Below are 57,061 nucleotides of genomic sequence, written 5' to 3' on the forward strand. Positions count from 1 at the left end.
CGGAACGTCCGGGCGCGCTGATGAAATTCCTGTCGTCGATGGCGCCGAACTGGAACATCAGCCTGTTCCACTACCGCAACCAGGGCGCGGACTACAGCTCGATTCTGGTCGGCATTCAGGTGCCCGGGAGCGACCACGCGGCGTTCGAGCGCTTCATCGAAACGCTCGGCTATCCGTGCTGGGAAGAGACGAAAAATCCGGTCTATCGTCTCTTCCTCGCCTGATCTCTTCGAACCGGAACGCAACGATGGCGCTTTCGCTCGTCGACAAACTGGTGGTCGCAATCTCGTCGCGCGCACTGTTCGACTTCGAGGAAGAGAACCGTGTCTACGAGGCCGGCGACCTGAAGGCTTACGAAGCGTTGCAGCGCGAGCGTCTGAACGTGCCCGCGAAACCGGGCGTCGCGTTTCCGCTGATCCGCAAGCTGCTTGCGCTGAACGCCGGCGATCATCGCGTCGAAGTGGTGATCCTGTCGCGCAGCGATCCGATCAGCGGTCTGCGCGCGTTTCATTCCTGCCGCGAACACGGGCTCGCGATCGAGCGCGGCGTGTTCACGCGCGGCCGCGCGCCGTTCGGTTATCTGAAGCCGCTGAACGCTTCGCTGTTTTTGTCGGCGAATCAGCACGACGTGCGCGATGCGCTCGCCGCTGGCTTCCCAGCCGCACGCGTGTTGCCGGAATCGGCGAAAATGGCGAGCAAATACCCGGACGAAATCCGCATTGCGTTCGACGGCGACGCGGTCTTGTTTTCCGACGAAGCGGAACGCATCTTCCAGCAAGACGGCCTGCGCGCGTTCGTCGGTCACGAGATCGACAACAAGCATCTGCCGCTCGCGGACGGTCCGCTCAAGCCGCTGCTCGAAGCACTCCACCGGCTGCAAAAACTCGCGGACGCGGCCGCGCCGATGCGCATTCGCACGGCGCTGGTGACGGCGCGCTCGGCTCCCGCGCATGAGCGCGCGATCCGCACCCTGATGGCATGGAACATCGAAATCGACGAAGCGATGTTCCTCGGCGGCCTCGACAAAAGCGCATTTCTGCGCGAGTTCGAGCCCGACTTTTTCTTCGACGACCAGATCGGCCACTGCGAATCGGCCCGCGTCGTAACCGCGACCGGGCACGTGCTGAGTGGCATCGTGAACGCATCATGACCCCCGAACAATCCCCGCTCGGCAAGTCCTCGACTTACACCGAACAATACGATCCGACGCTGCTATTTCCGATTGCGCGCAGCCATGCGCGCGAGGCGATCGGCATTACCGCGCGACTGCCGTTTTTCGGCACCGACATCTGGAACGCCTACGAGCTGTCGTGGCTGAACGCGCGCGGCAAGCCGCAGATCGCCGTCGCGACGTTCTTCGTGCCGGCCGACTCGCCGAACATCGTCGAGTCGAAATCGTTCAAGCTGTATCTGGGCTCGTTCGCGCAGACTGCGTTCGACTCGGCCGAGAGCGTGCGCGACACGATCAGGCGCGACGTGTCCGCGTCGTGCGGCGCGACCGTGTCGGTACATCTGAGCACACCGCACGAATTCGGCAAGCTGAAAATGGAAGAATTCGCCGGTCTGTCGCTCGACCGGCTCGAACTCGAGGCGAGCGTCTATCAGCCGGACGCGTCACTTTTGAGCGCCGCGCGCGACGAAGCGCCGGTCGAGGAAACGCTGTTCTCGAACCTGCTGAAGTCGAACTGCCCGGTGACCGGTCAGCCGGACTGGGGCAGCGTGCAGATCCACTACGCCGGCCCGCAGATCGATCACGCGGGCCTCTTGCGATACATCATCTCGTACCGCAATCACACGGGGTTTCATGAGCAATGCGTCGAGCGAATCTTCGTCGACATCATGAAGATGTGCAAACCGCTGAAGCTCGCCGTGTATGCGCGCTACACGCGCCGCGGCGGGCTCGACATCAACCCGTTCCGCACCAACTACAACCTGCCGATGCCGGACAACATGCGGCTCGCGCGGCAGTAACTCCAACGCAAAAAAGCAGCGGTAAACGCGACGAGGGCGCCGCAGGCCATCACGACCTGCGGCGCCCTCGTCACATGAAAGCCATCAAAGCGATCAGGCCGCCGGCTTCTTATAAGCGACGCAATCCACCTCGACCTTGCAGTCGATCACCATCGACGACACCACGCACGCGCGCGCCGGCGGATTCTCGCCAAAATACTCGCGAAACACCTTGTTGAACGACGCGAAGTCGCGCGGATCGTCGAGCCACACGCCGCAACGCACGACGTGCTCGGCGCCATAGCCCGCTTCCTTCAGGATCGCGAACACGTTCTGGATCGCCTTGTGCGATTGCTCGACGATGCCGCCGTTGATCACTTCGCCGTTTTCCATCGGCGTCTGGCCCGATACGAACAGCCAGCCGTCCGCCTCGACCGCGCGCGCGAACGGCATCACCTGACCGCCCGTTCCCTTTCCGCCTTCCACGCCATATCGCTTCATCGTCACACTCCTTAAAAAGTCGGGCACGCGCGGCGCCCTCGCCGCGCGTGCCGCCATCAATCGATAAAAAATCAGAACGCGCCCTGCGCATCGCCCTTCGACGGCGCGCCGCGCGTGACGAACCGGCCAGCCCGCTCGCCCGTCACCGCGCCATCGCGATACGACAGCACGCCGTTGACCCACACCGCGTCGATGCCGGCAGCGGGCTGCTGGGGCTTGTCGAACGTCGCCACGTCATGCACTTTCGCCGGATCGAACAGCACGAGGTCGGCGTGATAGCCGATATGCACTTCGCCGCGTTGCGCGAGTCCGAAGCGGCGCGCGGACAGGCTCGTCATCTTGCGCACCGCTTCCTCGAGCGGCAGCAAAGCGGTATCGCGCGCATAGTGACCGAGCACGCGCGGAAACGCGCCCCACAGCCGCGGATGCGGCAGCGGATCGTTCGGCAGGCCGTCGGAACCGACCATCGTCGCAGGATGCGACAGGATGCGCCGCACGTCGTCTTCGGACATGTTGTGATAGACCGCGCCGGCCGGCTGCAGGCGCTTGCCCGCCTCCTGCTGCGAGACGCCCCATTCGGCCGCGACTTCCTTGATCAGCTTGCCCGCCATTTCCGGATGCGGCTCGGACCACGTGATCGTGATGTCGATGTCGCCTGTCACCTGCTTCAGATCGAGCGTCGACGAGCTGCGGTTGTACGGATAGCAGTCGCAACCGACCGGCTGCCCGCCGCGCGCGCCTTCGAGCGACTTCAGCACCTCGACGCTGCGCCCCCAGTTCGACGGCCCCGCGCACTTCAGATGCGAGATCACGACCGGCACACGCGCATGACGACCGACGCGGTAGGCCTCGTCCATCGCGTCGAGAATCGCGTCGAACTCGGTGCGCATATGGGTCGTGTACAGCGCGCCCGCGGCCGCGAGCGGCTCGGCGAGCGCCATCACTTCCTCGGTCGGCGCGGCGAACGCCGAACCGTATGCGAGCCCCGAGCTGAGACCGAGCGCGCCGTGCGCGAGCGCTTCCTCGAGCTGCGCGCACATGCGCTCGATTTCCTCGGCAGTCGCCGCGCGATCGAGCCGGTCCATCTGGTTGTTGCGCAACGCCGTGTGGCCGATCAGCGCGCCGACGTTCACCGCCGGCCGCGCGGCGTTCACCGCGTTCACATAGTCGGCGAAGGTCGGGTACTGGAACGCGTCGCGCTCGCCGAGCAGGTTCATCGGATCGGGCGGATCGCCCTTCAGCGATACCGGCGACGCGCTGATCCCGCAATTGCCGACGATCACCGTCGTCACGCCCTGGGTGATCTTGGGCAGCATCTGCGGCGAGCGGATCACATGCGTGTCGTCGTGCGTGTGTACGTCGATAAAGCCCGGCGCGAGCGCGCGCCCCTCGGCCTCGATCACCTCTTCGGCGAGCCAGTTCGACAGATTGCCGATCGCGGCGATGCGCCCGTCGCGGATCGCCACGTCGCGCTCGACGGGCGGCGCGCCCGTGCCGTCGTACAGTTGCGCGCCGACGATCAGCGTGTCGGCCGCTTCGGGATGCGAATGCATGGATCAATCTCCTAACGGTTGTCGATCGCCGCCGCCGCGGTGCGCGTCGAGCGCGTGCTTCATGCGGCGCAGCAATTCGCGGCTTTCGTCGCCCTGACTGACGGCAAGTTCGGTGACGAGCACATCGAGCGCCATCATCATCGCGTAACGGGACGACGACGGCTTGTAAATGAAATCGGTTTCGAACGCGACGATCGGGATCAGCCAGTTGGCGAGCTTTGCCAGCGGCGACGCGGGCGCCGTCAGCGCGACCACCGTCGCACCGTAGCTGCGCGCGATCTTGCAGTTCTCGACCATCTCGGGCACGCGCCCCGTGGTGGACAGCGCGATCACGACGCACTCGCGCGACACCGTGCTCGCCACCATGCGCTGCAACAGCCCGTCCTGATAGGTCGCGACCGGGCGGCCGAGGCGCACGAGCCTGAAACGCATTTCGTCAGCGAGCGCGGTCGAGCCGCCGCCCATGCCGAACACGTAGATCATGCGCGCATCGCGCAGCGCGGCCGCCGCTTCGGCGAGCGGCGCCTGGCGCAGCAGTTGATGATTGTGCGCGAGCGCCGTTTGCAACTCGTCGAAGACGCGCGTGGCGATCGGCTCGGGTGCGTCGCTTGCGGTGTCGCGCTCGAGAAACCGCTGACCGACCGCGGCCGCCTGCGCGAGCCGCAGCTTGAGTTCGCGCACGTCGCGGCAGCCGACCGCCTTCGCGAAGCGCGTGACGGTCGCGATGCTGACCTCGGCCTGCTGTGCCAGCGCGCCGATGCTCGCGCGCGACGCGCCGGTCAGATCGTCGAGGATCAGCGCGGCGACCTTGCGTTCGGCCGAGCGCAACTCCGGCGCGCACTCGGCAATGCGCGCGACGATGTCGAAAGCGAGCGGTTCGGCGCTACGGTTCATGGCAGGCGGTGGGGTTCGCGGCACGGCTTTCGCGGCCCTTTCCGGCGGCCTTCGAAACCCATGGTACTAAATAACATTCGTTCAGACATCGTACTTTCGATAACATGGTAAAGTCAAATCTGACTCAATTTACCCGGACGATGGAGCACGGAGACATGAAAGTTACAAACTATCATGGCGCGACGATTGATCCTTATAGCAAGGGCTTGGGCATGGTTCCGGGCACGAGCATCCAGCTGACGGACGCCGCGCGCCTCGAGTGGAACCTGCTCGCCGAGGACGTCAGCCTGCCGGCCGCCGTGCTGTACGCCGATCGCGTCGAGCACAACCTGAAGTGGATGCAGGCGTTCGTTGCCGAATACGGCGTCAAGCTCGCGCCTCACGGTAAGACAACGATGGCGCCACAACTGTTTCGCCGCCAGCTCGAAACCGGTGCGTGGGGCATCACGCTCGCCACCGCTCATCAGGTGCGCGCGGCGTACCACGGCGGCGTCTCGCGCATCCTGATGGCGAATCAGCTGGTCGGCCGTCACAACATGATGATGATCGCCGAATTGCTCAGCGATCCGGATTTCGAATTCTTCTGCCTCGTCGATTCGGCTGAAGGCGTCGAGCAACTCGGCGAATTCTTCACCTCGGTGAAGAAGCCGCTGCAGGTGCTGCTCGAACTCGGCGTGCCGGGTGGACGCACCGGCGTGCGCGACGAAGCGCAGCGCAACGCGGTGCTCGACGCGATCGCGCGCTATCCGGACGTGCTGAAGCTCGCGGGGGTCGAACTGTACGAGGGCGTGCTGAAGGAAGAACCCGAAGTGCGCGCGTTCCTGCAAGGCGCGGTTGCGGTCACTCGCGAACTTGTCGAGCAGGGGCGTTTCGCGCGCTCGCCGGCGGTGCTATCGGGCGCGGGATCGGCGTGGTACGACGTGGTCGCCGAAGAGTTTGCGCAGGCGACGCAATCCGGCAAGGTCGAGGTCGTGCTGCGTCCCGGCTGCTATCTGACGCATGACGTCGGCATCTATCGCAAGGCGCAGACCGACATTTTCAAGCGCAATCCTGTCGCGAAGAAAATGGGCGAAGGGTTGCTGCCGGCCCTGCAATTGTGGGCGTACGTGCAGTCCATTCCCGAGCCGGATCGCGCGATCATCGGCCTCGGCAAACGCGACTCCGCGTTCGACGCAGGCATGCCGGAGCCGGCGCGCCACTATCGCCCGGGCCAGCAAGCGCCGCGCGACATCGCCGCGAGCGAGGGCTGGGAGATCTTCGGTCTGATGGATCAGCACGCGTATCTGCGGATTCCCGCCGGCGCCGATCTGAAAGTGGGCGACATGATCGCGTTCGACATCTCGCATCCGTGCCTGACGTTCGACAAGTGGAAGCAGGTGCTGGTCGTCGATCCGCAGTATCGCGTGAAGGAAGTGATCGAGACGTTCTTCTGATCGGACCACGCCGCGCTGACTGAAGCGCGATCTGTTCCGCTAAAGAAAAAGGCTGTGCGCCCCTGGGCTCACAGCCTTTTTTATCGCCACGCGCGGACTAAAAATCACATGCGCTGCGCCGCCTCGTCGCCAGCGGTCTCCTGCGGCGCGGCGGCCACGGTCGCGGCGCTGGCGTTGGCCGTCACCTCGCCGATGCGCGTCTCCAACATTTTCAGCGCGCTCGACAACGCCGCGAGCGCCTCATCCGGCAACCCGGCCATGGTGTCGTGCAAGAACGCGTTGCGACGCGGCAGGCTCTCTTCGGTCGCGGCGTGGCCCGCTTCGGTCAGACGCACGTTGGTCACGCGGTTATCGCGCGTATCCATGCTGCGCGCGATCCAGCCCAACCCTTCGAGCGCCTTCAGCTGTCGCGTGAGCGCGCCAGGATCGACGCGCAACCGCTCGACGAGCCGCTTCTGCGACGACTCGCCGGCCTGCTCGCGCAGCGCGAGCAGAATGCGCCAGCGTGGCAACGGATGCCCCACCTGGGCCTCGAATGCCGACATGAACGCCCGATACGTGCGACCAAATTGCTGCATGACGGCGACGCGGTCCTGTTCTTCCATAATCTGCCTGTCCAACACCAAGTTCAAAAATCAGTCTGCGTGAATCACCGGCTCGAGCTTGCGCTGCAGCTTGATCGGCGGCACGCGGCGGGTTTGCCACACCGACACGACGGCGATCACCGCGGCCATCGCGAGACCCAGATGAATCGCCCCGACCAGCGCCTCGCGCGCACTTTCGAGCAACATCGCGCCGTTGTGGCCAGCGTGGGTCAACTGGTCGACGAGCGTGGTCTGCGCATCGCGGTTGATCAGGATCTGCGGATCGCCGAGATCGGCGAACCAGTGCGACGCGCCCGCGCCTTCGAGCGCATTGCGCACACCGCTCTTGTACATGTGGGTCACGAGCGTGCCGGTCAGCGCTGTGCCGATCATGCCACCGATCATCCGCAGCGACTGCAGCAGCGCGGTCGCGATGCCGAGGTGTTCGCGGCCCGCGGTCTGCTGCGCGAAGATCGTCAGGTTCGGCATCACGAAGCCGAGCCCGAGGCCGCCGACGACCATGAACGACATCAGCACCCATTGCTGCATCGAACGGGTCGCGACGACGATGCCAAGGCATGACAGCGCGACCATCGCAAAGCCGATGTACAGCATCAGGTTCGGATTCTTCACCCGCGACACGACGCGCCCGTTCGCGATACTGCCGATCGTGATGAACACGACGAGCGGCGTGATCACGAGGCCCGCCTCTTTCGGCGACATGCCGAAGCCGCCCTGGAACAGCAGCGGTGCGTAGAACAGCAGCGAGAACATCGTGAAGCCGCCGAGCACGGCCAGCGTGAACAGCGCGGCCAGACTGCGGTTGCGGAACATGTCGACGGGCAGGATCGCGGTCGGGCAGCGCTTTTCCCATTTCCACAGCGTGACGGCCGACGCGACGGCGAGCCCGAGCAGCGCGAACGCGCTCAGCGTGATGCCGTGCTTCGGCAGCAATTCGACGAACAGCTGCAGTGAGCCGAGCGCGATCGCGATCAGCAGCGCGCCGGGCCAGTCGAGCCGCATTTTGCCGGTATGTTCGACGTGCCGCAGATGCGGCAGGAAACGCCAGACGAAAAACAGCGACAGCAGCCCGACCGGCAAATTCACATAGAACACCGAGCGCCAGCCGTAGTACTGCGTGAGAAAACCGCCGAGCGACGGGCCGACCGCATTGGCGATGCCGAACGCCGAGCTCATCAGCACCTGCCAGCGCAGCCGCACGACGGAATCGGGGAACAGATCGGGAATGCAGGCGAACGCGGTGCCGACGAGCATGCCGCCGCCAATGCCCTGCAACCCGCGCGCGAGCACGAGAAACAGCATGCTGTTGGCCGCGCCGCACAGCACCGAGGCGCCGGTAAACACGACGATCGACGCAATCACGAACGGCTTGCGCCCGTAATAATCGCCAAGCCGCCCGAAAATCGGCACGGTGATCACCGAGGTCAGCAGATACGAGGTTGCGACCCATGCGTACAACTCGAAGCCCCGGAGTTCGGACACGATGGTGGGCAGCGCGGTGCCGACCACGGTCTGGTCGAGCGCGACCAGCATCGTGACGAACGAGATGCCGAGCATGGCCAGCAGGGATTCGCGGAACGGTAAGACTTGCCCACTCGAATGGTGAGCGGCGGTATGGACAGCCATTTTTGATGGAGCAAAAGTTGACGTGTCAAAAGATTGTGGATCATACCATGGTGCGACGCTCCAAGCGGGACGGAACGCGTCTTGCAACGCGGTAGACTGACTTCAAGTAGGCAAGACACGACATGCCAGGGAGGCCCATGCAGCCGAGTTCGCTCGCAACACCATCCTTATCGGAGCAGGACCTCGCCGCGCTGCGGCGCGCGAAACACCAGCTCGAAAGCCCCGCGCTCACGATGAAGCTCGCGAGCGTCGTCGGCGCGCCGATCGAGAAGCTGCTATCGCGCATCCCGGCGTTCGCCAACCAAAAAGTGTCCGATGCGACGCAGGCCGCGTTGCGCAAATGTCTGTCGATCGCGCTACGCACGCTCGGCCGGCGCGACGACGCCAGGCTTCTCGCGCCCGACAAACCGAACAACCTGCTGCACAAGTTCGCGGTCGCGACCACCGGCGCGGCCGGCGGGGCGTTTGGATTGATCGCGCTGCCAGTCGAGCTGCCGGTCACGACTACGCTGATGTTCCGCTCGATCTGCGACATCGCGCGCAGCGAGGGCGAGGACCTGACCTCGGTCGACACGCAGCTGCAATGCCTGACCGTGCTCGGCATGGGCGGTACATCGAGCGAGGACGACGACGCCGACCTCGGCTACTTCTTCATGCGCGGCGCGCTAGCGCAGGCGGTGTCGAGGGCGTCGTCCGAGGTGGCCAGCAAGGGCTTCACGACTCACGGCTCGGCGGCGCTGCTGCGGCTGCTCAACGCGATCGCCGCGCGCTTTTCGGTGCAGGTCAGCGAACAGATCGCTGCCAAATCGATTCCCGCGATCGGCGCGGTGCTCGGCGCGATGGTCAACACCGTGTTTATCGATCACTTCCAGCAGGTCGCGCACGGGCACTTCACCGTGCGGCGGCTCGAGCGGCAATACGGCCAGCAAACGATCGAAGCCGTCTATCGGACGCTCGACGTCACGCTCGACGCCTGAGCCCTGTTCGCGGCGCGGCTCGTCGCGCGTCGCACGAACGCGGCCGCGCGATCGAGCGCGCGGTTCGCCTCCGGCATGAACGGCGCGAACATCGGCCACACGTGCGGCAGGTTTTTCCACACCTCGCATTCGCAATCGACTCCTGCCGCGTGCGCATGGTCGGCGACGCGGCGCGCGTCGTCGAGCAGCACCTCGGTGCTGCCCGCCTGCAAGAACAGCGGTGGCAGACCGCGCAGGTCCGCGTAGACCGGCGACGCGTACGGATGCGTGGCCGGCGCGTCGCCGAGATAAACCTTGGCCGCGCGCTCGATCGAGGCGCCACAGAACATCGGATCGACGCTGTCGTTGGTGCGCAGGCTCGCGCCGGTCGTCGCCAGATCGGTCCACGGCGAGAACAACAGGCCGCCAGCGGGCATCGGTGCGCCGGCGTCGCGCAGCGCGACCAGCGTGGCGAGCGCGAGGCCGCCGCCGGCCGAGTCGCCGGCGACCACGATCGAGCTCGGTGCGATGCCCATCGCGAGCAGCTGTCGATAGGCGGCGGTGGCGTCCTCAAGCGCGGCCGGAAAGCGATGCTCGGGCGCGAGGCGGTAGTCGAGGGAGAAGAGCCGCGCGTCTGCGCGGGTAGCGAGAGCGAACGTTAGCGACCGATGCGTGCGCGGCGAGCAGAAGTAGTAGCCTCCACCGTGGCAATACAGCACCGTCGGCTCCGCGCCGCCGGCCGTGCCGCCGTCCACGCGTTCCAGCCATTCGCCGACGAGCGGCGCCTCGCCCGCGCCATACGTTTCGCGAAGATGCCAGCCGCGCGGCACGCGTGGCGACCACACCCGCTTCGAGGTCAGCGCGCGCGCCCGCTCGACGTTGATAGACGGCTTGAGGGTTTCGGGCCGGAACTGCCTGCGCAAATACCAGCAAGCGAGCGCGCTTTGCCAGCTCATCGGGACATGCTCCTTCGTTGAAGTCCCGTCATGGTACGGGCGGTGGCGGGGGCGCCGTTGGTTGGCGGGTTCTAACGGTGTGAAGCTGCTTTTGGCCGCGGCACGCGCGCTCGGCCCACGCGAGGCCCGCGCCTAGTTCGCCGGCAACACCTGCCCGCGAATTTCGCCCGTCGGATTCTGCGCGGTATGAACATTGAAGTACCACTGCCCCGCCATCAGATCCGTGACCTGCTGCTCGGTCAGCTTCGCCGTGCCTTTGATCGGACTCGCGAGGCCATTCTTCTCGATCGGCACCTGGACCTTCGCGTTCTGGCCAACCGGCGCGGGACCGTGGAAATGCGCCGCGGTGACCGGACTGCTCAAGCCTTCGTAAGTAACAGTCCACTGCAGCGATTGGGTGGACGTGTCGAAGGTCGCATTCAGCATGCCGTGCCCGCGACTCACGCGCGGCGGCACTTCGCTCGACGGCTGGAGATTCGCCTTCAGCGCAACCGTATCCGCGAACGCAGCGCCCGACGCAAGCGCCCACACCACCACGGCCAGATTCAATTTTCGCAGCGAAATCATGGTCTTCTCCGGACATTGACGCGCCGCCGCGGCACCCGTGTCGGCCGTGCGGAGCTTCCACATACTAGTGCAAATCATTTGGAGCCGGTGAGGTTGGGATGGTGGCTTGCGCGGGCCGCTTTAATTCGAACCGGACTGTGATTAAAACAGAAGGCAAGGTGCGCAATGCGCACAGGCGTTCGTCGCGATATGCCTAAAATACCGGCAAAAACGTAGTGCGAAATCGTTTTAATCGATTTAATCAAAAAGTTAATTGCGCGATTTGCAATGAATAAATGACGCCGTTCCTGGTATGCTTCGATTTGCGAGAAGTGACTCCTTCATCGAAGGATGTCTCCAAATCTTTAACGCGGCTTCGGCCGCGTTTTTTTTCGTCCCGATTTTGGTCGCGCCCGTTTGAATCGGCCGCGTATTCGCGCGAGGTCACCGCCCGCCGCCCGCTAGGCGAGCAATGCGGCCTGCTGTTCGATGCCATCGAGCATCGCCTCGCATTGGCGGATTAGCGCATGCCCCTCGTTACGCAACTGCTCGGGCGACTTCGCGACAATGTCGCGACGATAGGCTTCGAGCGCGTGTACGAGTGGCTGATACCGCAGCACGCTGGCCGCCCCCATCACCCGATGCAGCCACTCGGGCACCCGCCCCGTGTCCGCGCGTTCGAGTAACGTCGCAAGCGCGTTGAAGTCTTCGCGCATCGACGAGATGAATGAACCGAGCAACGCCTTGACCGTCGACTCGCTTCCCCATAACTGCGTCATGTGTGCTAGTTCGATGGGCACGTACGGTTCGACACCGACGCGCTGCGTGATCTGCCGCTCGCCGGCCGGCGCAGACGATTCGCGACCGCATGTTTCTGCCGGCGCGGGGTGCCGAACGGTGTCGGTGCCAAACCAGTGGCTCAGGTAGTCGCGCAACGTGGCGAGCCGAGTCGGCTTGATCAGACTGTCGTCCATGCCGGCTTCGCGGCACAGCCTCAGGTCGTCGGGCGCGGTGTTGGCCGTGATGCCGAGTATCGGCAGACGCTGCGCGCCGCCGCGCAGTGCCTCCGCTTCGCGGATACGGCGAGTCAGTTCGTAACCGGACAGGTTCGGCATGTGACAGTCCGTGATCAGGCAGCCATAGCTCGTGCGCTCGAGCGCGAGAAGCGCTTCGGCGCCGTCGTTCGCGACGTCGCACGCGAACCCCAGCAGGGCGAGTTGATGGCGGATCAACTCCTGATTGACTGGGTGATCTTCCGCGACAAGAATCAGTCGCCCGCTCGCGATCGCGCGTTCACGATCAGGCGGCGGCGCGACGCCATCGGTCGAGAACGGCACGCCTCGCGCTCGCGGTACCATCGGGGACATCGACGACAGGCCCGTCATCGCGGCCGCGCATGCGGCGCCGAGGCCGCGCCACGAAATCGGATTGATGCTCACGCGCACCTTGTCGTCGAGGATGCGGTAACCCGTCGGCATCGGCTTTTCGGTCAGCGTGACGACACGCGCATTTGCGCCGATCTGTACGGGCAACGTGACGTCCTCGCCGACGAACAGCAGATCCGCGCGGCTCAGCAGGTCGCTTTTGCCCTGCGTCGCCGCAGCGGCCGAGAGGCTGCGCAGTTCGAGCCCGAGCGCCTCGCCGAAGTGTGCGAGAGCGCGGCCGATGCGCGGATCTCGCGTGATCACGACGGCGCGTTTGCCGCGCAGACCGTTGATCGAATAGCGCCGTTCGACGATCGGCATCGTCAGCCGCACGATCATCCTCGTGCCGTGGCCCGGTTCGCTGCGCAGCGCGAGCGTGCCGTTCATCAGGTCGATCAGCTTGCGGCAGATCGTCAGCCCAAGGCCCGTGCCGCCGAAGCGCCGCGTGGTGGACGACTCAGCCTGCACGAACGGCTCGAACAGGCCCGCCTGCACATCCGGCGCGATGCCGATGCCGGTGTCCTCAACGGTCAGCTCCAACGTCTGCGAGTCCGCGCGATCCTGGACGACCGCCACGCTCACACCCACCTCGCCCTTCGGCGTGAACTTGATCGCATTGCCAAGCAGATTGAACAGAATCTGGCGCAGACGCACGCTGTCGCCGCGGAGCGTCGCGGCGGCGTCGGTCGCGATGTCGACGCGCACTTTCAGCCCTTTTTCGTGGGCGCGCCCCGCGAGCAGGCCGACCGCGTTATCGACGAGTTCGCGCAGATCGATCGGCTCGGCTTCGAGCGTGAGCCGCCCCGCCTCGATCTTCGAATAATCGAGCAGATCATCGAGAATCTGCAGCAGCGCGCCCGCCGACTCATGGATCATGCCGAGCATTTCGCTCTGATCGGTACTGAGCGGCGTGCGCTCGAGCACTTCGACGAGACCGAGCACACCGTTCATCGGGGTGCGGATTTCGTGGCTCATCATCGCGAAGAAGTCGTCCTTCGCGCGCGAGGCCGCCTCGGCCACGTCGCGTGCCCGCGCGAGTTCCTCCGAACGCGCGCGCTCGACGCTCGCATCGACCCAATAGCCGCTCCAAACGACGCTGCCATCGGCTTCTTGCCGCGGCACCAGCTCGGCCCGCATCCACTTTAGTTGACCGGCGTTTTCCAGGCGGAACTCCATATGCACGGGGGAGGCGCAGCTCGCGGAACGCTCGAGCTCGGCGAGAACGCGCGGCCGATCCAGCTCCGACACTCGTTGGAAATCGACCCGTGCCCCCCCATGCCAATCACCCTCGCCGAGCAGATGCCGCGTGTCGCCGCCGATGTACGGAAAGGAATACGCGCCGGACGGCGAGCGCCGCAACTGGAACACGACGGCGGGCAACGAGCGCGTGACGTCGAACAGGCGCCGTTCGGTTTCGCTCGCGCGCATTTCAGCGCGCCGGATGTCGGTGATGTCGACCATCGTGCCAAGCACGTACGCCGGCTGCCCATCGCTGGCCTCGCAGACGCTCGTCCAGAAAATCCCATGCCGCGTCTCGCCAGCGCCGTCCTCGAACTCGAGTTCGACTTTCGCGATGCCGCCGCCGCGCAGGATCTCGCCCGTGATGTCGTCGAGCACGCGGCTGTTTGCGTCGCCCCATGTGCCGACCTCGGTCGTCGTGCGCCCGAGCACGTCCTTCCGCTCCAGCCCGCACGCTTTCTCATAGGCCTCGTTGATCGCGATGTACCGTCCGTCCAGGCCTTTCGCGATGAGCGGATACGGCACCGTCTTCATCATCGTTTCCTGGAAGTTCAATTGCAGTGCGAGTTCGCGCTCGGTCTGCTTGCGTAGCCGGACTTCGCGTTGCAGCAGCACGTACGCGCGCAACGTGACCAGCAGCACGACGCCGATGCCGATCAGCACCGGCAGCAGCCGCACCGCAGTCACGCTCCATACGGCGTTGTCCGGCGCGGCGGGACTCACCCACTTGCGCCGGATGCGCTGCTTTTCAGCTGCCGGCATCGCCTGCAACGCGCGATCGATCAGCTTGACGAGCGGGCTCAGATCCTCGCGCACAGCAAAATACAACGAGTCGGATTCGCCGAGCGAGTCGAGCACCCTGAGCGCGCCGACGTGGTGCTGCCGCAGTTGCACGTTGATCGCGGCAGCGTTGCCGACCAGCACGTCGGCCTCGCCGCTCGCGACCATGCGCATCGCCTCGCCCAGGCTCGCCGCGACGACGATGTGATCGACCGGCACCGTTTCCAACGCGAGCGGCACCGAGCCGGCCACATGCGGCGACATCACGACGCGGCACGACGTGATGTCGTCGAACGAGCATGGGGGCGGCGCGCCACTGCGCCCGACGATCACCAGCGGATCGCTCTCGTATACACGGCTATGGTCGGCGCCTACCAGAAGCGCGGCGCGACTCGATGTGGAGGACAGCATGGCGAGGTCGCCACGCTGGAACGCCTCGACGGCGGCGGCCCAGTCGGCCATGCGCGCGCGGTTGAACACGACACCGAGCGTGCTGCTCAGGTACGTGAGGTAATCGGCGGTCAGACCGACGGGGCGGCCTGCGGAATCAACATAGCTGAACGGCGCCCAGTCGTTGTCGAAGCCGACCTGCAACGGCGGCAGCGAACGCAGCCAGTTCTTCTCTTCCGGCGTCAACGTGAAGCATGGTGCATGCGGCGCGGGCGCCGCGTTGAAGTTGCCGGACAGCCAGCGCGCGCGTATCGCGGCGGCCTCGGCGGGATTCATCGACACGAGCGCGCGGTTTAGCTGATCGCGCAAAGCAGGTTGGCGAGGCGATACGGCAAAGCGCAGGTCGAGCGCTTTGCCGCCTTGCTCGAACGCTACGCGCAGATTGCGATACGCGTCGGTCGCCAGTTCGTATTGCACGACCGGCGTGAAGCCGAAGTAGACGTCTGCATCGCCATGCAGTAGCGCGTTCAGCGCTTCGTGCGTGCTCGCGAACGGGACGATACTCGCGCGAGGAAAACCTGCGCGCAACAAACGCTCACGCGCAAAACCGCGCTCGATCGCGATACGCGCGCCGGTGAGGTCGGTGGGGTTCACATGCCGGGCGTCGTCGCGACGCACGACGGCCGAGGCGAACGAGTGGAAGTAAGGAGCCGTAAAGCTGAGGCAGCGCTCGCGCTCCGGCGTGCGCGCTATGCTCGTCAGCAGGTCGACCTCGCCGGCGCAAGCCGCGGCGACCAGCTTGGCCATGTCGGGAAAGCTCTTCGTCTCGATGACGACGTTCGGCCCCACGAGCGCGCGCAACAGGTCGCCGCTGACGCCGGCGAGCCGGCCGCCCAGCGGAATGTCGAACGGCGCCCAGCCTCCTTCGAGAATGCCGACCGTCAATCTGGCAGGAAATGCAATGGATGACGACGCGGAAGAACCCGCCCCCACTGCGGAAATTACGGGTGACTGTGACGCAGCGCCGGCAGGTCCGGCCATGCAGACCGCATCCGTAACCGCCAGCAGGAAAAACGCGAGCCAATGCGTCATCGAGTGGCGCGGCGAGCGCGGCCAAAGACACCGCAACAAACGCACCGGAAGTGGTGAGTACCGTCCCTCGCTCACGAAACGTCACCCTGCCCGTCCACCAACGACACCGAAGACGAATCGGCTCCGCCGTCCAGAAACGAAAACAGCACGCCAGCCGCGATTGCTCCGGCCAACGGCGCGGCCCAGAACAGCCACAACTGATCCAGCGCCCAGTTGCCGACGAACAACGCCTGCGCGGTCGAGCGTGCGGGATTGACCGCTCCATTGGTGATCGGAATGGACACCAGGTAGACGAGCATCAGACATGCGCCGGTGATGAACGGCGCAATCGTTGCCACCTCTTTTCGAACGACGACCAGCAGGCATGCTCCGACAAACACGAACGACAGCACGCATTCCACGACGAGCGCCGCATGCAATGGATAGTCGGCGGGCGAATGAGCGCCGAAGCCGTTCGCCGCGAATTCACTCGCGGAGAGTTCGAAACCTGGCCGGCCGCTGGCGAGGTAGGCGAGGAGCGCCGCGGCGACTATTGCGCCCCAGATTTGCGCAGCGATATAGGGCAAGACATCACGCACGGGAAAGCGCTGCGCGATCGTCAGGCCGATGGTGACGGCAGGATTGAAATGCGCGCCGGAAATCTTGCCGAAGGCATAGCTGCCGGTAGCAAGCGCAAGACCGAACGCCAACGACATTTGCAACGCGCCAGTGCCCTGCAGCACGCCTGTGGTGTCCAGCACCGTACTGCCGCAGCCGACGAACACGAGCCAAGCCGTACCCAAACCCTCGCTGCACAATCGCTTGCCTAGCGCAACCATCTCTATCCCGTCCATCAAGTATGAGGCACAGACGCCAAACGATCGCGCGAAGAGGTCTGCACCGGATTCCCCTGATCCATTGGTAATCGGATTACGAACCAGCCGCTTGGCAGTTGCGGCGCACGGCGCGCAATGACAGGCGGCCAAGATTATTGGGTGCACCCCACGCCACGGCAATCAGATAAGTCTGATAAGGGCTACCTCAAATCCATCGAGAACAAGAATTTGTGACCGTTGCTGCGCCTCATATCAGCCCAATCTGAGTGGCGTAGTTGATCAGGTCGGCTTCTGTTTCCAGTCCGAGCTTGCGCATCGCGCTGCGTTTTTGCGTGCTGATGGTTTTGTCGCTACGTCGCAGACGTGTGGCGATCTCGTGCACCGCGAGGCCTCGCACATAGAGTTGAAACACCTCCCACTCGCGTGCGCTCATCACACCGCCGCGCCGGGGCGGCGCAGGCTCCGCGGTCGCAAGCGCGGCCCGAACCTGTTCCGATAGATGGGTGCCCCCGGCGGCAACGGCTTCGATGGCGTCGATCAATGCGTCCACGGCGTCGCGCTTGTCGACGATTCCAGTCACGCCGATATTGCGCAAGCCGGCCAACACATGCGCGCGCCCAATCATGGTCAGCACGACCACGTGGGGATGCGGCGTGCGCCGTAGCAGCCGGCGCAATAGCGGCACCGCGCTGGTGTCTCCGTCGAGTCCCGGCATGCCGATGTCCGACACGACGACGTCGCATGCGCAGGCATCGAGCAGCTTCGCGAGACCACGGGTGTCGGCAGCTTCGCCGACAATTTCGATATTCGGCTTGTCGCGCAGCAGAGATCGGACGCCCGCGCGAATGGAGTCGTGATCGTCCGCCACGACGACGTGAATCTTGTTTGGCATTCTTTTCCGTGACTTTTTTATGGTGTCGATCGGGCATACCGCACGAATTGTGTCCCCCGGTTATGCCGATATATTCGCCGCGCGCCTGCGCAGAATGTTGCCGCCCGCTTAACGGCTTTGACCAAGCCCTTCCGGCACTACGCCATACTCGACTGCGAAGCGAAACAGTTCGGCGTCGCTATTCAGCGACAGCTTGCGCATGGCCATGCACTTCTGCGCGCTGATCGTCTTCACACTACGTCCCAGCCGCGTGGCGATTTCCGTGACGCCGAGTCCTGACGCGTATTGCGTAAAAACCTCGAACTCTCGGCGAGACAGGGTGGCGCGCACGAAGTCGAGACGTTTCGTCAGCGTGACATCGGCCAGCATGGCGCGCACCGCCGGACCGACAAAACATTCGCGCGCCAGCGCCATGACCACCGCCACATGGATCAGATCGATACGATCACGTTTGCTCAGCAGCCCATCCACGCCGAGCGACATCACTTTGCGCAGCGTCGCCGCCTCCGTTTCCATTGTCAGAATGACGAGCGCCACGTTGGGATAGCGCGCCTTCAACTGCCTGACGACGTCGAACCGGTTGTCGTTGTGCCCTCCTGGCATGTAAAGGTCCATCAGCACGATATCGCAAGGACTGCGATCGACTTCGATGAACAGTTCGGCGACATCCGCCGCACGGCCAACCACCTTCAGGTCCGGATAGTTGCCAATCAGATTTTCTATAGCCAGCAGAACCAGCGGATGATCATCCGCAATGATCGTTCGAACAGGCGAGCCTGATGCAGCCATGAGGTTCATCGTCTGGCGCTCCTCGATACTTTCATTTCTCGACCTTGTTATGTGTGACCGGCGCTCACGCAATGGTCGAGCATTTCTATTGCGACAAACATCAGAGCGCTCTGAAATGGTACGAACAACCGTATGCCTGATGCTTAGGGTCTGTTTACATATGGAACGCACGTGCGAATGCCCGCTATCGGCCGTCCCCCAAGGGGACTGCCGATAGCGGGCATTCCCCTGGAATGAAATCAGGTAATGGGGTTGCCGCGAGAAGGGCCGCTCGCTGCGTCATGCTCCTTGCGAATACGTCGAGTATTCGCGGCGTCACAGTCCTTGCGAGCGGCCCTTCTCGCGGCAACGCACGTGCGTTCCATATGTAAATAGACCCTAGTCTTCCGATTCGAGGAGGACCGTGCCGCAGGCGCGCACACAGGAAAAAAGCGCGGGGTCGTCGTTGACGCCAAGCCGCGCCATCGCTTCGCGCTTGTGCCGGCTCACCGTGCGGCGATGGCAGCCGAGCGCCGCCGCGATCTGCACGATGGACTCGCCGCTCACGAGCCTGCGCAGGATGTCGGTCTGCCGCTTCGACAGCAGCAGGGCCGACACGAACCGACCGTTGTCCGGCTGCAAACGCGCGAGCGTTTCGACTACCGAGCGGCCCAGGTAGCGCGCGCCGCGCGCACTGTCGCAGACCGCTTGCGGCAGTTCCTCGAGCGAATCGGCTTTGCCGATCACACTCACCGCGGCATCGGCGACGACGACACGCAACATCGCGGCATTCGTCTGCCCGGTCACGACGACGACGCGCAATGACGGCCACTCGCCACGAATGCGCCGGATCAGGCCGAGTCCGTCGCCAATCTCGCCGGCGGGCTCCGGCATGGAAAGATCGACGACGAGCACGTCGCACGGTGTGTGTTGCAGCAATGCGATCAACGCAGTGGGCATCTGCGCCTGACCGACGACGGACAGACCTTCGTGCGCCGCCAGTGTCGATTTCAGGCCAAGCAGGACGAACGGGTGATCGTCCGCCAGAATGATTCGAAGATTTGTCACGATTAGTCTCGCTCGTTATAAGAATGGTCGAAATGCGCGCGGCAGTGGCTGTGCAGGCGGCAGGCGTCGACCTGCGTCGCGGCACTCAAGCGACGTGCCGGAACAGCCATCTGATCACCCTCGCAAATTCACGACAATCGGAGCGTTCCTAATCCAGATCAATAATCGGGATAATTTATAGTTCGACCAAGCAATATGCGCACCGTGATTCGAATCGAATCAAGATCAATTCGGCAACGCAAAGCGCGCGCTGTTCGCCCCATGTCTCACGCCGCATCGCAAGCACGCGTCGCGCGCATCGCACGCGTCGACGCGGCGCGCGGAAACACCGGCAATGCGAGCAACGCGCAAGCGCTCGCCACCGTCCACACCAGCGGCCATGCTCCGATAGACAGCAGCGCCGGAATCGCGAGCGGCGTCACGAACAGCGTGAGGAACACGCAGGTGTTGCCCATCGCGAGCGCGGTGCCCGCGCGGCGAGTACCGGCGAGCGTCGCGAGTTCGGTGAACGCGACGCCGTGCCACGCCGACGCGCTAACTCCGCCGAGTACGATCATCAGCGCGAACGGCGCGACCGCCCCGGCGCGACGCAGGCCGATGAGCCCGGTCGCGAGCGCGAGCAGCACGAACAGCACGGCGGTCACCAGACTGCATGCCCGCATATACGCGCGGCGGTTGCCGCGCCGGTCGGTCCACGCGCCGCTCCAGACCCGCGCGATCGCGGCGCCAGTCTGCACCGCGGCCATCGTCGCGCTGATCGCGAACACGCCGGCACGCCCGAAGTCGTGCAGGAACACCGTGCCGAATGTGATCACGGCAATCTGCGGCATGCACAGCGCGCCCGCGCCGAGCGCGACGCGCCAGATCGCGATGTCGCGCAATGGGGAGATCATCGGCGGCGGTGCGCTGACGTTCGAGGAGTCCAACCTCCGACCGTTGGCCGCCGCAGCACGGGCCGTCGCAGCCGCGCGCGCCCCTTTGGGCGCCGGCGTATCGTCCGCGTGTGCGGGCTCGTGCAGCCAGCGCCACGCGAACCATGCGGTGATCGCGCACGCCAACGCCAGCACCGCATAGGCGCTCGCAAAACCAAAGTGCGAGGCGAGCACCGGCAGGACCACTGCGCCGAGTCCACCGCCCGCCGGCACGGCGGTTTGGCGGATGCTCATCGCGACGCCGCGCTCGCCTTCGCGAAACCACGCCATCACCGCCCGGCCGCTCGATCCGTTGACGCTGCCGCCCAGCAGTCCGACCAACAGCAGCCCGAGCGCGAGCGGGACAATGCCGGGCACATGCGCGCCGCCCGGCGACACGAACAGCGCGAGACCGGCGAGCGCGACCGCGGTCGACAGCAAGCCGAGCAGCAGCACCCGGCGATCGCCCCAGCGGTCGGTTAGCAGCCCCCACGGCAACTCGCTGACCGCAATACCCAGGCCGAGCATGCCGAGCACGAGGCCGAGCCCGTGGTTGCCTAGGTGGTAGTCCGAGCGCAGGAACACCGCTGTCGTCGGAATCCCCGAAAATGCCGCCGAAAAGCTCGCATTCGCGGCAAAACCAACGCCCAGCACCTTCCAGCGATGCCGCGCGCCGCGCTCGCCGGTGCCGCCCGACGCTGTCATCGATCCGTTTTCCATCGCACCCTCCATGTGTCATTCGAGGGTATGCTACGGCTGGGCATTCCATCGGCAAAGCCGGAAATTTAGATCACCACCATCGGAAAAACCGAATCATGAGCCAGCGTGGTTTCGACCTTGCGCAGTTGCGGACCTTCGTCGCCGTCGCCGAATCGGGCGGGGTGTCGGCAGGCGCGCAGCGCGTGTTCCTGTCGCAGTCGTCGGTAAGCGAGCAGCTGAAGAAGCTCGAGGAGCGCGCCGGCCAGCCGCTCCTCGTGCGCAGCCGGCAGGGTGTGAGTCCGACGTCCGCGGGCGAGCGCCTGCTCGAGCATGCGCGCCGCATCATCGCGATGAGCGAAGCGGCCTTCGACGACCTGCAAGGCCGCTCGCTCGACGGCGAGCTGCGCATCGCGATCACCGATTACTACCGGCCGCACGACATCGCGCGCATCCTCAAGACGTTTTCGGAACAGCATCCGCGGCTGAAGCTGCACGTGACGGTGTTGCCGAGCGCGGTGATCGACAGCGGCGCGGACGATCACGCGTCGTTCGACATCGGTTTGTCGGCGCGGCTCGTCACAGGCCAGCGGCGTGCGCGCGGCGCGGGTGCCGGTGCCGGTGCCGCGAGCATCGTCGTGCGGCGCGAAAGGTTGCTATGGGCCAGTTGCGCCGATGCCGCCACCCGCCCCATCGCGCCGTATCAACTGGTGCTGCTGCCGTCGACGTGTCAGTTGCAGCGCTTCGTCGTCAAGCTGCTCGACCAACACAAGGTACCGTACGTGGTGTCGCATTCGGCGTCGGGCGTCGCGGGCCTGCAGCTCGCATTGAAGGCGGGGCTCGGGATTTCCTGTCTGAACGAGTCGTCGCTCGGCGGCGGCGTGGTGGCGTGTGCCGCGAACTTCGGCTTGCCACCGCTGCCCGCCATCGAGTTTCATCTGCTGCCGCGGCGTCCGGGCGAAAGCGAGTTGGTCAGCAATGCACGTGATGCGCTCGTGCGGCTCTTCGCATGACGCACAAATGAAATTCACAGCAAAATTTATCGATCGACATCAGCTAATCACACTTACATGATGCATTGCGATCGATAAGCCGCGGCGCGACGATCGCGACGCAGCACTGCTCGATGTGCCACGGCGTACTCGGCACCGTGCAGGTCACCGCGCCGGCGAAGGACCCGATGCGACCGCAACCAGGCTCGTGATGCACGGCGACCCGCAACGCAATATCGCACCGTGCGCGGCGTGTCATGGCCAACTCGATCGCAAGGGCGCGGCGCCGTGGCTCGGCGGACAGTCGGCGGCCTATCTGGCCGCGCAGTTGCAGGCGTTCGCTTCGGGCGCGCGGCGCAACGACATCAACGAGCAGATGCGCAATGTCGCGCGGCAGATGACGCCCGAGGAAATCGATACGGTGGCGAGGTATTACGCGGCCATGCAGTAGTGGGACGGTGAGAGGTCGCGGGTTGACGCAGCGCAACGGCTCGCGTTACGCCGCGACAAACTCGCTGTCCAGTCTCCGCTCGCCGGCAACACCGGCCAGCTTCGCGCCGGGCGCCGGAGCACGGCTGCGCGATTCGTTGCCGGTCCGGAACACCGCCACCGCCGTCGACAGGCGCCGCGCCTGATCTTCCAGCGAACTCGCCGCCGCGGCCGCCTGCTCGACGAGCGCCGCGTTCTGCTGCGTGACCTCGTCCATCTGACCGACCGCGCGATTGACCTGATCGATGCCGGTGCTCTGTTCGAGCGCCGCCGCCGCGATCTCGTTCATGATGGAACTGACGCGCGCGATCGCGCCGACGATGTCGTTCATCGTCGTGCCCGAGCGCCCGACGAGCTGCGAGCCCTGCTCCACGCGGGTGGTCGACGCGTCGATCAAGCCCTTGATCTCCTTGGCCGCCGCCGCGCTGCGCTGCGCAAGCGAGCGCACTTCGCTCGCGACGACCGCGAAGCCGCGTCCCTGCTCGCCCGCTCGCGCCGCCTCGACCGCGGCGTTCAGCGCGAGAATGTTGGTCTGGAACGCGATGCCCTGGATCACACCAACGATATCGGCAATCCGCCGCGAATCGTCGACGATGCCGTGCATCGTGCCGACCACCTGCTCGGTCAGCTCGCCGCCCCGCGCGGCCAGTGTCGAGGCGCCCTGCGCGAGCGAGCTCGCCTCTTTCGCGTTGTCGGCCGTCTGCTTGACCGTCGTGGTCAGCTCTTCGATGCTCGCGGCCGTTTCCTCGAGCGCCGCCGCCTGCTCCTCGGTGCGTTGCGACAGATCGGCGTTGCCGGCCGCGATCTCGCTGACGCCGGTATCGATCGAATCGGTACCTTGACGAACCGCGTTGACGGTCGCGATCAGCGACTCCTGCATCTTGCGCAGCGCGGCCGCGAGACGGCCCGTCTCGTTGTCGCTGAGCACCTCGATGCGGCCGCTCAGATCGCCGTTGGCGATGCGCTGGAACTGCGCGATCGTCGCATCGACCGGCGTGACGATCGCGCGCACGAGCACGAAGCGGGCGAGCAAGCCGCCGACCAGCGACAGCGCAATGCCGATCGCCACCGCCGTGCTGATCGCGTAGAACAGGTCCTGCGCATCCTTGTAGCGCTGTGCGCCGTGATCGAGCTGCAACTGCTCGAGCGCGAGCATGGCCTTCTCGTACGCGCTGTACAGCGACGGCAGTTTATGCGCCTGCAATTGCTGGAAGGCGTTGGTGTCGCTCGACTTCAGCGCGGCGAGCGTCGGGTCGACGCCGTCGTGCAGGAACGCGTCGCGCTTCTGCTGCATGTCGGCGATCAGACGCTGCTCATCGGCATCCGTGCCCGCATGGCTCAAATAGTGGGCAAGCCGCTCGTCAGAGGCTTTGCGGTACTGATCGAAGCGCTTGAGCACGGCGCTCGCGCCGTCCTGATCGTTCAGCGCGACGAGCGACGCGTACGTCGCGAGCGCGAGCCGCAGGCGCAGCAGTTGGCCGGCGCTGCCTTCGAGATCGGCGACGGCGGGCGTGTCGACCGTGTACATCTGTTGCAGCGACGCGTTCGACGAGCGCAGCGACAACAATCCCGCGGCCGCGCCGAGCAGCAGCACGATGCCGAAGAACACGATCATCAGGGTAAGGCTGGTGCGAATCGACAGCTTTTTCAACATCGGACTGGTCTCCTTGGGCTGCCCGGCCGATGATTCCGTATCGTTGACGATAGCTGCATGGCCACGCAGGCTGCGCCCACGCCGTTCGGCCCGGTCCGCAACTTATCTGAAAATTAAGCAAACAGCACATTCGGGACAACGGCGTATCGGCCGAAAACTTTATGGTTGATCGCTCGCCCGGCTTGCGTTACATCAATAGAGTCCCGAAGCCCGTTTGCTGAAGCCCTTCTGTCGAAGCCCCTTCCTGCCCGGAGCGCGCCCATGTCGGAAATCGGTTCGGCCGTACTCGTGTTCGCGCTGCTGCTGATCGCCACCGGCCTCGGCGTCGGGGTGCGGCCGCTGCTGCCGGAAGAGCACAAGGCACACGAGACCGTACAGCTCGTGCAGCTCGTGATCGGCATGCTGGTGACGTTCGCCGCGCTGGTGCTGGGTTTGATGACGGCATCGGCGAAAGCGAGCTTCGACACCGCGTCGAACGATATGCGCAGCTATGCGGCCGAACTGATCGAATTCGACTCGACGCTGCGCGAGCTCGGCAGCGCGGCCGACGAATCGCGGCGCCTGTTGCGCCAGTACACGGCGGCGGCGATCGCTTCGACATGGCCGCGCGAGCCCGCGCCGAGCGGCGACTATCCGCGCGATCTCGGGCCGCCGGGCAATCCGCAGCAACTAGAAAACGTGCATCTGGGCGACATGCTGACCACGGTGGGGCGGCAATTGCGACAGCTGCGCACGCAGGATGCGTTGAAGCAACGTGCACTCGATGACGCGTTGACGCAGTACCGGCGCGTCATCGATGCGCGCTGGAAAATCATCGAGGAAGCGCACAGCTCGATTTCGCAGCCGTTCTTCAAGACGCTGACGTTCTGGCTAGGCGTGATCTTTCTGAGCTTCGGGTTGATCGCGCCGCGCAATGCGTTGGCGCTGGTGACGATATCGCTGGGAGCGGTGTCGATTGCTTCGGCGGTTTATGTGATCGTCGATCTCGACACGCCGTTCACCGGGCCGATCGTGATTTCGAGTCTGCCGTTGCGGGATACGTTGGAGCATTTGAGTCGGTGAGTTTCTGACGGAATGCCCCGTCCGCGCGTACGACGTAAAAAAAGCCGGCAAACAGAAGGCAGAAAGGCCCGCTTTCCTGGCAGAAAGCGGGCCTCTGTTTTTGTGTCGATCAGCGGGACGCTGGTCGGCTCGGCATCGAGCCGCAACGATCAGAACGGAATATCGTCGTCCATCTCGTCGAAGCCGCCGCCAGCCGGCGCGCTCGGACGGCTCGCACCGCCACCGCCGCTACCGCCACGCGAACCGCCGCCCGACGACATCGCGCGACCACCACCGCCGCCGCTGCGCTCCGACGGCTCGCCACGGCTATAACCGCTTTCATCGCCGCCACCCATCGACGCGCCGCCGCGGCCGCCGAGCATCTGCATCTGCTCCGCGACGATCTCGGTCGAATAGCGATCGGTGCCGTCCTGCGCCTGCCACTTGCGCGTGCGGATGCGCCCTTCGAGGTACACCGACGAGCCCTTCTTCAGATATTCCGCCACGATTTCCGCGAGGCGGCCGAAGAACGCGACGCGGTGCCACTCGGTGGCTTCCTTCATCTCGCCCGACGCCTTGTCCTTGTAGCGGTCCGTCGTCGCAAGGCGGATGTTCGCCACTGCGTCGCCGCTCGGAAGATAGCGGACTTCCGGATCGGCGCCGAGGTTGCCGACCAGAATGACCTTGTTCACGGATGCCATGAATTTCTCCTGTTGATTCCTGTTGCAGGCGGCGCGGCACTACGCGGTTCGCGTCTCACGGCCGGCAGGCCCGAGACCAGAAGAGCGCCTCTGCCCGCCGCCGGGTGAGTTCTGGATGATTCGGGAGGTGCCCCGAGTACGCTGTGTTATGCCTTGCGCGGCGGCTGTTTCATCTTTGCGGCGATTATAAGCCAGCAAAATACCAGCCCGGAGCAGGCGAAGAAAACCGCGCTCTGGCCGTGAACCTTCAGGAGCCAGCCGCCGACCACTCCGCCCAGCGCAAGACCGATCGACTGCGTGGTGTTGTACACGCCGGCCGCGGCTCCCTTGCGGGTACCGGGCGCGAGCTTCGACACCAGCGAAGGCTGCGAGGCCTCGAGAATATTGAAGCCGAGAAAGTACACGAACAGGATCGCCGCCACACTCAGAATCGTATGCGGAGCAACGCCCAATAACAACTGGCCGATCAGGATAAGAGCGATCGCCGACAGCAGCACGATCTTCATCTTGCCGCGCTTCTCGGCGGCGATGATCGCCGGCACCATCATCACGAACGACAGCCCCATCACCGGCAGATACACCTTCCAGTGTGAAGCGACCGGCAGCCCGCCCGCTTCGAGAATGCGCGGCACGACGAGGAACAGCGCGGTTTGCGTGGCGTGCAGCACGAGCACGCCGAAATTCAAACGCAGCAGCTCGACGTTGTGCAGCACTTCGGCGAACGGCGCGCGCACATGCACCGGCTTCGGCGCATCGGGCACGACCCATATCACGACGCCGATCGCGAGAATCGAGAACACGCCGACCAGCGTGAAGAGCCCGCTCATGCCGAGCCAGTGGAACACGATCGGCGCGCCGACGATCGCGACCGCGAACGACACGCCGATGCTGCCGCCGACGATCGCCATCGCCTTCGTGCGATGTTCCTCCGAGGTCAGATCGGCGATGAACGCGATCACCGCCGACGACACCGCACCCATCCCCTGAATCACCCGGCCGACGATGATCCACGTCATGTCGTGCGCGGCCGCCGCGACGAAGCTGCCGATCGCGAAGATCAGCAGGCCCGTCGCAATCACCGGCTTGCGGCCGACCTTGTCGGAGATCCAGCCATAGAAGATGTAGAGCATCGACTGCGTGACACCGTACGCGCCTAGCGCGATGCCGACGAGCAGCACGTTTTCGCCGCCGGGAATGGTCTTCGCGTAGATCGAGAACACCGGCATGATCATGAAGAGACCCAGCATGCGCAGCGCGAAGATGGCGGCAAGCGACACGGTCGCGCGCAATTCGGGCGCGCTCATGCGTGTGGAGATGGCGGACGGATTGGACATCGAAGCGTTGTTTGAATGAACCGGGCGGCGAGCCCGTGGGGACAGCCTTGGCCGCCGGCACAGTGGAGCAGAACGAACAGGCAGGCGGCTAGCCCCGGCATATCGGCGGGTCCGCGCCGACGAGACGCGCAAAGCCCGTGCCCCATCGCCCCCGCTCGCCCCTCGCGGCATCTTGTACTCACGGAAAACGGCCCCAGCTACGCCTTTTTCCCGCTGTCAGCACACCGTAACGGCGGTCTGGAAAAGTCGTTATAGTAGCAGGTTTGGCCTCTTTCCCTTTCCGCAGTTCATGGAATAAATCCGTGGAACAAATCCGTATTCGTGGGGCTCGCACCCACAACCTGAAGAACGTCAATCTCGACCTACCGCGTCACAAGCTCGTCGTTATCACGGGGCTTTCGGGCTCCGGCAAATCGTCGCTGGCGTTCGATACGCTGTATGCGGAAGGACAGCGACGCTACGTCGAAAGTCTGTCCGCCTATGCGCGGCAGTTCCTGCAGCTGATGGAAAAACCGGACGTCGACCTGATCGAAGGGTTGTCGCCGGCCATTTCGATCGAACAGAAGGCGACCTCGCACAATCCGCGTTCGACGGTCGGCACCGTCACCGAAATCCACGACTATCTGCGCCTGCTGTTCGCGCGCGTCGGCACGCCCTACTGCCCCGATCACGAGATTCCGCTCGAAGCGCAAAGCGTGTCGCAGATGGTCGACACGGCGCTCGCGCTGCCTGAAGAAACGCGCGTGATGATCCTCGCGCCCGTCGTCAGCGATCGCAAGGGCGAGCACACGGATCTGTTCGAGGACATGCAGGCGCAAGGCTTCGTGCGCTTTCGCGTGCGCTCGGGCGGCGGCACCGCCAACGAAGGCACCGCGAAAATCTATGAAGTCGACTCTCTGCCGAAGCTGAAGAAAAACGACAAGCACACGATCGACGTCGTGATCGATCGTCTGCGCGTGCGCCCCGACATGAAGCAGCGCCTTGCCGAATCGTTCGAAACGGCGCTGCGTCTCGCCGACGGCCGCGCCATCGCGCTCGAAATGGATACGGACAAGGAGCACCTGTTCAGCTCGAAGTTCGCCTGCCCGATCTGCTCGTATTCGCTGCAGGAACTCGAGCCGCGCCTGTTCTCGTTCAACAACCCGATGGGCGCGTGCCCCGAATGCGACGGCCTCGGGCAGATAACGTTCTTCGATCCGAAGCGGGTGGTCGCGCATCCGTCGCTGTCGCTCGCGGCGGGCGCGGTGAAGGGCTGGGACCGGCGCAACCAGTTCTACTTCCAGATGCTGCAGAGCCTCGCGGCGTTCTACGACTTCGACATCGACACCGCGCTCGAGGACCTGCCGGAAAAAGTCCGCAAGATCCTGCTGTACGGTTCGGGCAAGCAGGAAATTCCGTTCTCGTACATCAACGAGCGCGGCCGCACGTCGGTGCGCGAGCACGTGTTCGAAGGGATCATCCCGAATCTGGAGCGGCGCTACCGCGAAACCGATTCGTCCGCGGTGCGCGAAGAACTCGCCAAATACCAGAATAACCAGCCATGCCCGGCGTGCGCGGGCACGCGGCTGCGTCGCGAGGCGCGCTTCGTGCGCATCGGCGCGGACAGCGACGCGCGCGGCATCTTCGAGATCAGCGGCTGGCCGTTGCGCGATGCGCTCGGCTACTTCCAGACCCTGCGTCTCGAAGGCTCGAAGCGCGAGATTGCCGACAAGGTCGTCAAGGAAATCGTCGCGCGTCTGATGTTCCTCAACAACGTCGGGCTCGATTACCTGTCGCTCGAACGCAGCGCCGAAACGCTGTCGGGCGGCGAAGCGCAGCGCATTCGCCTCGCTTCCCAGATCGGCTCGGGGCTGACCGGCGTGATGTACGTGCTCGACGAACCGTCGATCGGCCTGCATCAGCGCGACAACGACCGGCTGATCTCGACGCTCAAGCATCTGCGCGATCTCGGCAACTCGGTGATCGTCGTCGAGCACGACGAGGACATGATCCGCATGGCCGACTATGTGGTCGACATGGGCCCGGGCGCCGGCGAGCACGGCGGCATGGTGATCGCCGAGGGCACGCCGAAAGAGGTGCAGAAGAACGCGGCGTCGCTGACGGGCCAATACATGTCCGGCGCGCGCACGATCGAATACCCCGACGAGCGCAGGGATCCCGACGAGCGGCGCCTGCGCATCGTCGAAGCGTACGGCAACAATCTGCACAACGTCACGCTCGATCTGCCGGTGGGTCTTTTGACCTGCGTGACCGGCGTGTCCGGCTCGGGCAAGTCGACGCTGATCAACGACACGCTGTATCACGCGGTCGCGCATCATCTGTACGGCTCTGCCACGGAGCCTGCGCCGTACGAGTCGATCGAGGGCCTCGAGCACTTCGACAAGGTGATCAACGTCGATCAGTCGCCGATCGGCCGCACGCCGCGCTCGAATCCGGCCACCTACACGGGCCTTTTCACGCCGATCCGCGAGCTGTTCGCGGGCGTGCCGGCCGCCAAGGAGCGCGGCTACGATCCGGGCCGCTTCTCGTTCAACGTGAAGGGCGGGCGCTGCGAATCGTGCCAGGGCGACGGCGTGCTGAAGGTCGAAATGCACTTCCTGCCCGACGTGTACGTGCCGTGCGACGTGTGCCACGGCAAGCGCTACAACCGCGAAACGCTCGATATCCAGTACAAAGGCAGCAACATCAGCGAAGTGCTCGACATGACGGTCGAACACGCGTACGAGTTCTTCAAGGCCGTGCCGGTCGTCGCGCGCAAGCTGAAAACCCTGCTGGACGTGGGTCTCGGCTATATTCGCCTGGGTCAGTCGGCCACCACGCTGTCGGGCGGCGAGGCGCAGCGTGTGAAACTGTCGCTGGAACTGAGCAAGCGTGATACCGGTCGCACGCTATACATCCTTGACGAACCGACTACCGGCCTGCACTTTCACGATATCGCGCAGTTGCTGGAAGTCATACACCGGTTGCGTGACCAGGGTAATACCGTCGTGATCATCGAACATAATCTCGATGTAATCAAAACTGCGGACTGGGTCATTGATCTCGGCCCCGAAGGCGGCGCCGGCGGCGGACAGATCATCGCCCAAGGCACGCCCGAGCAGGTCGCGAAGTCGAAGGCCAGTTTTACCGGCAAATATCTGGCGCCGCTGCTCAAGCGCGCCGCCACCACAAAGTAACGCTGCACTACCGAGGTTGGAGACGGGATAAGCCATGACCAAGCATATTCAGGCGCGCGAAGAAGATCGGGTGCAGGACCTGCGCCCGCGCCCGGTCAGGCTGACCAGCGACATGAGTCTGCCGAAGCTGTCGGCGGTCGAGATCGGCAGCTACGTGGTGATGCTGTTCGGCATGTGGGCGGTGATCGAACTGAAGCTGCTCGGCGCGCTGCTCGCCGGGCTGCTGGTGTTTCAGCTCGTGCATACGATCGCGCCGCGCATCGAGCGTCACATGTCGAGCAAGCGGGCGCGCTGGCTCGCGGTGGTGATTCTGTCGACGCTGATCGTCGGCGCGCTGACGGGGCTCACGCTCGGCATCATCTCGCATTTCGAGAACGACGTGCCGAGCGTGCAGGCTCTGCTCGATCAGGCCATGCAACTGATCGACCAGGCGCGCGGCAGGATTCCCCAATTCGTCGCGAACTATCTGCCGGTCGACACCGAGCAGATGAAGACGAAGGCCGCCGAACTGATGCACACGCACGCGAACATGCTGCAGCAAAGCGGCACGACCGTGGCGCGCGCGTTCACGCACGTGCTGCTCGGCATGATCATCGGCGCGATCATCGCGGTCGGCGCGCAGAAGCATATCCAGCGGCTGCCGCTGTCCACCGCGTTCGTCACGCGCGTCACGCGTTTTGCCGACGCGTTTCGCCGCATCGTGTTCGCGCAGGTGAAGATTTCCGCGCTCAACTCGGTATTCACGGCGGTCTTCCTGCTGGTGATCCTGCCGATCTTCCACGACCGGCTGCCGCTGTCGAAGACGCTCGTGCTCGTCACGTTCATCGTGGGTCTGCTGCCGGTGATCGGCAATCTGATCTCGAACACGATCATCGTCGCAGTCGCGCTGTCGGTGAGTTTTCCGGCGGCGATCATGTCACTTGTGTTCCTGATCCTGATTCACAAGCTCGAGTACTTCCTGAACGCGCGGATCGTCGGCGGGCAGATCGAGGCGCGCGCGTGGGAGCTGCTAATCGCGATGCTGGTGATGGAAGCGGCGTTCGGTCTCGCCGGGGTCATCGCGGCGCCGATTTTTTATGCGTACATCAAGCGGGAGCTCATTTATTTGCGGTTGGTGTGAGTTGGGCTGGGTCGAGTAGCAAAAGTCAGCACTCACTAGCGCTCTGCAGCACACGCGGCAGTCCACGCAGGCGACGAAAGCGCAAGCGGCACTTCGGTGCCGCTTTTTTTTGCTTCCCGCGAACCTGCATCGTCGCCTCTTGCTGACAGAAAACTTGCAGCCGATCGCGTCACCCCCTAAGATGCGAACAATTCCTATTTACAGCCAGTCCGCATCGTGACTTTTCACCTGATCTCCCACCCGCGTCTCCGCCTGGGTCCCCGTTGTGCATTGCCGGCTCGCGCATGAGACGCCAGCTTGTCCGCCTGCACCGCTGGTTCGGCGTCGCGACCGCACTGTTTCTGTTCGTCGCGGGCCTGACGGGCGCGATTATCGCTTGGGACCACGAGCTCGATGCCGCGCTGAACCCGTCGTTTTACCAGGCTCGCACGGCCGGGCCGACGCTGTCCGGCCTCGAACTGGCGAATCGCGTCGAAGCAGCCGATCCGCGTCTTCGGGTGACCTATCTCCCGCTCGCGGTCGAACCGGGCCACACGCTGCAGATGATGGTGCTGCCGCGCACCGATCCGGCGACGAAGCAGCCCTATCCGCTCGATTTCAATCAGATCGCCGTCGATCCCGTCACCGGCGAGATCCAGGGACGCCGCGAGTGGGGCGCCGTGTCGCTCGCGCCACTCAACCTGATTCCGTTCATCTACAAGCTGCACTACACGCTGCAGTTGCCGTTTACCGGCGGTGTCGACCTTGGCACCTGGCTGATGGGGATCGTCGGCATCGTGTGGCTCTTTGACTGCGTGATTGCGCTGTGCCTGTCGTTTCCGAGCCTGAAGGCCTGGCGCAAGTCGTTCACGTTCCGCCTGAAACGCGGCGGCTATGCGTTGACGTTCGATCTGCATCGCTCCGGCGGCATATGGATCTGGAGCCTGCTGGCGATCGTCGCGCTGACGTCGATTTCGATGAATCTGTCGTCCCAGGTGGTGCGGCCGATCGTGTCACGACTGTCGACGCTGACACCCGATCCGTTCAGCAACCCCGAAATCCTGCGCGCGCCGCAACCCGGCGATCAGGTGGTGAGCCGCGAGCGCATCGTCGAACTCGCCGGGCAGGCCGGCAAGGAAATGCATGTCGCCGCGCCGCCGGGCGCGCTCTACTACGCCGAATTCATGCACGCGTATGGCGTCGGCTTCTACACGTCCGGCAACGACCACGGCGACACCGGCCTCGGCAACCCGTGGATGTATTGGGACGCCGCCACCGGCAAGCGGCTCGCCGCGCGGATTCCCGGCCAAGGCACGGCCGGCGACATCTTCCTGCAGGTGCAGTTTCCGCTGCACTCGGGGCGCATCCTCGGTCTCGGGGGGCGGATTCTGATCAGCGCGGTGGGGGTGGCGGTGGCCGTGCTGAGCGTCACGGGCCTGCTGATCTGGCTGAAGAAGCTGAACGCGCGCCGTCGTTCCGCGCAAAACGCGAATCTCGCGAGAAGCACGGGCGGCGCGGCAGCGCGTTCGTAACACGAGCAGGTAAAGGGCCGCGCCGACCTCGACCGGCGCAGTGTTACTGGCGCGGCTCCTAGCGGAACACCACCGTCTTGCTGCCGTTCAGCACGACGCGATGCTCCACGTGCCACTTCACCGCGCGCGCGAGCGTGACGCACTCGACGTCGCGGCCGATCGCCGTCAGTTGTTCCGGCGTCATGCTGTGGTCCACGCGCTCGACTTCCTGTTCGATGATCGGACCTTCGTCGAGATCGGTCGTCACATAGTGGGCGGTTGCCCCGATCAGCTTCACGCCGCGGTCGAACGCCTGGTAGTACGGCTTCGCGCCCTTGAAGCTCGGCAGGAACGAGTGGTGGATGTTGATCGCGCGGCCGGCGAGCGCCTCGCACAGGTTCGGCGACAGGATCTGCATGTAGCGCGCGAGCACCACGAGGTCGGCCTGATGCTCGTTGATCACTTCGAGCACGCGCGCTTCCTGCGCGGTTTTCGCTTCGGGCGTGCCGCCGAGCAGCGGGAAATGGTGGAACGGGATGTCGTAGCTCGCGGCGAGCTGGTAGAACTCCTTGTGGTTCGAGATGATCGCCGGGATGTCGATGTTCAACTGACCGGTGCGGTAGCGGAACAGCAGATCGTTCAGGCAGTGGCCGATCTTCGACACCATGATCACGACGCGCGGCTTCACGTTCGCGTCGTGCAATTCCCAGCTCATGCCGAACTGCTCGGCGAGTGTCACGAACGACGCGCGCAGCGCGTCAAGCCCCGGATCGCCGCCCACCTGCTGAAAATGCACGCGCATGAAGAACTCGCCGGTGCGGCTGTCGCCGAACTGCGCGGAGTCGAGAATATTGCTGCCCCGCTCGAACAGAAAGCCCGACACGGCGTGAACGATGCCGGGCCGGTCGGCGCACGACAGTTTGAGGATAAAGCTGTGATCGGTCGACATGACCTCGGTGACTCCCTTCTTCAATGCGTGGTTTGTTTCAGTGGGTACTGGCTGCACGGGTTGAGCTCGACTGATGAGCCTGAGCTAGGTCAGCGCCGGCGGCGCGAACAGCGCGTCGATGCCCTCGCACGCGTCCTCGTCGATCCAGCGGCGGCGCAGCAGGCAATCGAGCGTCGCGAGGCTGGCATCGACGGTCAGCGCGCCTTCCTCGATCCAGCGCGCGACTTCGTCGATGCGCGCGAGCCGGTGTTCACCCACTTCGCCGTCCTGGTTGCGCGGCGCGAAGTCGGCGGGCAGCGCGAGGTCGTAGATGAAAATCTGCTCGGCCTGCGTGCCTTCCGGCAGCGATTGCAGCACGTGCGCGGTGCGGCCCGCGACCGCGCTCGCCGCGATCTGCGCCGGAATGCCCGCTTCTTCCCAGCATTCCTTGACGATCGTCTCGGCGATGCCGAAGCCCCAGCCGATCCCGCCTGCGACGACGTTGTCGAGCATGCCGGGGTCGGTCGCCTTGGTGTCGCTGCGGCGCGCGATCCACAATTGCGGCGCGCCACGCGGCGCTCCGCCAAAGGGCGCCCCGCCAAAGGGCGCACCGCCATCCGCATATTCTACGACGCCGTTCAGATGCACCGCGTAGGTCATCGTGCCGAAGAAGCGCGACGCCGCGCGCTCGATATACGCGAGCGGCGGCGCGTCGAACGCATTGCGGATCGCGTACGTCTCGTTGCGCCAGCCGGGGATGCGACCATCGGCGGCGAGCGCGCCGATCACGGAAGCGAGCGCCGCGCTGCGCAGATCGACGGTATCGAACGTGGCGCAGAGCGTCACGCCGTCGTTCGCCATCTCGAACACGTCGGGCCAGCGCGCGAGCAGCGGCAGGTCGCGCTCGCGAATCCACCCGACCTGTTCGGCGCCGATCAGAAACGGCCGATGCGCGTTCGCGTCGAAGCGGCGCGCGGCGGTGATGCAGGGCAAAGTCATCGGAAAACTCCAAACTGTCCGCCGTCGTGGCGAACCGGGGCAAAGCAGAAGCGGGCGGATTGCGTGACGACTGTCAGTCGCGCAAGGCGACGCGAATCCCGATCGCGATGAACGTCGCGCCGGCCACGCGATCGAGCCACAGGCCCACGCGCGGCCGCCGTCTGAGCCAGCCGCCGATGATCCCCGCGCACACGCCGAATAGCGAAAACACCACGACGGTCTGCAGCATGAACAGCGCGCCGAGCTCCAGCATCTGCACGGTGACGCTCTGCGCGCCGTCCGGCTGCACGAACTGCGGCAGAAACACGACGAAGAACAGCGTGACCTTCGGATTCATCAGATTGCCGAGCACGCTCTGGCGAAACACCGTCGAAAGCGGCTGCGGCGCACGCTCGTGCGCGGTCGCGAGGCCCTGGCTGCGCAGCGCCTTGATGCCGATCCACACCAGATACGCGGCGCCGGCGAGCTTGATCGCTTCGAACGCGAGCGGCGACGAGCGCAGCAGCGCGGCGACGCCGAGCGCCGCGAGTGTCGTATGAAACGTGATGCCGGCGGCAAAGCCGAGCGCGGCGACCAGGCCGGCCGCGCGGCCCTGCGAGATGCCGCGCGCGAGCACCTGCAGATTGTCCGGGCCGGGCGCCACGGTGATCGCGATCGAGGTGGCAAGAAACAGCAGGAAGTTGGGCATCGTGGTGGCCTTCTGGTTGGGCGACTGGTGAACCCTGATGGGTGAGCGATATCGTTGAGCCCGGTTGGTTTTGCCCGGCCAACGGGGCTTGTGCGGCTCATGCGACTTTAGCCGCTGGTACGGCGGGAAACGCTACCGCGCGTCACGGCACGCGCCGTGACTACCTCCCGGTTCAATGACCGTCGAAACTCGTCACGGTATAGAGCGCAAGACCGCCCTCGCCCAGCAGCTTCGAGCCGCCCAGCTCCGGCAGATCGACGATCGCCGCGCCTTCCACGACGACCGCGCCGAGCCGCTCGAGCAGCAGTTTGCCGGCCATCATCGTGCCGCCGGTCGCGATCAGATCGTCGATGATCACGACGCGGTCGCCCGGCTCGCACGCATCCTCGTGAATCTCGAGGGTCGCGGTACCGTATTCCAGTTCATACGATTGCGAGATCCGCTTGTACGGCAGCTTGCCCGCCTTGCGAATCGGGATGAAGCCAATGCTCAACTCATGGGCGACGATCGGCCCGATGATGAAGCCGCGCGCATCGAGCCCGGCAATGTAGTCGAGCTTCGCGTCGATATAGCGCTGCACGAACAGGTCGATCAGCACACGCAGCGACTTCGGCTCGCGCAGCAGCGGCGTGATGTCGCGGAACTGCACGCCCGGCTGCGGCCAGTCGGGCACCGTGCGAATGTGACTTCTGATGTAGTCGGCCGCATCGAGCGGCGCGCTCGCGAGCGCCTTGGACATGATGTCTCCGGATGGACCTCGACAGGTCCGGTGAAAAGCTTGAATCAGGGTCGCCCGCCAGAACGGGCCCGGCTCACGGGTTCAGGCCGCGGCGGCGCGGCGATGCTTCGACAGCCGCTCCTCGGCTTGCGCCAGTTGTTCGGGCAGACCACGCAGCACCACGATGTCGCTCGCGCGCAGTTTCGTCGACGGGTCCGGTTCGACGCCGCGGATGCCGTGCCGGCGGATCGCGGTCACTTCGACACCGAGTTCGTACAGGCCCACCTCGGCGAGCGTACGGCCCACCGCGTCGGCACTCTCGTCGACCGGCACCGATTGTAGCCGCACCTGCTCGTGGCCGTCGTCGTCGTCGATGTCGTCGGCGCCGTGGAAATAGCCGCGCAACAGCGAATAGCGTTCGTCGCGCATCTCCTCGACGCGCCGCACCACGCGCCGCATCGGCACACCCATCACGACGAGCGTATGCGACGCGAGCATCAGGCTGCCCTCGACGATCTCCGGAATCACCTCCGTCGCGCCGGCGGCGAGCAGTTTCTCCAGATCGGCATCGTCGACGGTGCGCACGATGACCGGCAGCGTCGGCTCCATCTCGTGAATGTTGTGCAGCACGCGCAGTGCCGACGGCGTGTTCGCGTAGGTGATCGCGATCGCGGCCGCGCGATGCAGGCCGGCGGCCAGCAGCGACTCGCGCCGCCCCGCGTCGCCGAACACGACCGATTCGCCGGCTGCCGCGGCCGCCGCGACACGGTCGGGATCGAGATCGAGCGCGACATACGAGAGCCCTTCATGCTCGAGCATGCGTGCGAGGTTCTGCCCGGCGCGGCCGTAGCCGCAGATGATTACGTGGCCGCTCTGCTTCAGGCTTTGCGTGGCGATGCGCGTCATCTGCAACGACTGCATCATCCATTCGGTCGACGACAGCCGCAGCACGACACGGTCCGCGTTCTGGATCATGAACGGCGCGGCGAGCATCGACAGCAGCATCGCGGCGAGAATCGCCTGCAACAGCGTCGCGTCGACGAGATGTCGGTCGAGAATCAGGTTCAGCAGCACGAAGCCGAACTCGCCCGCCTGCGCGAGACCGATACCGGTACGCATCGCGACGCCCGGCGTCGCGCCGAAGAGCCGCGCAAGGCCGGTGATCATGATCAATTTCAGCAGCACCGGGCCGAGGAAAAAGGCCAGCACGACCAGCGGATGCTCCCAGATCACGCGCGGATTGAGCAGCATGCCGGTGGTCACGAAGAAGAGCCCGAGCAGCACGTCGCGAAACGGCTTGATGTCCTCTTCGACCTGATGCCGATACGGCGTCTCGGCGATCAGCATGCCGGCGATGAACGCGCCGAGCGCGAGCGACAGCCCGAATTTGTCGGTGATGAACGCGGCGCCGAGCGTCACCAGCAGCAGATTGAGGACGAACAGCTCCTGCGAGCGGCGCCGCGCGACCACGTTGAACCAGCGCGTCATGAAGCGCTGCCCGACGATCAGCAGCAGCGCGAGGGCCACGACGATCTTGATCGCCGCGACGCCGAGCGCGCTGACCAGATTCTCCGAGCGGCCGCCGAGCGCCGAAATGATGATCAACAGCGGCACCACCGCGAGATCCTGAAACAGCAGCACGCCGAAGATATTACGGCCGTGCTCGGTTTCGATTTCGAGCCGCTCCGCGAGCATCTTGCTGACGATTGCCGTCGACGACATCGCCAGCGCGCCGCCCAGCGCGACGCTCCCCTGCCACGTGATATGCACCCAACGCTCGAGCACGAAGCCGAGCGACACGGCCACCGCGACCGTGCCGATCACCTGCAGCAAGCCGAGTCCGAACACGAGCCGGCGCATCGTGCGCAGCTTGGCGAGCGAAAACTCGAGCCCGATCGAGAACATCAGGAACACGACGCCGAATTCCGCGAGATTCTGCGCTCCCGCCGAATCGGGAATCAGCCCGAACGCATGCGGCCCGACGACGATGCCGACCGTCAGGTAGCCGAGCATCGGCGGCAGATTCAGGAAGCGAAAGATCACCACGCCCGCCACCGATGCCAGCAGCAGAAACAGCGTCATTTCGAGCGGGGAAATCATCGGCAAAAACGCATGGGTGAAGCGTCCTCGTTCGTCAGCGGAACCGCGCACGAGAACGCCGTGCGAGATGATTGATTGGGCCGGCAAAAAAGCTGCAAAAAGGCGGCAAAGCAGCTGAAAAAGGGATTGTCGACAGGCCGATGCAGACAGCGGCTCGGCACAGCAGGCCCGGCGCGGCGAACAGGCGCCTTTGCTATACTCCGCGAATGATAGCGAAAATCAATGGCGACAGGGCACTCACGCTTGCTCGCGACGTACTCGACATCGAAGCGGACGCCGTGCGCGCGCTTCGCGACCAGCTCGACGGCAGTTTCGTCGGCGCGGTCGATTTCATCCTGGGTTGCCGTGGACGCGTGGTCGTCTCCGGCATCGGTAAATCCGGCCACGTGGCCCGCAAGCTTGCGGCCACGCTGGCAAGCACCGGCACACCCGCGTTCTTCGTGCATCCGGCGGAAGCAAGCCACGGCGACCTCGGCATGGTCACCGCCGACGACGTATTTCTCGCGCTGTCCAATTCGGGCGAAACCGAGGAGCTGATGGCGATCCTGCCGCTCATCAAGCGGATCGGCGCGAAGCTGATCGCGATGACGGGCCGTCCTGGCTCAAGCCTCGCGCAACTCGCGGATGTGCATCTGAATTCCGGCGTCGCGAAGGAAGCCTGTCCGATGAATCTCGCGCCCACCGCCAGCACCACCGCCGCGCTCGCGCTCGGCGATGCGCTCGCGGTCGCGGTGCTCGACGCGCGCGGCTTCGGCCGCGACGACTTCGCGCGCTCGCATCCGGGCGGCGCGCTCGGCCGACGCCTGCTCACCTACGTGCGCGATGTCATGCGCACCGGCGACCAGTTGCCGCAGGTCACACCTGAGGCAACCGTCAGCGATGCCCTCTTCCAACTGACCGCGAAGCGCATGGGCATGACCTCGGTCGTCGACCGCGAGGGCCGTGTGACGGGCATCTTCACCGATGGCGACCTGCGCCGCGTGCTCGAACGCGACGGCGATTTCCGCCAGCTGCCGATCGCCTCGGTGATGACCGCGGGCCCGCGCACGATCGGGCCGGATCATCTCGCGGTCGAAGCCGTGGAACTGATGGAGCGTTATCGTATCAATCAGATGCTGGTCGTCGACGAAACGGGCAAGCTGATCGGCGCGCTCAACATGCACGACCTGTTTTCGAAGAAGGTGATCTGATGGCCGTTGCTCCCCCTACCGCTACCGAACGCGCAAGCCGCGTGAAGCTGATGATTTTCGACGTCGACGGCGTACTGACCGACGGCGGCCTGCTGTTCACGGCGGAAGGCGACACGATGAAAGGCTTCAACTCGATGGACGGCCACGGCATGAAGCTGCTGCGCCAGGCCGGCATCGAAACGGCGCTCATCACCGGGCGCAAGTCCGGCATCGTGGCCGCGCGGGCGAAAGAAATGAACATCGCGCATGTCTACCAGGGCGTGCAGGACAAGCCACAGGCGTTCGCCGACCTGCTGCGGCAAACCGGCCTCACCGCCGAGGACTGCGGCTACATGGGCGACGACTGGGTCGATCTCGCGGTGATGCTGCGCGTCGGCTTCGCGGCCGCGCCGGCCAATTCGCATCCCGAAGTGATCGCGCGCGCCCACTGGGTCAGCGAGGCGCGCGGCGGTTACGGCGCGGCGCGCGAAGTGTGCGACACGCTGCTGCGTGCCCAGCACAAATATGAAGCACTGCTCGCGGCGGCGTGCAGCGGCGAGCAACGGGGCCTCGTGGGATGAACCAGTTTCGCCTGACTTCGCTGATCCCGCTCATCGCGATGGCGGCGCTCGCCGGCATCACGTGGTGGCTGCTGCAAGCCACGTTGCCGCGCAAGACCGACGACGAGGTGCGCCCGAAGGAACACACGCCGGACTACTTCGCCGACAACTTTTCGGTGTCCGAGCTCGACCAGTCAGGCGCGACGCAGTACCGGCTGACCGCACAGTCGCTGGTCCATTACGAGGACGACGAAATGAGCGACCTCGTCAAGCCGGCGATGCGTGCGTTCCAGCCCGGCAAGCCGATCGTCACCGCGACCGGCGACACGGGCACGGTCAACGCGGATGCGTCGATCGTCAATCTGTACCAGAACGCGCGCATCCTGCGCGCGCCCGGCGACGGCGATCCGCAGATGCAGGCCGATTCCGAGCATTTCAGGGTCCTCGTCAACGACGATGTGATCGAGACTGAAAAGCCAGTTAAACTTCAGCGCGGCATGTCCGTGATGACTGCCAGCGGCATGAAATACAACAATGTCACCCGGTTTATGCAACTGTTCGGCAATGTAAGAGGCGCAATCGCCGCGTCCGATTCCGGCCACTAAGCCAACGCATACCGGGTAATCCATTCCAGGCGTGACTGCATGAACGAATCGCACCCCCGTTTTGATACCGGCCGTTCGCGCGCGCTGTCCGCGTGCCGCGCCGCACTTGCTGCGCTCGTCGTCGCGCTGCCGCTCGTCGGCTTCGCGCCGCTTGCGCACGCGGACCGCGCCGACAAAGACAAGCCGCTTAACATCGAAGCGGACAACATGACTTACGACGACCTGCGGCAGGTCAGCATCTTCACCGGCCACGTGGTGGCCACCAAAGGGACGATCCTGATCAAGGCCGATCGCGTCGAAGTGTCGCAAGACCCGCAGGGCTACCAATTCGCGACCGGCACCTCGAGCGGCGGCAATCTGTCGTATTTCCGCCAGAAGCGCGAAGGGCTCGACGAATACATCGAGGGTACGGCGATCCGTATCGACTACGACGGCAAGCAGGATCTGACCACGCTGACCACCAACGCGACGGTGCGCCGCCTGCAGGGCATGACGACGCTGCTCGACCAGGTGCACGGTAGCGTGATCACCTACGACGGCCAGAACGACTTCTACACCGCGAAGTCAGGCAAGGACGTCGCAGGTCCGGGCAACCCGACCGGCCGCGTGCGCGCGATGCTGTCGCCGCGCAACGCCGGCGCCGCGCCGCTGACCGGCGCGTCGGCCACGCTCACGCCGTCCAACTCGATCCAGGGAGCGCCGAACCAGTGAGCACCATGAGCAGCACCATCGCGCCCCTCCCCCATCGGAAGCCGGCCGGCACCAGCAGTTCGCTGGTCGTGCGCAATCTGAAGAAGCGCTATGGCTCGCGCACGGTCGTCAAGGACGTGTCGCTCGACGTGAAGAGCGGCGAAGTGGTCGGCCTGCTCGGCCCGAACGGCGCCGGCAAGACCACGTCGTTCTACATGATCGTCGGCCTCGTGCCGCTCGACGCCGGCGAAATCGATCTGGACGGCAAGTCGATCAGCCTGCTGCCCATTCACAAACGCGCATCGCTCGGCCTGTCATATCTGCCGCAGGAAGCGTCGGTGTTCCGTAAGTTGAGCGTCGAGCAGAATATTCGCGCGGTGCTGGAATTGCAGCACGACGAAAACGGCAAGCGCCTCGGCAAAGACGTGATCACGTCACGCACCGAAGCGCTGCTCGACGAGCTTCAGATCGCGCATCTGCGTGAAAATCCGGCGCTGTCGCTGTCGGGCGGCGAGCGTCGTCGGGTTGAAATTGCGCGCGCGCTGGCAACCAATCCGAGCTTCATTCTGCTCGACGAACCGTTCGCCGGCGTCGACCCGATCGCGGTGCTGGAAATCCAGAAAATCGTCAAGTTCTTGAAGCAGCGCAATATCGGCGTCCTGATCACCGACCACAACGTGCGCGAAACGCTAGGTATCTGCGATCACGCGTACATCATCAGCGACGGCAGCGTGCTGGCCGCCGGCGCGCCTAGCGACATCATCGAAAACGAAAGCGTGCGGCGCGTCTATCTGGGCGAGCACTTCCGCATGTAAGCACGTACGGCGTCCCCGGCCACGCGAGCGCGCGCGGCCGCGGCGCCATTTTTGCGGCACCCGCACATTCGTTGTCAGGCGGCGCAGGGTGGCGCCGCGCGGCGCGCCAAATTGGGCGTACCCAAAAATTGCGAGTGCCGCAAGGTATCGCGGTCGTGGCAAACTCTCTACAATGAATCTCAACTTGCCATGAAAGCCAGCCTCCAACTCCGCCTATCGCAGCATCTTGCGCTCACGCCGCAACTGCAACAGTCCATCCGGCTGCTTCAGTTATCGACGCTCGAACTGCAGCAGGAAGTCGCCATGGCGATCTCGCAGAATCCTCTCCTCGAAAACGAAGACGAGTGGATCGCGAGCCCGTTGCGGGTGGCAGCCGACGGTTCCTTGATCGCCCAGACACCGGGCTCCTCGGCGCCGGCCGATCCGATGGCCGGCAACGGTTCGGCATCGTCCGAGGGCAACGGCGAGCGAGCCGAAAGCGGCGAGCCCCAGGGTGTCGACGAATACAATGGCCTTTCGGGCGACGGCGGCGGCGATACCTCGCAGTGGAACTTGGACGACTACGGCCGCTCCGGCAACGCGTCGGACGACGACGACCTGCCCCCGCTGCAAATCCACGAATCGAGCACGTCGCTGCGCGACCACCTGATGGCGCAACTGCGCGTCACCCAGGCGAGCCAGCGCGACCGCGCGCTCATCACGTTCCTGATCGAATCGCTGGACGACGACGGCTATCTCGCCGCCACGTTCGAAGAAGTGCTGGCCGACCTGCCCGAAGAACTCGAAGTCGACGTCGACGAACTGAACGCCGCGCTTGCGCTGCTGCATAGCTTCGACCCATCAGGTGTCGGCGCGCGCTCCGCGTCCGAATGTCTGAAGCTGCAGTTGCTGCGGCTCGAGCCATCGCCCACGCGCACGCTTGCGCTAGACATTGTCAGCCATTACCTGGAACTGCTCGCCGCGCGCGATTTCACGCGGCTACGCAAGCACCTTAAGGCCAGCGACGACGATCTGCGCGACGCGCACGTGCTGATCCGCTCGCTCGAACCATTTCCGGGCGCGGCCTACGGCAAGGCCGAAGCGGACTACGTGGTGCCCGACATCATGGTGCGCAAAACGGCACAGGGCTGGCTGGCGGAGCTGAATCCCGAGGTAGTGCCGAAGCTGCGGATTAACCATCTATACGCGAATATTCTGCGCAATAACCGCGGCGATCCGGGCAGCGGTTCGTTGCGCCAGCAACTGCAGGAAGCACGCTGGCTGATCAAAAATATCCAGCAGCGTTTCGAGACGATCCTGCGGGTTGCGCAGGCAATTGTCGAGCGTCAAAAGAGCTTTTTTGTGCACGGCGAAATTGCCATGCGCCCCTTGGTTTTGCGGGAAATAGCTGATACGCTGGGCCTACACGAGTCGACTGTCTCGCGTGTGACAACCGGCAAATACATGCTGACCCCATTCGGGACGCTGGAATTCAAGTACTTTTTCGGCTCACACGTTTCGACGGACACCGGCGGCGCGGCCTCCTCCACGGCCATTCGCGCGCTGATCAAACAACTGATAGGAGTGGAAAACCCGAAATCGCCACTTTCAGACAGTCGCATAGCCGAACTGCTGGCGGAACAGGGCTTCGTGGTCGCACGGCGTACCGTTGCGAAATACCGTGAGGCGCTCAAAATCCCGGCAGTCAACCTGCGCAAGTCTCTGTAGCCCGCCGCGTTTTGCAGCGGGCATTTACCGGCCGCTCCGCACCTGGCGGACAGGCCGGCCGCTGCGACCTGCCAGATGTCCGTCACCGGGGGGCGACACAGGCAAGCCGTCAGATCGACCGGACCTTTGTCATTGTGCGGACCAAGCGGCCATTAGCTTGGAGAAGCACTATGAATCTCAAGATCAGTGGACACCACCTCGAAGTAACGCCTGCGTTGCGCGAATACGTGATCACCAAACTGGACAGGGTGCTAAGACATTTCGATCAGGTCATCGACGGCAGTGTGGTCCTCTCGGTCGACAACCATAAGGAAAAGGACAAGCGTCAAAAGGTGGAAATCAACCTCCATCTGAAGGGTAAGGATATCTTCGTCGAGAGTTGTGACAGCGATTTGTACGCTGCAATCGATCTGATGATCGACAAGCTCGACAGGCAGGTGATACGCCACAAGGATCGTCTGCAAGGCCATCAGCACGAAGCGATCAAGTATCAGCCGGCGCCGCAACTGGACGTGCCGCCGCAATAGGAGAAATTAGAGGAAATTCCTCAATTCCCTTGAACTCGTCGAGCCGCCCGCGACCGGGCGGTTTTTCGTTTCAGCGCCCCGGTTCCCGCTCACCGGCGGTGCGTCTCGCCGAGGCCGACCCCAACCATTCCCGCAAAGGTTTGCGCAGCGCGAAACGTGCCGCGGCGCAAGCGCTGAAAAACCTGATATGCATAGATGGCGCGCCGCACCATCGGCCGTCACCCTGTTCTATAATGTTCCAGTTACCATCGGGGTCAAGCCAGCTCTGATGAAGTACGGCCGATCGAAATCTAACGCTTTCGCGATCGACTCTGACCGTCCGTCTTCGCCAGCATCGAACGAATGGAACGTCACTCAACCGCCCCGGTGGGGAGAACTCAGGCCACGTTTTCGCCTGTCAAAATGAATCGTTTAGCCAAATTTCTTCCCCTCGAGAACGTCGTCATCGGACTATCGGTCACCAGCAAGAAACGCGTGTTCGAGCAAGCGGGCCTGATCTTCGAGAACCAGAACGGCATCGCCCGCAGTACCGTCACAGACAATCTTTTTGCGCGAGAACGACTCGGCTCGACCGGGCTCGGCGAAGGCGTCGCGATCCCGCATGGGCGGATCAAGGGCCTCAAGCAGCCGCTCGCCGCATTCGTCAGACTCGCCGAACCGATCCCCTTCGAAGCGCCGGACGGCCAGCCGGTCTCGCTGCTGATCTTCCTGCTCGTCCCCGAACAGGCCACTCAACAGCACCTCGAAATTCTCTCCGAGATCGCGCAATTGCTGTCCGATCGCGACGCCCGCGAGCGGCTGCACACTGAAGAAGAACGCGAATCGTTGCATCGCCTGCTTACTCAGTGGCAACCTTGATGCAACGGCGGCGGTAGTTCATACGCGCCCGCACACGCAGCAAAGACCCGGCAAGCGGCTCACACTGGAGTCACTGACTCATGGATACGTCCAGCATCAACGCCCAAAGCATTTTCGACGACAACGCCGCCATGCTGAAGCTCAGCTGGCTCACGGGGCATGAAGGCTGGGAGCGCGGCTTTTCTTCGGAATCGGTCGCCAATGCCACGTCGAGCGCCGACCTCGTCGGCCACCTGAACCTGATCCACCCCAACCGGATCCAGGTGCTCGGCGACGCTGAAATCGACTACTACAAACGTCAGACCGACGAAGACCGCTCGCGCCACATGGCCGAGTTGATCGCGCTGGAGCCGCCGTTTCTCGTCGTCGCGGGCGGAGTCGCGGCGCCGCCGGAGCTGGTGCTGCGCTGCACGCGCTCGTCGACGCCGCTGTTCACGACGCCGACCTCGGCGGCCGCGGTGATCGATAGTCTGCGTCTTTACATGTCGCGCATTCTCGCGCCGCGCGCGACGCTGCACGGCGTGTTTCTCGACATCCTCGGCATGGGCGTGTTGCTGACCGGCGACTCGGGCCTCGGTAAGAGCGAGCTCGGCCTCGAACTGATTAGCCGAGGCCACGGTCTCGTCGCCGACGACGCTGTCGACTTCGTGCGCCTCGGCCCGGACTTCGTCGAAGGACGCTGTCCGCCGCTGCTGCAGAACCTGCTCGAAGTTCGCGGCCTCGGTCTGCTCGACATCAAGACGATCTTCGGCGAAACGGCGGTGCGCCGCAAAATGAAACTGAAGCTGATCGTGCAACTGGTGCGCCGCCCCGACGGCGAATTCCAGCGGCTGCCGCTGGAAAGCCAGACCGTCGACGTGCTCGGCCTACCGATCAGCAAGGTGACGATCCAGGTGGCCGCCGGCCGCAACCTCGCGGTGCTGGTCGAAGCGGCCGTGCGCAACACGATTCTGCAGCTGCGCGGTATCGACACGCTGCGCGATTTCATGGATCGGCAACGTCTCGCCATGCAGGATCCCGATAGCCAGTTTCCAGGAAAACTGATCTGAAGCCCGCCACAGCGCCATGAAGCGCCCGCAGAAGGCAGGCCGCGGGCACGCGCATGGAGGCCAGATGCTATGATGAAATCTACGCTTTCGACGACTCCATGCGCATAATCCTGATCACCGGTATCTCCGGCTCCGGCAAATCCGTTGCCCTGAACGCGCTCGAAGACGCGGGTTATTACTGCGTCGATAATCTGCCGCCGCGTTTCCTGCAGCAACTCGCCACCTACCTCGCCGCAGACGGCCAGGATCGTCTCGCGGTCGCGATCGACGCGCGCTCCGGTTCGTCGCTCGACGAAATGCCCGCGATGATCCGCGACCTCAAGCGCTCGCACGACGTGCGCGTGCTGTTCCTGAGCGCGAGCACGCAGTCGCTGATTCAACGCTTTTCCGAAACGCGTCGCCGCCATCCGCTGTCCGGCTCGCCCGCGCACGACGCGGACGTTGGCCTGCTCACGTCGCTCGCCGAAGCGATCGAACGCGAGCGCGAACTGGTCGCGGGACTTGCCGAATTCGGCCATCAGATCGACACGAGCAATCTGCGCGCGAACGTGCTGCGCGCATGGGTCAAGCGCTTCATCGAACAGGAGGACGCGGGGCTCGTGCTGATGTTCGAGTCGTTCGGCTTCAAGCGCGGCGTTCCGCTCGACGCGGATTTCGTATTCGACGTACGCACGCTGCCGAACCCATACTACGATCATGAATTGAGGCCGCTCACCGGCCTCGACAAACCGGTCATGGATTTTCTCGATGCGCAGCCGGTCGTCCACGAGATGATCGACGACATCGAGAAGTATCTGTCCAAGTGGCTGCCGCATTTCCGCGACGACAATCGCAGCTACCTGACCGTCGCAATCGGTTGCACGGGCGGCCAGCACCGCTCGGTATTCATCGCGGAGACGCTTGCCGCGCGTCTCGCAACATCGGCGAATGTGATTGTGCGGCACCGCGATGCGCCGGTCGACGTCGGCGAATCATCGAAGCTGGTGGCTTAACCGGCCGCATCGCGCGGCCTTAACCCGAAGCGTTGCGCCATGTCCTCTACGCCTACTGTGTACGCCGATTTGCCGCTGTTTCCGCTGCATACGGTGCTATTTCCCGATGGCTTGCTGCCGCTCAAAATCTTCGAAGCGCGCTACCTCGACATGGCGCGCGACTGTCTGCGCGAAAAAACACCGTTCGGCGTTTGCATGCTGAAAAGCGGCGCCGAAGTCGCGCGCGAGGAAGAACCTTCGGTACCCGAAACGATCGGCTGTCTCGCCGAAATCGACGAGTGCGACGTCGAAGCATTCGGCATGCTGCTGATTCGCGCGCGCGGCACGACGCGCTTTCGTCTGTTATCGCATCGCGTCGAAGCGAGCGGTCTGCTGGTCGGCATGGCCGAGCCGCTCGCCGATGATCTCCCGCTCGAGGGCAATGAGCTATTGGCCAAATTCGGCGCGTGCGCGGAAGTGCTCGAGCGGATCATCGCAACGATCCGCGAACGCGATCCGGACAGCCTACCGTTCGCCGAGCCGTTCCGGCTCGACGATCCGTCGTGGGTGTCGAACCGTCTCGCCGAGGTGCTGCCAATCGCGTTGCGCGCACGGCAAAAGCTGATGGAATTAACCGATGCCGGCGCGCGCATCGACGTCGTGCATCACTACATGCAACAGCATCAGTTGCTGTGAAATCCTGAAGTCGTGAAGGCTGCCGCGCCGGACTCAAGTCGCCCGCTCAGCACCTCCGATCCATTCCGTTAGAGCAACGAACCATGCAGACTGGCGAGCAGCTTGCGCACCGGCGCCGGCACGCCGAACGAATCCAGATCGCTGAGCGCAACCCATGCGGTGTCCGCATCGTTGAGCGCGGCCAGGGCGCCGACACCGCGATCGAACTCCGCAAGCCGCGGTTCGATATCGAGCTTGAAATGCGTGAATACGTGTGAGAACGACGCGAGCGCGGACACTTCGCCGTCGCCGCCGAACGCGCGCGCCCGCTCGGCCAACGATGCTTCGTCGGCAGCTTCGGGCAGACTCCACAGACCACCCCAGATGCCCGACGGTGGACGCCGCTCGAGCATCACCGCATTGCCGTCGCGCAGCAGCAGCATCCACGTACGGCGTGTCGGCACCGCTTTCTTCGGGCGCGCGGTCGGCAATTCACGTTGACGTCCGGTGACGTTGGCAACGCAGTCCGGCGCGAACGGACAGCGCGAGCAATCGGGTTTGCCGCGCACGCACAATGTCGCGCCGAAATCCATCAAGCCCTGCGTGTACCCGCTGACCTCCGCGTTCGACGCATTCGACGGCAGCAGTGACTCCGCGAGCGTCCACATTGCGTTCTCGACTTTCTTCTCGCCCGGAAAGCCTTCGACGCCGAATACGCGCGCGAGCACGCGCTTCACGTTGCCGTCGAGAATCGTCGCGCGCGCGCCGAACGCGAACGACGCGATCGCCGCGGCCGTCGAGCGGCCAATGCCGGGCAACTCGGCGAGCTCATCGACCGACGCGGGAAACGCGCCGCCATGCTGCTCGACGACGACCTGCGCGCAGCGTTGCAGATTGCGCGCGCGCGTGTAGTAGCCGAGGCCGGCCCACAGCGCCATCACGTCATCGGACGGCGCGGCGGCGAGCGCGGCGACATCCGGGAAACGCGCGAGAAATTTCGCGTAGTACGGAATCACCGTCGACACCTGGGTCTGCTGCAGCATGATTTCGGACAGCCAGATGCGATACGGATCGCGCGTGTTCTGCCACGGCAGATCGTGGCGGCCGTGCTGGCGCTGCCACGCGACCAGCCGCGCGGAAAACTCGGGCATCGGCGCAAACGCGGGCGCGGTGTCGGACGCGCTGGAGCGCGCGCCGGTCGTTGGGGTCAGGCGGGAAGGCATCGAGAATCTAGCGCTGGCAAGTGGGACAGAAGTACGTGGAGCGTTGCCCCTGCACGATCTGTTTGATTGGCGTTCCACACACGCGGCATGGCAGGCCCGCGCGATCATAGACGAAGTAGTCGAGCTGAAAATAGCCGCTTTCGCCGTCGCTGCCGACGAAATCGCGCAGCGTGCTGCCGCCCTTGTCGATCGCGGCGGCGAGCGTCACGCGCACGGCATCGGCCAGCAGTTCATAACGCACGAGCGACACGCGGCCCGCCGCGGTGGTCGGCCGGATGCCCGCGCGAAACAGACTCTCCGACGCGTAGATATTGCCCACGCCGACCACGATGTCCCCCGCCAGCAGCGCCTGCTTCACCGACACCTTGCGCCCGCGCGTCAACCGATGCATCAGCGCGCCCGAAAAAGTTGGCGAGAAAGGCTCGACGCCAAGGCTCGCGAGCAGCGGATGTTCGAGGATGTCGCCTGCTTCGCGCGGATGCCATAGCACCGCGCCGAAGCGGCGGGGATCACGATAGCGCAGGATAAAGTCGTCGAAGATCCAGTCGACATGATCGTGCTTCGCCGCGGCAGGCGGATGCGGCACATGACGCAGAACGCGCAACGTGCCCGTCATGCCGAGGTGGACGATGAACCACCCAGCGTCGATTTCGAACAGCAAATACTTGCCGCGTCGCTCGACTTTGCGCACCACGTGGCCGCGCAAGGTTTTCGCAAGGTCGGCCGGAATTGGCCAGCGCAGCGCGGCCGTCCGCACGTCGACGCGCTCAACCTTGCGCCCGGACACATACGGTTCGATCCCCCGTCGGGTAACCTCGACTTCTGGCAACTCTGGCATGGCTGATTGGTCTGCTACTTGCGTGAGTGGTTGTGCGCGTATTGTAGCGAGCGCGTTACAATCGACTGAAACATTGAACGGATTTCCATGAACGTGTCCTTCGTGAAGCTGCTATCAAAGCGCCGCGCGCGCGTGTCCAACGTGCCGCTCGCCGTGTCCGCTCGCCGGATGCTCGGTGCGGCCGTGCTCGGATTGTGGGCGCTGGCCGCCGTGCCCGCGCATGCGCAGGACCCGACGCCGGATTCCGACGACACGTCGGTCACGATGCCGGACCCGCTGGGTCCGGCAACACCTGAAGACGAAAAGTCGCTGCCCGGCGTGCCGCTGTCGAGCCAGATCGTCTTCCAGGTGCTGGCCGCCGAGATCGCGCTGCAGCGCGACCAGCCGGCACCGGCCTATCAGACCTACCTCGCGCTCGCGCGCGACACTCACGACCCGCGCATGGCGCAACGCGCCACCGAAATAGCGCTGGCGGCGCAGAGCCCGTCGGACGCGCTCGCCGCCGCGCAACTGTGGCAACAGTACGCGCCGAGTTCGGAACGCGCCGCCCAGCTCGACGCGTCGCTGCTCGTGCTGTCTGGCAGGCCCGACGATGCCTCGCCGATCCTGTCGCAAGAACTGGCGAAGGTACCCGAGGAAAATCGCGGCAGCGCGGTCCTCGCGCTGCAACTGCTGTTGTCGCGCGGCCCGAACCGCGTCGGTGGCCTGCACGTGTTGCAGGACCTGCTGAAGAACGACATGAACCGGCCGGAGGCGCAACTGGCCCTCGCGCGTCAGCAGCTGCTGGCCGACGACGCGCCGGGCGCGCACAAGTCGCTCGAGCAGGCGCTCACGATCAAGCCCGACTATCTGCCGGCGGCGTTGATGCTGTCGCAAATGGGTCCGGAGGAGCGCAAGGAAGGCATCGCGTCGCTCGAAAAGTACGTGCAGCAGAATCCGAAATCGCATGACGCACGGCTCGCGCTGGCGCAGATGTATCTTGCCAGCGACCGTCTCGACGACGCGCAGAAGCAGTTCGAGCTCATGCGCAAGGCAAACCCCAACGACTTGACACCGTTGATGGCGCTCGCGCTGATCAAGATCCAGCAGAAGAATCTCCCCGAAGCGCAGACGTATCTGATGCAGTACGCGCAGCAGGCCGAGAAGACGCCGGGTGTCGATGCGGGCCAGGCCTACATCTACCTCGCGCAGCTAGCGCTCGAACAGAAGAATGAGGCGGCCGCGAGCGACTGGCTGAACAAGATCTCGCCAGCGAGTCAACAATACCTGGCCGCGCAGATTACCCGCGCGCAACTGCTCGCGAAACAGGGCAAGACCGAGGAGGCGCGCCAGTTGCTCTCCAACTTGCAGACCTCCGATCCGCGTGATGTGGCGCTGATCGCGCGCACCGATGCGGCGATCCTGTTCGACGCGAAGCGCTACCCGGAGGCCGAAGCGCGTCTGCAGCAAGCCACGGCGAACTTTCCCGACGACCCCGACCTCACCTACGACTACGCGATGGCCGCCGAGAAAACCGGCCATTACGACATCATGGAAGCGCAGCTGCGCAAGCTGATCGAGACGCAGCCGGACAATCCGCAGGCGTATAACGCGCTCGGCTATTCGCTCGCAGATCGCAACCAGCGCCTGCCAGAGGCGGACAAGCTGGTCGAGAAGGCCTCGGCGCTCGCACCGAACGATGCGTTCATCATGGACAGCGTCGGCTGGGTCAAGTACCGGATGGGTAACACGGCCGATGCGATCAAGCTGCTGCGCAAGGCATACAGCCTCCAGCCGAACGCGGAAATCGGCGCGCACCTCGGCGAAGTGCTGTGGAAGGCCGGCGAGCAGGAACAGGCGCGCGCCGCGTTTCGCGAGGCTCGCAAGCTCGAACCCGACAACGAGACTCTCGTCAAAACGTTGCAACGTCTTCAGGTAAACAATCTTTGATGCGTCTTTCCCGTTTGATTTCTTTTTCCAGGGCGCCTCGCGGCAGCGCGGTTGGTTTCGCGGCGGCGGCGGTTGTCGCGCTGGCCGGCTGCGCGTCGGTGAAGCCGCAGGGGCCGTCCACGTCGAACGCCGCCACCGAAGTCACCGCGCAGACGAGCCGCTCGTATCAGGGCCGCTTCGCGATCCAATACAACGATCAGAACGGCCAGCAGCGCAACGCTTACGGCAATTTCTCGTGGCAGGAAACGGGCGACACCGTCACGCTGCAGTTGCGCAATCCGCTCGGCCAGACGCTGGCCATCGTGACTTCGTCGCCGGCTTCGGCCACGCTCGAATTGCCGAACCGCCAGCCGCTCACCGCCGATAACGTGTCGACGCTGATGCAGAACGCGCTCGGCTTCACGCTGCCGGTCGAAGGGTTGCGCTACTGGCTGCAACCGTCGCCGGCGCCGACTTCGCGCGCGAAGACCGAGAAGGATCCGGAGCAACCGTCGCGCCTGAAGCAGATCACCCAGGACGGCTGGACGATCGACTATGTGGCCTATGCCGATGCACCAGCCACCGGCGTGAAGCGCCTCAATCTGAGCCGCTCGGACCCGCCACTCGACATCAAGCTCGTGCTGGATCAGTGAGTCGTTCTTGCTGGGCTTTTTGTCCCAGCATCCGCTCACGTAACCTTGCTACCCGTTTGGCGCCACCGTGGCGCATGTAGCCTTCACTCATGATCGAAACAACCAATTCGCTGCGCGACTGTCTCGCGCCAGCGAAACTCAATCTCTTCCTGCACATCACCGGCCGTCGGCCGGATGGTTATCACACGCTGCAGACGGTCTTCCAGTTGCTTGACTGGGGCGACACGCTGCACTTCACGCGACGCGACGACGGTCTCATCGCACGCCGCACCGAAATCACCGACGTGCCACCCGAGCATGACCTGACCATACGCGCCGCGACGTTGCTGAAGGTACATACGGGCTCCCGCGAAGGCGTCGATATCGAAATCGACAAGCGCCTGCCGATGGGCGCGGGCCTCGGCGGCGGCAGTTCCGATGCGGCGACGACGCTGCTCGCGCTCAATCGCCTGTGGAAGCTCGATCTGCCACGTCAGGAGTTGCAGGATCTTGCGTTGAAACTCGGCGCGGACGTGCCTTTCTTCGTATTTGGAAAAAATGCGTTTGCAGAGGGTGTCGGAGAATCATTGGACGTTGTACAATTGCCGCCGCGTCACTTCCTGGTAGTGACGCCGAGGGTGCAGGTTCCGACTGCAGCGATTTTTTCCGAAAAAGCGTTGACAAGAGATACAAAGCCCCTCATAGTTACGGACTTTCCCGCAGAACTCAGCTGCAACACTGAGTGGCCAGAAAGCTTCGGCCGGAATGACATGCAGCAGGTTGTCGTAGGAAAGCACGCGGAAGTAGCGCAAGTGTTGCGGTGGTTTGAAAGCATCGCGCCAGCGCGGATGTCCGGATCGGGTGCCAGTGTTTTTGCAGCGTTCCGTAGCAAAGCTGAAGCAGAAGCGGCGCAAGCCAAACTGCCCGGCGAGTGGAACAGTGCAGTAGCAGCGGGCTTGGATCAGCATCCACTCTTTGCTTTCGCGTCATAAGTTTTGCATCGTCGAACGAAACTCCACGTTCGACGGAGCTCAAAGTTAGTGTAGGGGAGTCGCCAAGCTGGTTAAGGCACCGGATTTTGATTCCGGCATGCAAAGGTTCGAATCCTTTCTCCCCTGCCAAAAATTCTCGTAGTTCGCTGTAGTTCGCTGTAGTTCGCATTTCTCCCGCCCCCAGCCTGAAGTAGGTGCACGATGAGCAGCCATGACGGCCTGATGGTTTTTACTGGCAACGCAAATCCCGCGCTTGCACAGGAAGTCGTCAAAAACCTCGGTATTCCCCTCGGCAAAGCAATGGTTAGCCGTTTCTCGGACGGTGAAATCCAAGTCGAGATTCAGGAAAACGTGCGCGGCAAGGATGTCTTCGTCCTGCAATCCACGTGCGCGCCGACTAACGACAATCTGATGGAACTGATGATCATGGTCGATGCGCTCAAGCGCGCATCCGCAGGCCGGATCACCGCAGCCATCCCCTACTTCGGTTATGCCCGTCAGGATCGTCGCCCGCGTTCGGCGCGCGTCGCCATCTCGGCTAAGGTCGTGGCGAACATGCTGGAAATCGCCGGCGTCGAGCGGATCATCACGATGGATCTGCACGCCGACCAGATTCAAGGCTTCTTCGACATCCCAGTCGACAACATCTATGCAACGCCCGTGCTGCTCGGCGATCTGCGCAAGCAGAACTACGAGAACCTGCTGGTCGTTTCGCCGGACGTCGGCGGTGTGGTGCGTGCCCGTGCATTGGCGAAGCAGCTCAATTGCGATCTCGCGATCATCGACAAGCGTCGCCCGAAGGCGAATGTCGCCGAAGTGATGAACATCATCGGTGAAGTCGAAGGCCGCACCTGCGTGATCATGGACGACATGGTCGACACGGCAGGCACGCTGTGCAAGGCCGCGCAGGTTCTGAAGGAACGCGGCGCGAAGCAGGTATTCGCGTACGCCACCCACCCGGTTCTGTCAGGCGGCGCGGGTGAGCGTATTGCCGCTTCCGCACTCGACGAACTCGTTGTCACTGACACGATTCCGCTCGGCGAAGAAGCCCGTTCGTGCGCGAAGATCCGTTCGCTGACGAGCGCCGGTTTGCTCGCCGAAACGTTCTCGCGCATCCGCCGCGGCGATTCGGTGATGTCGCTGTTCGCTGAGAGTTAAGTATTTGCGAAGACACCGCGTACCGCTTCATGCGACACGCGGCGTTTTTGCACAATCGGCATGAACGAACGAAGGTTCTTGCCGCTATCCTGGGCCTCAGCCATTACGGCTTCGAGGCCCTGTTTTTACTGCCTGGTCGCGGGCAGTGCATTGGAGATTCAACATGAAAGTAGTCGCTTTCGAGCGTTCCCTGCAAGGTACGGGTGCGAGCCGCCGCCTGCGTAACTCGGGCAAGACCCCGGGTATCGTTTATGGCGCCGGCGCTGACACGCAACTGATCGAACTCGATCACAACGCCCTGTGGCACGCGCTGAAGAAAGAAGTTTTCCACTCGTCGATCCTCGATCTGGAAGTGGCAGGCAAGTCGCAACAGGTTCTGCTGCGCGACGTGCAATACCACCCGTTCCGTCAGCTCGTGCTGCACGTGGACTTCCAGCGCGTCGACGCGACGAAGAAGCTGCACACCAAGGTGCCGCTGCACTTCTTGAACCAGGAAACCAACCCGGCAGTGAAGCAGTCGAGCGCGGTGATCTCGCACATCCTCAACGAAATCGAAATCGAGTGCTTGCCGTCGGCACTGCCGGAGTTCATCGAAGTCGACCTCGCGAAGATCGAAGCAGGTCAATCGGTTCACGCGAAGGACATCCCGTTGCCGGCAGGTGTGGCGCTCGTGGCCCACGTCGACGCGGAAAACCCGGTGGTCGCTGCTGCAACGATCCCGGCTGGCGCAATCGCTGAAGACGCTGCTGCTGAAGGTGGCGAAGCGCCGGCTGCTTAAGAGCCTTCCGGTTCGAAGCAAGCAATCCTCTCGATCCGTTTCCTATGAAACGGTCGATGTGACCCGCCGAGGTTCGCCCTGGCGGGTTTTTTTTCGGCTTTTCTAGTCCGGTACGTTTCACTTCCGGACTTGGTGGACTCACGCAATCATGATCAAGCTGATCGTCGGGCTCGGCAATCCGGGCGCCGAATACACCGCGACGCGTCACAACGCCGGCTGCTGGCTGGTCGATCAACTCGCGCGCGAGGCCGGCACCGCGCTGCGCGACGAGCGGCGCTTTCACGGCTTTTACGCGAAAGCGCGGTTGCATGGCGAGGAAGTGCATCTGCTCGAGCCGCAAACCTACATGAACCGCTCTGGTCAATCGGTCGTCGCGCTCGCGCAATTCTTCAAGATTCTTCCCGACGAGATCCTCGTCGCGCACGACGAGCTCGACATGCCACCCGGCAGCGTCAAGCTGAAGCTCGGCGGCGGCAGCGGCGGGCATAATGGGCTGAAGGACATCAGCGCGCATCTGTCGTCGCAGCAATACTGGCGGCTGCGGATCGGCATCGGCCATCCGCGCGATCTGATTCCCGAAAGCGCGCGCGCCGGCGCGAAGCCGGACGTCGCGAACTATGTGCTGAAGCCGCCGCGGCGAGAAGAGCAGGAGGTCATCGACGCGTCGATCGAACGCGCGCTCGCGGTGATGCCGCAGATCATCAAGGGCGAGCTCGAACGCGCAATGATGCAACTGCATCGCAACAACAGCTGACGCGCGCCACACTCATCGACACCCGCAATCGGCCCCGCAAGGAGAATCGCTTGAGCCGCTACTGGAGCGACATCGTTCACCGTCTGACGCCGTACGTGCCGGGCGAGCAGCCCGCGCTCGCGCATCCGGTGAAGCTGAATACCAACGAGAATCCGTATCCGCCGTCGCCGCGCGTGCTAGACGCGATCCGCCGCGAGCTCGGCGACACGGCCGACGCACTGCGCCGCTATCCCGATCCGAGCGCACGCAAGCTGCGCGAAACGGTCGCCGCGTATCACGGCATCCGCGCCGAGCAGGTGTTCGCGGGCAACGGCTCGGACGAGGTACTCGCGCTAACGTTCCAGGCCTTGCTCAAGCACGACAAGCCGCTGCTGTTTCCCGACATCACTTACAGCTTCTATCCGACCTACGCGAAGCTGTTCGAGGTCGACTACCGGACCATCCCCCTCGACGACAGCTTCGCGATCAACGTCGACGACTACACGGTGCCCAACAGCGGCATCCTGTTTCCGAATCCGAACGCGCCGACCGGCCGGCCGCTGCCGCTCGCGGTAATCGAACGCCTCGTCGCGAGCCATCCTGATTCGGTCGTGGTGATTGACGAAGCGTATGTCGACTTCGGCGCCG

The 57,061-nt window shown here is 64.2% G+C and carries 50 protein-coding genes, 1 tRNA gene and 2 pseudogenes (1 of these 53 cut by a window edge); 30 read left to right on the forward strand and 23 right to left on the reverse strand.

What is annotated here, in order from left to right:
- The 3 genes and pseudogenes from F6X40_RS17520 to queF form a co-directional block, all read left to right on the forward strand.
- Positions 1-224 (forward strand): annotated as a pseudogene (locus F6X40_RS17520) (threonine ammonia-lyase, biosynthetic); the annotation flags it as partial.
- A gap of 23 nt (positions 225-247) precedes the next feature.
- Entirely contained in the window at positions 248-1,150 is a 903-nt protein-coding gene (locus F6X40_RS17525; RefSeq protein ID WP_184067104.1) for a 5'-nucleotidase, read from the forward strand.
- A complete protein-coding gene (gene queF / locus F6X40_RS17530; RefSeq protein ID WP_184053835.1) occupies positions 1,147-1,971 on the forward strand; it encodes an NADPH-dependent 7-cyano-7-deazaguanine reductase QueF in 825 nt (274 codons plus the stop codon). The genes F6X40_RS17525 and queF overlap by 4 nt, the downstream gene beginning before the upstream one ends.
- Before the next feature lie 93 nt (positions 1,972-2,064).
- Here the strand turns inward: queF and F6X40_RS17535 are convergent, their stop codons facing one another.
- From F6X40_RS17535 to F6X40_RS17545, 3 genes are all read right to left on the reverse strand, one after another.
- On the reverse strand, positions 2,065-2,451 hold the full coding sequence (locus F6X40_RS17535; RefSeq protein WP_008923846.1) for a RidA family protein: 387 nt from the start codon (positions 2,449-2,451) through the stop codon (positions 2,065-2,067).
- Positions 2,452-2,522: 71 nt separating this feature from the next.
- On the reverse strand, positions 2,523-4,004 hold the full coding sequence (locus tag F6X40_RS17540; RefSeq protein ID WP_187628711.1) for an N-acyl-D-amino-acid deacylase family protein: 1,482 nt from the start codon (positions 4,002-4,004) through the stop codon (positions 2,523-2,525).
- Between the two features lie 3 nt (positions 4,005-4,007).
- Positions 4,008-4,898 carry a MurR/RpiR family transcriptional regulator gene (locus F6X40_RS17545; protein ID WP_090802984.1) on the reverse strand — a complete coding sequence of 297 codons (891 nt, stop codon included), beginning with the start codon at positions 4,896-4,898 and terminating at the stop codon, positions 4,008-4,010.
- A gap of 155 nt (positions 4,899-5,053) precedes the next feature.
- Here F6X40_RS17545 and F6X40_RS17550 point away from each other — a divergent pair, with 155 nt between their 5' ends.
- Positions 5,054-6,331 (forward strand): amino acid deaminase, encoded by a 1,278-nt coding sequence (locus F6X40_RS17550; RefSeq protein ID WP_184067098.1) that lies wholly within the window; start codon positions 5,054-5,056, stop codon positions 6,329-6,331.
- A 104-nt stretch (positions 6,332-6,435) separates the two neighbouring features.
- On the opposite strand, the gene F6X40_RS17555 is transcribed toward F6X40_RS17550, so the two are convergent.
- Positions 6,436-6,936 (reverse strand): MarR family winged helix-turn-helix transcriptional regulator, encoded by a 501-nt coding sequence (locus F6X40_RS17555; RefSeq protein ID WP_187628712.1) that lies wholly within the window; start codon positions 6,934-6,936, stop codon positions 6,436-6,438.
- A gap of 30 nt (positions 6,937-6,966) precedes the next feature.
- Positions 6,967-8,562, reverse strand: coding sequence for an MDR family MFS transporter (locus tag F6X40_RS17560; protein ID WP_184027056.1), 1,596 nt, complete (start codon positions 8,560-8,562; stop codon positions 6,967-6,969).
- A gap of 137 nt (positions 8,563-8,699) precedes the next feature.
- Here F6X40_RS17560 and F6X40_RS17565 point away from each other — a divergent pair, with 137 nt between their 5' ends.
- Complete coding sequence (locus F6X40_RS17565) at positions 8,700-9,539, forward strand: EcsC family protein (protein ID WP_187628713.1); 840 nt, start codon at positions 8,700-8,702, stop codon at positions 9,537-9,539.
- Here the strand turns inward: F6X40_RS17565 and F6X40_RS17570 are convergent.
- The 8 genes from F6X40_RS17570 to F6X40_RS17605 all read right to left on the reverse strand — a co-directional run bounded on the left by F6X40_RS17570 (position 9,506) and on the right by F6X40_RS17605 (position 21,119).
- A complete protein-coding gene (locus F6X40_RS17570) occupies positions 9,506-10,474 on the reverse strand; it encodes an alpha/beta hydrolase (protein ID WP_184027049.1) in 969 nt (322 codons plus the stop codon). The genes F6X40_RS17565 and F6X40_RS17570 overlap by 34 nt on opposite strands.
- A 132-nt stretch (positions 10,475-10,606) precedes the next feature.
- Positions 10,607-11,041: a CHRD domain-containing protein gene (locus F6X40_RS17575; RefSeq protein WP_184067086.1), complete on the reverse strand. Its 435-nt coding sequence runs from the start codon at positions 11,039-11,041 to the stop codon at positions 10,607-10,609.
- A gap of 440 nt (positions 11,042-11,481) precedes the next feature.
- Positions 11,482-15,894, reverse strand: coding sequence for an ATP-binding protein (locus F6X40_RS17580; protein WP_410452420.1), 4,413 nt, complete (start codon positions 15,892-15,894; stop codon positions 11,482-11,484).
- 122 nt (positions 15,895-16,016) lie between these two features.
- Positions 16,017-16,763: an aquaporin Z gene (aqpZ, locus tag F6X40_RS17585; RefSeq protein ID WP_187628774.1), complete on the reverse strand. Its 747-nt coding sequence runs from the start codon at positions 16,761-16,763 to the stop codon at positions 16,017-16,019.
- Positions 16,764-17,007: 244 nt separating this feature from the next.
- Positions 17,008-17,652 (reverse strand): response regulator transcription factor, encoded by a 645-nt coding sequence (locus F6X40_RS17590; protein ID WP_184053864.1) that lies wholly within the window; start codon positions 17,650-17,652, stop codon positions 17,008-17,010.
- A gap of 108 nt (positions 17,653-17,760) precedes the next feature.
- A complete protein-coding gene (locus tag F6X40_RS17595) occupies positions 17,761-18,450 on the reverse strand; it encodes a response regulator transcription factor (protein ID WP_090802973.1) in 690 nt (229 codons plus the stop codon).
- A 369-nt stretch (positions 18,451-18,819) separates the two neighbouring features.
- Positions 18,820-19,488: a response regulator gene (locus F6X40_RS17600; RefSeq protein ID WP_187628714.1), complete on the reverse strand. Its 669-nt coding sequence runs from the start codon at positions 19,486-19,488 to the stop codon at positions 18,820-18,822.
- 266 nt (positions 19,489-19,754) lie between these two features.
- Positions 19,755-21,119: an MFS transporter gene (locus tag F6X40_RS17605; RefSeq protein ID WP_187628715.1), complete on the reverse strand. Its 1,365-nt coding sequence runs from the start codon at positions 21,117-21,119 to the stop codon at positions 19,755-19,757.
- Positions 21,120-21,214: 95 nt separating this feature from the next.
- Here F6X40_RS17605 and F6X40_RS17610 point away from each other — a divergent pair, with 95 nt between their 5' ends.
- Positions 21,215-22,108 (forward strand): LysR family transcriptional regulator, encoded by an 894-nt coding sequence (locus F6X40_RS17610; RefSeq protein WP_187628716.1) that lies wholly within the window; start codon positions 21,215-21,217, stop codon positions 22,106-22,108.
- 71 nt (positions 22,109-22,179) lie between these two features.
- Positions 22,180-22,538: pseudogene (locus F6X40_RS17615) on the forward strand (c-type cytochrome); the annotation flags it as partial.
- Between the two features lie 45 nt (positions 22,539-22,583).
- On the opposite strand, the gene F6X40_RS17620 reads toward F6X40_RS17615, so the two are convergent.
- The gene (locus F6X40_RS17620) at positions 22,584-24,230 is read right to left on the reverse strand and encodes a methyl-accepting chemotaxis protein (RefSeq protein ID WP_187628717.1); all 1,647 of its coding nucleotides are present in this window, start codon (positions 24,228-24,230) and stop codon (positions 22,584-22,586) included.
- Between the two features lie 261 nt (positions 24,231-24,491).
- Here F6X40_RS17620 and F6X40_RS17625 point away from each other — a divergent pair, with 261 nt between their 5' ends.
- Entirely contained in the window at positions 24,492-25,292 is an 801-nt protein-coding gene (locus tag F6X40_RS17625; protein ID WP_187628718.1) for a hypothetical protein, read from the forward strand.
- A gap of 149 nt (positions 25,293-25,441) precedes the next feature.
- Here F6X40_RS17625 and F6X40_RS17630 read toward each other — a convergent pair whose 3' ends face one another.
- The gene (locus F6X40_RS17630; protein WP_187628719.1) at positions 25,442-25,972 is read right to left on the reverse strand and encodes a single-stranded DNA-binding protein; all 531 of its coding nucleotides are present in this window, start codon (positions 25,970-25,972) and stop codon (positions 25,442-25,444) included.
- A 146-nt stretch (positions 25,973-26,118) separates the two neighbouring features.
- Complete coding sequence (locus tag F6X40_RS17635) at positions 26,119-27,306, reverse strand: MFS transporter (protein WP_187628720.1); 1,188 nt, start codon at positions 27,304-27,306, stop codon at positions 26,119-26,121.
- Between the two features lie 302 nt (positions 27,307-27,608).
- On the opposite strand from F6X40_RS17635, the gene uvrA reads away from it, so the two are divergent.
- The 3 genes from uvrA to F6X40_RS17650 all read left to right on the forward strand — a co-directional run bounded on the left by uvrA (position 27,609) and on the right by F6X40_RS17650 (position 33,113).
- Positions 27,609-30,482, forward strand: a complete 2,874-nt coding sequence (gene uvrA / locus F6X40_RS17640) for an excinuclease ABC subunit UvrA (RefSeq protein WP_187628721.1) — start codon at positions 27,609-27,611, stop codon at positions 30,480-30,482.
- Between the two features lie 34 nt (positions 30,483-30,516).
- Entirely contained in the window at positions 30,517-31,602 is a 1,086-nt protein-coding gene (locus F6X40_RS17645) for an AI-2E family transporter (RefSeq protein ID WP_187628722.1), read from the forward strand.
- Between the two features lie 284 nt (positions 31,603-31,886).
- Positions 31,887-33,113: a PepSY-associated TM helix domain-containing protein gene (locus F6X40_RS17650; protein ID WP_187628723.1), complete on the forward strand. Its 1,227-nt coding sequence runs from the start codon at positions 31,887-31,889 to the stop codon at positions 33,111-33,113.
- Between the two features lie 58 nt (positions 33,114-33,171).
- Here F6X40_RS17650 and purU read toward each other — a convergent pair whose 3' ends face one another.
- The 5 genes from purU to F6X40_RS17675 all read right to left on the reverse strand — a co-directional run bounded on the left by purU (position 33,172) and on the right by F6X40_RS17675 (position 38,525).
- Positions 33,172-34,041 carry a formyltetrahydrofolate deformylase gene (gene purU / locus F6X40_RS17655; protein ID WP_184067058.1) on the reverse strand — a complete coding sequence of 290 codons (870 nt, stop codon included), beginning with the start codon at positions 34,039-34,041 and terminating at the stop codon, positions 33,172-33,174.
- A gap of 84 nt (positions 34,042-34,125) precedes the next feature.
- A complete protein-coding gene (locus tag F6X40_RS17660; protein WP_187628724.1) occupies positions 34,126-35,019 on the reverse strand; it encodes an NUDIX hydrolase in 894 nt (297 codons plus the stop codon).
- 73 nt (positions 35,020-35,092) lie between these two features.
- On the reverse strand, positions 35,093-35,707 hold the full coding sequence (locus tag F6X40_RS17665; protein WP_184027294.1) for a LysE family translocator: 615 nt from the start codon (positions 35,705-35,707) through the stop codon (positions 35,093-35,095).
- 172 nt (positions 35,708-35,879) lie between these two features.
- Positions 35,880-36,446, reverse strand: coding sequence for an adenine phosphoribosyltransferase (locus F6X40_RS17670; RefSeq protein ID WP_187628725.1), 567 nt, complete (start codon positions 36,444-36,446; stop codon positions 35,880-35,882).
- Positions 36,447-36,527: 81 nt separating this feature from the next.
- Positions 36,528-38,525: a cation:proton antiporter gene (locus F6X40_RS17675; RefSeq protein ID WP_187628775.1), complete on the reverse strand. Its 1,998-nt coding sequence runs from the start codon at positions 38,523-38,525 to the stop codon at positions 36,528-36,530.
- Between the two features lie 206 nt (positions 38,526-38,731).
- On the opposite strand from F6X40_RS17675, the gene kdsD reads away from it, so the two are divergent.
- The 11 genes from kdsD to F6X40_RS17730 all read left to right on the forward strand — a co-directional run bounded on the left by kdsD (position 38,732) and on the right by F6X40_RS17730 (position 48,172).
- Positions 38,732-39,715, forward strand: coding sequence for an arabinose 5-phosphate isomerase KdsD (gene kdsD / locus F6X40_RS17680; protein ID WP_090802947.1), 984 nt, complete (start codon positions 38,732-38,734; stop codon positions 39,713-39,715).
- Positions 39,715-40,275, forward strand: coding sequence for a KdsC family phosphatase (locus F6X40_RS17685; protein WP_184026959.1), 561 nt, complete (start codon positions 39,715-39,717; stop codon positions 40,273-40,275). The genes kdsD and F6X40_RS17685 overlap by 1 nt, the downstream gene beginning before the upstream one ends.
- Positions 40,272-40,859: an LPS export ABC transporter periplasmic protein LptC gene (gene lptC, locus F6X40_RS17690; protein WP_184067046.1), complete on the forward strand. Its 588-nt coding sequence runs from the start codon at positions 40,272-40,274 to the stop codon at positions 40,857-40,859. The genes F6X40_RS17685 and lptC overlap by 4 nt, the downstream gene beginning before the upstream one ends.
- Positions 40,860-40,898: 39 nt before the next feature.
- Entirely contained in the window at positions 40,899-41,570 is a 672-nt protein-coding gene (gene lptA, locus F6X40_RS17695; RefSeq protein ID WP_090802944.1) for a lipopolysaccharide transport periplasmic protein LptA, read from the forward strand.
- Between the two features lie 17 nt (positions 41,571-41,587).
- Positions 41,588-42,364 (forward strand): LPS export ABC transporter ATP-binding protein, encoded by a 777-nt coding sequence (lptB, locus tag F6X40_RS17700; RefSeq protein WP_090805577.1) that lies wholly within the window; start codon positions 41,588-41,590, stop codon positions 42,362-42,364.
- Between the two features lie 189 nt (positions 42,365-42,553).
- On the forward strand, positions 42,554-44,071 hold the full coding sequence (locus F6X40_RS17705; protein WP_184067444.1) for an RNA polymerase factor sigma-54: 1,518 nt from the start codon (positions 42,554-42,556) through the stop codon (positions 44,069-44,071).
- A 170-nt stretch (positions 44,072-44,241) separates the two neighbouring features.
- Complete coding sequence (gene hpf, locus F6X40_RS17710) at positions 44,242-44,598, forward strand: ribosome hibernation-promoting factor, HPF/YfiA family (RefSeq protein WP_027199628.1); 357 nt, start codon at positions 44,242-44,244, stop codon at positions 44,596-44,598.
- A 342-nt stretch (positions 44,599-44,940) separates the two neighbouring features.
- Positions 44,941-45,456, forward strand: a complete 516-nt coding sequence (locus tag F6X40_RS17715; RefSeq protein WP_184026940.1) for a PTS sugar transporter subunit IIA — start codon at positions 44,941-44,943, stop codon at positions 45,454-45,456.
- A gap of 80 nt (positions 45,457-45,536) precedes the next feature.
- Positions 45,537-46,505, forward strand: a complete 969-nt coding sequence (gene hprK / locus F6X40_RS17720) for an HPr(Ser) kinase/phosphatase (protein ID WP_008921706.1) — start codon at positions 45,537-45,539, stop codon at positions 46,503-46,505.
- Positions 46,506-46,603: 98 nt separating this feature from the next.
- Positions 46,604-47,497, forward strand: coding sequence for an RNase adapter RapZ (gene rapZ / locus F6X40_RS17725; protein ID WP_041734268.1), 894 nt, complete (start codon positions 46,604-46,606; stop codon positions 47,495-47,497).
- Between the two features lie 39 nt (positions 47,498-47,536).
- Complete coding sequence (locus tag F6X40_RS17730) at positions 47,537-48,172, forward strand: LON peptidase substrate-binding domain-containing protein (RefSeq protein WP_184067043.1); 636 nt, start codon at positions 47,537-47,539, stop codon at positions 48,170-48,172.
- Positions 48,173-48,240: 68 nt separating this feature from the next.
- Here the strand turns inward: F6X40_RS17730 and mutY are convergent, their stop codons facing one another.
- Entirely contained in the window at positions 48,241-49,374 is a 1,134-nt protein-coding gene (gene mutY, locus F6X40_RS17735; RefSeq protein ID WP_187628726.1) for an A/G-specific adenine glycosylase, read from the reverse strand.
- A gap of 7 nt (positions 49,375-49,381) precedes the next feature.
- Positions 49,382-50,212 carry a bifunctional DNA-formamidopyrimidine glycosylase/DNA-(apurinic or apyrimidinic site) lyase gene (gene mutM / locus F6X40_RS17740; RefSeq protein WP_187628727.1) on the reverse strand — a complete coding sequence of 277 codons (831 nt, stop codon included), beginning with the start codon at positions 50,210-50,212 and terminating at the stop codon, positions 49,382-49,384.
- An 87-nt stretch (positions 50,213-50,299) separates the two neighbouring features.
- Here mutM and F6X40_RS17745 point away from each other — a divergent pair, with 87 nt between their 5' ends.
- The 8 genes from F6X40_RS17745 to hisC all read left to right on the forward strand — a co-directional run.
- A complete protein-coding gene (locus F6X40_RS17745; protein ID WP_187628728.1) occupies positions 50,300-52,141 on the forward strand; it encodes a tetratricopeptide repeat protein in 1,842 nt (613 codons plus the stop codon).
- Complete coding sequence (gene lolB / locus F6X40_RS17750) at positions 52,141-52,773, forward strand: lipoprotein insertase outer membrane protein LolB (RefSeq protein ID WP_187628729.1); 633 nt, start codon at positions 52,141-52,143, stop codon at positions 52,771-52,773. The genes F6X40_RS17745 and lolB overlap by 1 nt, the downstream gene beginning before the upstream one ends.
- Positions 52,774-52,862: 89 nt before the next feature.
- Positions 52,863-53,744, forward strand: a complete 882-nt coding sequence (ispE, locus tag F6X40_RS17755) for a 4-(cytidine 5'-diphospho)-2-C-methyl-D-erythritol kinase (RefSeq protein ID WP_187628730.1) — start codon at positions 52,863-52,865, stop codon at positions 53,742-53,744.
- A 52-nt stretch (positions 53,745-53,796) separates the two neighbouring features.
- Positions 53,797-53,873 (forward strand) — tRNA-Gln (locus F6X40_RS17760).
- A gap of 72 nt (positions 53,874-53,945) precedes the next feature.
- Positions 53,946-54,902, forward strand: a complete 957-nt coding sequence (locus tag F6X40_RS17765; protein WP_062125957.1) for a ribose-phosphate pyrophosphokinase — start codon at positions 53,946-53,948, stop codon at positions 54,900-54,902.
- Between the two features lie 163 nt (positions 54,903-55,065).
- On the forward strand, positions 55,066-55,680 hold the full coding sequence (locus F6X40_RS17770) for a 50S ribosomal protein L25/general stress protein Ctc (protein ID WP_187628731.1): 615 nt from the start codon (positions 55,066-55,068) through the stop codon (positions 55,678-55,680).
- A gap of 148 nt (positions 55,681-55,828) precedes the next feature.
- A complete protein-coding gene (pth, locus tag F6X40_RS17775) occupies positions 55,829-56,434 on the forward strand; it encodes an aminoacyl-tRNA hydrolase (protein WP_090802935.1) in 606 nt (201 codons plus the stop codon).
- A 50-nt stretch (positions 56,435-56,484) separates the two neighbouring features.
- Positions 56,485-57,061 carry the 5' portion of a histidinol-phosphate transaminase gene (gene hisC, locus F6X40_RS17780; RefSeq protein WP_187628732.1) on the forward strand. It continues 503 nt past the right edge of the window, so the window shows 577 of its 1,080 coding nt (coding positions 1-577); the start codon lies at positions 56,485-56,487; its stop codon lies beyond the right edge, outside the window.

Origin of the sequence: Paraburkholderia sp. UCT31, from assembly GCF_014397655.1 — a bacterium.
GTDB lineage: Bacteria > Pseudomonadota > Gammaproteobacteria > Burkholderiales > Burkholderiaceae > Paraburkholderia > Paraburkholderia tuberum.

Excerpts from the sequence above, each read along its gene's own strand:
- F6X40_RS17525 (WP_184067104.1), top strand. The coding sequence starts at position 248 with ATGGCGCTTTCGCTCGTCGACAAACTGGTGGTCGCAATCTCGTCGCGC.
- queF (WP_184053835.1), top strand. The coding sequence starts at position 1,147 with ATGACCCCCGAACAATCCCCGCTCGGCAAGTCCTCGACTTACACCGAA.
- F6X40_RS17535 (WP_008923846.1), bottom strand. The coding sequence starts at position 2,451 with ATGAAGCGATATGGCGTGGAAGGCGGAAAGGGAACGGGCGGTCAGGTG.
- F6X40_RS17540 (WP_187628711.1), bottom strand. The coding sequence starts at position 4,004 with ATGCATTCGCATCCCGAAGCGGCCGACACGCTGATCGTCGGCGCGCAA.
- F6X40_RS17545 (WP_090802984.1), bottom strand. The coding sequence starts at position 4,898 with ATGAACCGTAGCGCCGAACCGCTCGCTTTCGACATCGTCGCGCGCATT.
- F6X40_RS17550 (WP_184067098.1), top strand. The coding sequence starts at position 5,054 with ATGAAAGTTACAAACTATCATGGCGCGACGATTGATCCTTATAGCAAG.
- F6X40_RS17555 (WP_187628712.1), bottom strand. The coding sequence starts at position 6,936 with ATGGAAGAACAGGACCGCGTCGCCGTCATGCAGCAATTTGGTCGCACG.
- F6X40_RS17560 (WP_184027056.1), bottom strand. The coding sequence starts at position 8,562 with ATGGCTGTCCATACCGCCGCTCACCATTCGAGTGGGCAAGTCTTACCG.
- F6X40_RS17565 (WP_187628713.1), top strand. The coding sequence starts at position 8,700 with ATGCAGCCGAGTTCGCTCGCAACACCATCCTTATCGGAGCAGGACCTC.
- F6X40_RS17570 (WP_184027049.1), bottom strand. The coding sequence starts at position 10,474 with ATGAGCTGGCAAAGCGCGCTCGCTTGCTGGTATTTGCGCAGGCAGTTC.
- F6X40_RS17575 (WP_184067086.1), bottom strand. The coding sequence starts at position 11,041 with ATGATTTCGCTGCGAAAATTGAATCTGGCCGTGGTGGTGTGGGCGCTT.
- F6X40_RS17580 (WP_410452420.1), bottom strand. The coding sequence starts at position 15,894 with ATGGCCGGACCTGCCGGCGCTGCGTCACAGTCACCCGTAATTTCCGCA.
- aqpZ (WP_187628774.1), bottom strand. The coding sequence starts at position 16,763 with ATGGTTGCGCTAGGCAAGCGATTGTGCAGCGAGGGTTTGGGTACGGCT.
- F6X40_RS17590 (WP_184053864.1), bottom strand. The coding sequence starts at position 17,652 with ATGCCAAACAAGATTCACGTCGTCGTGGCGGACGATCACGACTCCATT.
- F6X40_RS17595 (WP_090802973.1), bottom strand. The coding sequence starts at position 18,450 with ATGAACCTCATGGCTGCATCAGGCTCGCCTGTTCGAACGATCATTGCG.
- F6X40_RS17605 (WP_187628715.1), bottom strand. The coding sequence starts at position 21,119 with ATGGAAAACGGATCGATGACAGCGTCGGGCGGCACCGGCGAGCGCGGC.
- F6X40_RS17610 (WP_187628716.1), top strand. The coding sequence starts at position 21,215 with ATGAGCCAGCGTGGTTTCGACCTTGCGCAGTTGCGGACCTTCGTCGCC.
- F6X40_RS17620 (WP_187628717.1), bottom strand. The coding sequence starts at position 24,230 with ATGTTGAAAAAGCTGTCGATTCGCACCAGCCTTACCCTGATGATCGTG.
- F6X40_RS17625 (WP_187628718.1), top strand. The coding sequence starts at position 24,492 with ATGTCGGAAATCGGTTCGGCCGTACTCGTGTTCGCGCTGCTGCTGATC.
- F6X40_RS17630 (WP_187628719.1), bottom strand. The coding sequence starts at position 25,972 with ATGGCATCCGTGAACAAGGTCATTCTGGTCGGCAACCTCGGCGCCGAT.
- F6X40_RS17635 (WP_187628720.1), bottom strand. The coding sequence starts at position 27,306 with ATGTCCAATCCGTCCGCCATCTCCACACGCATGAGCGCGCCCGAATTG.
- F6X40_RS17645 (WP_187628722.1), top strand. The coding sequence starts at position 30,517 with ATGACCAAGCATATTCAGGCGCGCGAAGAAGATCGGGTGCAGGACCTG.
- F6X40_RS17650 (WP_187628723.1), top strand. The coding sequence starts at position 31,887 with ATGAGACGCCAGCTTGTCCGCCTGCACCGCTGGTTCGGCGTCGCGACC.
- purU (WP_184067058.1), bottom strand. The coding sequence starts at position 34,041 with ATGTCGACCGATCACAGCTTTATCCTCAAACTGTCGTGCGCCGACCGG.
- F6X40_RS17660 (WP_187628724.1), bottom strand. The coding sequence starts at position 35,019 with ATGACTTTGCCCTGCATCACCGCCGCGCGCCGCTTCGACGCGAACGCG.
- F6X40_RS17665 (WP_184027294.1), bottom strand. The coding sequence starts at position 35,707 with ATGCCCAACTTCCTGCTGTTTCTTGCCACCTCGATCGCGATCACCGTG.
- F6X40_RS17670 (WP_187628725.1), bottom strand. The coding sequence starts at position 36,446 with ATGTCCAAGGCGCTCGCGAGCGCGCCGCTCGATGCGGCCGACTACATC.
- F6X40_RS17675 (WP_187628775.1), bottom strand. The coding sequence starts at position 38,525 with ATGATTTCCCCGCTCGAAATGACGCTGTTTCTGCTGCTGGCATCGGTG.
- kdsD (WP_090802947.1), top strand. The coding sequence starts at position 38,732 with ATGATAGCGAAAATCAATGGCGACAGGGCACTCACGCTTGCTCGCGAC.
- F6X40_RS17685 (WP_184026959.1), top strand. The coding sequence starts at position 39,715 with ATGGCCGTTGCTCCCCCTACCGCTACCGAACGCGCAAGCCGCGTGAAG.
- lptC (WP_184067046.1), top strand. The coding sequence starts at position 40,272 with ATGAACCAGTTTCGCCTGACTTCGCTGATCCCGCTCATCGCGATGGCG.
- lptA (WP_090802944.1), top strand. The coding sequence starts at position 40,899 with ATGAACGAATCGCACCCCCGTTTTGATACCGGCCGTTCGCGCGCGCTG.
- F6X40_RS17705 (WP_184067444.1), top strand. The coding sequence starts at position 42,554 with ATGAAAGCCAGCCTCCAACTCCGCCTATCGCAGCATCTTGCGCTCACG.
- hpf (WP_027199628.1), top strand. The coding sequence starts at position 44,242 with ATGAATCTCAAGATCAGTGGACACCACCTCGAAGTAACGCCTGCGTTG.
- F6X40_RS17715 (WP_184026940.1), top strand. The coding sequence starts at position 44,941 with ATGGAACGTCACTCAACCGCCCCGGTGGGGAGAACTCAGGCCACGTTT.
- hprK (WP_008921706.1), top strand. The coding sequence starts at position 45,537 with ATGGATACGTCCAGCATCAACGCCCAAAGCATTTTCGACGACAACGCC.
- rapZ (WP_041734268.1), top strand. The coding sequence starts at position 46,604 with ATGCGCATAATCCTGATCACCGGTATCTCCGGCTCCGGCAAATCCGTT.
- F6X40_RS17730 (WP_184067043.1), top strand. The coding sequence starts at position 47,537 with ATGTCCTCTACGCCTACTGTGTACGCCGATTTGCCGCTGTTTCCGCTG.
- mutY (WP_187628726.1), bottom strand. The coding sequence starts at position 49,374 with ATGCCTTCCCGCCTGACCCCAACGACCGGCGCGCGCTCCAGCGCGTCC.
- mutM (WP_187628727.1), bottom strand. The coding sequence starts at position 50,212 with ATGCCAGAGTTGCCAGAAGTCGAGGTTACCCGACGGGGGATCGAACCG.
- F6X40_RS17745 (WP_187628728.1), top strand. The coding sequence starts at position 50,300 with ATGAACGTGTCCTTCGTGAAGCTGCTATCAAAGCGCCGCGCGCGCGTG.
- lolB (WP_187628729.1), top strand. The coding sequence starts at position 52,141 with ATGCGTCTTTCCCGTTTGATTTCTTTTTCCAGGGCGCCTCGCGGCAGC.
- ispE (WP_187628730.1), top strand. The coding sequence starts at position 52,863 with ATGATCGAAACAACCAATTCGCTGCGCGACTGTCTCGCGCCAGCGAAA.
- F6X40_RS17765 (WP_062125957.1), top strand. The coding sequence starts at position 53,946 with ATGAGCAGCCATGACGGCCTGATGGTTTTTACTGGCAACGCAAATCCC.
- F6X40_RS17770 (WP_187628731.1), top strand. The coding sequence starts at position 55,066 with ATGAAAGTAGTCGCTTTCGAGCGTTCCCTGCAAGGTACGGGTGCGAGC.
- pth (WP_090802935.1), top strand. The coding sequence starts at position 55,829 with ATGATCAAGCTGATCGTCGGGCTCGGCAATCCGGGCGCCGAATACACC.